Source organism: Nonomuraea purpurea, from assembly GCF_042650645.1.
Classification (GTDB): Bacteria; Actinomycetota; Actinomycetes; order Streptosporangiales; family Streptosporangiaceae; genus Nonomuraea; species Nonomuraea purpurea.
Genome location: NZ_JBHSBI010000040.1, coordinates 1 through 56,693 on the forward strand (window position 1 = coordinate 1; position 56,693 = coordinate 56,693).

Consider the following 56,693-nt stretch of genomic DNA (forward strand, 5'->3'; position numbering starts at 1 on the left):
GCGTCTCGACGTGACGGGGCCGGTCGAGATAGCGCTCGACGAAGCACTCGCCGCGCCCGAAGGCGGCCACGGCCTCGCGCACCGCCGACTCGTACAGTTCGGCGACCTCGCCCAGCTCGCGGGCGACCTTGATGCCGCGCCCGCCGCCGCCGAACGCGGCCTTGATCGCGATCGGCAGCCCGTGCCGTTCGGCGAACCACAGGACCTCCTCCGCCCCCGACACGGGGTCGGGCGTGCCGGGCACCAGCGGGGCGCCGGCCTTCTGGGCGAGGTGGCGGGCCCGCACCTTGTCGCCGAGCGCGGTGATCGCGGCCGGGGACGGGCCGATCCAGGTCAGCCCCGCGTCGATGACGGCCTGGGCGAAGGCGGCGTTCTCGGCCAGGAAGCCGTATCCCGGGTGGACCGCGTCCGCGCCTGAGCGCCGGGCCACGCCGAGGAGCTTGCCGATGTCGAGGTAGGTCTCTCCCGGCGTGGCACCGCCCAGCGCGTAGGCCTCGTCGGCGCTCCGGACGTGCAGGGCGTCGCGGTCGGGGTCGGCGTAGACGGCCACGCAGCCGATCCCGGCGTCCCGGCAGGCCCGGACGACCCGGACGGCGATCTCACCTCGGTTGGCGACCAGCACCTTGCGCAGGCTCACAGCTGTCCTCCAAGATTCCATCCCGGTTCCCGCCGTCGTCAAGCAGCCGTTCGATGCGCTCGCGCGGTGAGCCGGCCCTCGGTGTGCTGCGATGCCATCCATCACCACCGATAAGACCGAGTTCCATAGACACGGTACTCAGTATCATGGGCCGTGAACAGCCCCGCTTCCAGGACAATGACCAAATGTCGACACCACCCATCCGCCACCGCCTCGCCGAAGCCGCCGTGACCCTCTTCGACGACAACGGCTACGACGAGACCACCGTCGACGACATCGCGGCCCGCGCGGGCGTGAGCCGCAGCACGTTCTTCCGCTACTACCGCTCCAAGGAAGACGCGATCTTCCCCGACCACGACACGCTGCTGGCCAGGATCGACGCCAGGCTGCGGGCCTCCACCGCCGACACCGCGATCGTCGCCATCACCGACGCCGTCCGCATCGTGCTCGCCCACTACGTCGACGACGCCGAGGTGTCGCTGCGCCGCTACCGCCTCGTCCGCGAGGTCCCCGCGCTGCGCGACCGCGAGATCGCCAGCGTGGCCCGCTACCAGCGGCTTTTCCGCGAGTTCGTCGGCGCGTGGCTCGGCGACTCCCCCGACGCCGGCCTGCGCGCCGAACTCATGGCCGCCTCCGTCGTCGCCGCCCACAACCAGGTCCTGCGCGGCTGGCTGCGCGCCGGCGGCACCTACGACCCCTCCGGCCCCCTCGACCACGCCCTCGGGTACGTCATCGCCACCTTCCGCCACCTCGAACAACCCCAGGAGAGCGGCGATCAGGTCGTCGTCGCCACCTTCAGCCGCACGGCCTCCCCGCAGGCCGTCATGGCCGCCATCCAGCAGCACCTCGGTCCCCGCGCCTGAGCAGCGGGTCGCCGGGGTTCAGGCGCGCTCGGCCGAGGCGAACGCCGTGGCGTGGTCGCGGGCGAAGTCGGCGATGTCGCGCGGGGGACGGCCGAGAAGGCCCGCGACCGTGTCGGTGGTGAAGTCTCCCCAGCCCGAGACGTACGCCCGGGCGTACTCCTCGAGCATGTCGGCGATCCAGGCAGGAACGCCGTAGCCGAGCAGCGTCTTGCGCTTGACGTCGTCGCTGACCGGCAGGTACGTCACCGGCCTGCCGAGAGCCGGACCCATTCGCTCGGCGACCTCGTCGAAGGTCAGCGAGCGCGGCCCGGTGAGGGTGTACGTCCTGCCGTGGTGGCGATCGGGGTCGTCGAGGAGCACGCGGGCGGCGCACTCGGCGATGTCGCGCACGTCGATCATGCCGATCCGCGCCGAGGCCATGTTCAGCGAGAACGTGCCGGTGGCGGAGATGTCGCCCGCCTCGTTCAGCAGGTTCTGCATGAACCAGTGGGGACGCAGGATCGTCCAGCGCATGCCGCACCGTTCGGTCTCCCCGTCGGACAGCGCGTGCAGCCTGCCGCTGCGGTTCGGCGCGTCGTGCGCCGCGCCGACGACGGACAGGCGCACGACGCGCTCCACGCCGGCCTGGCGGGCGGCCCACATGGCGTTCATGTTGTTCTCCGGGGCGCGCGGGCTGTTCGGGGTGAGCAGCCACACGTCCTGCACGCCCTCGAAGGCGGGCGGCAACGACCGGGGGTCATCGAGGTCGCCGACGAAGACCTCGCACAGGCCGTCCGCCTTGGACTTTTCGCGAACGAGAGCGCGCAGCTCCACATCGGCCCCTTCCAGCGCGTTCATCAGCGCGGTGGACACGGTTCCGTTGGCTCCGGTGATCAGCACGGTGCGTGGCACGCTCATTCTCCTTTGGTGACATCAGGGATAAGGACCGGGTCCTGACGAACCGGGGCCGGCTTGCCCGCCCGGTTGACGGTGATGCGCTCCAGGACCCAGAGCACGACGGTCCCGGCCGCCAGGGCCCCGCCCAGGGCGCACACGCCGGTCCAGCCGGCATGCACCCAGACCACGGAAGCCAGCGCGGACCCGGCCGCGCCGCCGACGAAGAAGGCGGTCATGAAGGCGGAGTTGATGCGGTTGCGGGCCTCGGGCCGCAGCGCGTAGATGACGTTCTGGCTGCTGTTGAGCACCGCCTGGTGCGCCAGGTCCAGCACGACCACGCCGGCGAGCAGCCAGAGCAGCGAACGTTCCCCCGCCGCGATCGCCGCCCACGACGCCACCAGCAGGACGGTCCCCGCACCGGTCACCTTGTGCACGTAGCCGCGGTCGGCCAGCCGCCCCGCCACCGTGGCGGTCAGCGCGCCCACGGCGCCGACCAGCCCGAACAGGCCGATGGCCGACTCCGACCAGCCGTAGGCCCCCTGCACCAGCAGGAAGGTCAGCGCCGTCCACAACACGCTGAACGAGGCGAGGCTCAACGCGCCGATGCCGGCCCGCCACCGGAGCAACGGCTCATGCCGGAACATCGCCACCGTCGAGCGCAACAACCCGGGGTAGGACTGGCGTGCGCCGTCCCCGCCGAGCCGGGGCAGGAAGGTGCGCAGCAGCACGGCCATCAGCACCATCAGCACCGCGTTCACCCAGTAGACCGTCCGCCACCCGCCCAGTTCCGACAACGCGCCGGACGCGGTGCGTGCCAGCAGCAGGCCGAGCATCAGCCCGGTCATCACCGTGCCGACCACCCGGCCGCGCTCGGCCGGAGCCGCCAGCGTCGCCGCGAACGGCACCACGACCTGCGCTCCCACCGAGGTCAGCGCGGTCATGGCGGTACTGGCCAGGAGCACCGTGCCGTTGGGGGCGGTGGCCGACACCAGCAGGAACAGCGCGGTCGCCGCGTAGAGCGACATGGCGAGCCGTCGCCGCTCCACCAGGTCGCCGAGCGGCACCAGCAGGATCAGCCCCAGCGCGTATCCGGCCTGCGCGGCCGTCACCACCAGGGCCGCCTGTGATGGACCGACCCCGAACTCCCTGCCGATCAGGTCGAGCAGCGGCTGCGCGAAGTAGTTGCCCGCGACCGCCAGCCCGGTCGCCACCGACATGAGCAGGAGCAGCCCGCGTGACAGGCCGGCATCCGCGTGAGGTCTCGTCGCCGTCATGCGCCCAGCCTCGACGACAGGCCATCAATGAGTCCAACACATGTTTGTCATCGGATCGATCGTGTATCACGATTGATCCATGGAGCTGCAGCAGATGCGCTATGTCGTCGCCGTCGCGGAGACGAGCAACTTCACCCGCGCCGCCGAGCAGTGCCTGGTCGTCCAGTCCGCGCTGAGCCACCAGATCGCCCGCCTGGAACGTGAGCTGGGCGCCAAACTGTTCGACCGCACCAGCCGCCGCGTCCGGCTGACCCCCGCGGGCGAGGCGTTCCTCCCCGCGGCCCGCCAGGCGCTCGACGCCGCGGAACGGGCCCGAGCCGAGGTGGCGGCCGCCGCAGGCGAGATCCGCGGCCGGCTGGCCATCGGCGCCATCCCCACGGTCGCGGCGGTCGATCTGCCCGCCGCGCTGAAACAGTTCCACCTGCGGCATCGGCAGGTGCGGATCAGCCTTCGCTCGGGCGCGAGCGAGGACCTGATCGAACAGGTGCGGCAGGGCGCCCTGGACGTCGCCTTCCTCGGGCTTCCCCTGGGCATGCGCCCCAAGGGGGTCAGCGGGCGCGAACTGGCGCGCGGCGACCTCGTCGCCGTGGTGGCGCCCGATCACCCGCTGGCCGGCGAGGAACGTGTGGACCTGCGCCAATTGTCGGACGAACCGTTCGTCGACTTCCCCCGGGGCACCGCCGCACGGGCCCAGTCGGACGAGGCGTTCACCGCGTCCGGAGTCCGGCGCGAGGTCGCCTTCGAGGTGACGACCGTGGACTTCATCGCCCGCCTGATCCGGCAGGGCCTGGGCATCGGGATGCTGCCCGCCGCCTTCGTGTCCGAGCTGCCCGATCTGCCCGTCCTCCAGATCCGCGATGCTCCCGCCCGCATGGAGCACCTCATCTGGAGCCGCTTCACTCCGTCGCCCGTCGCCGCTGCGTTCCTGTCCACCCTGGAATAGCCCTTAATGGTTCAGGCGCTCCGCGGCCGCGTTCAGGTCGGCGGCGGCCTCCACGCAGGCGGCGACGTGGGCGTTCACCGATTCGCGCAGCCACTGCGGCGCGACGCCCTCGGCCTCCAGCCGCTCTTGGAGTTCGCGCAGGCGTTCGGCGCAGGCGGTGAGCGCGTGGGCGTCCGAGCGCAGAATCTCGGCGTGTTGGGCTGGCATGGCTCCTCCGTCAGGGGGACGGCACCGGGACGGCGGCGTCGACGAGTGTCCTGCGGGTGGTGGCCGACAGGCAGAACAGCGCGCGGGCCCCGTCGAGCCCCAGGTCGCGAAGCCGACCGGCCAGCGGGTGCGCCGACCGGGGCGCCACGGCCAGCCGCAGCAGCGGCACGGGGTGCAACCGGGCCGGCCCGTGGGTTCGCACGCAGGAGCGCAGCGCGGTGCCGGCCGCTCGCGTGTAGCCGACCAGGTCACGATCGCTCACGGGCAGCCCGGGGCCGAGCCGCCCGCGCAGGGTGAGGACGTCGCCGACGCTGACGTGGGCGTGGCGGCGGGTGAGCCGGAACCCCAGAGGCATCAGGTACGGCTCGTCGCCCCACAGGCGCGGCGCGACGGCGCGGGCGGCCTCGGTGTCGACCGCAGAGCCGACGAGGAAGCTGCCAGAACGCCGTCGGCCCGCATCACGCAGCAGGTCGGGCCAGAGGAGGAGGGACCGTCTCGGCCACGGCCCCGGCACGACGACGCCGAGGTGCAGCTCGTGGTAGCCGCCCGAGCTGGTGCGCCGGTTCGCGGCCGTGTGCACGGCGACCAGGGCACGGCCCGCGACCCGCACGGCGGGGCCGAACCCTGTGCCCTTGAGCAGGGCGTCCGCCGCCCCCGGGTCCGCGGCGAAGTACGCGGTGAGCGCGCCGCCGTCCTGGCACCTGATCGGCAGTTCGACAGGGCCGGCCGGGCCGTCCACCGTGTGGGTGGGCACGGAAAGGAACGGAAAGCCCTCAGGGTCGGGCGGGTCGTCGAACAGCAGGTACGCCTGGGAGCGCAGGACCGGCCCCCGGTAGGGCGCGAGCCGTTCGTCGATGTGGTCGCGGGCTTCGGGCAGGTCGTCGGCGAGGTTGGCGAGGTAACGATCGATGCGGTGGCAGATCGGGAACAGGTGGGTGGGGTCGCTGTAGTCGACCACGTACCAGTCGGGATGCAGGTCGAAGCAGTTGCCCGCGCCCTGTCCGTCGAGGGTGGGGATGATGTCGTGCTGGTTGGTGACGCTGGCCACCCAGGTGCGCGGGTCGGCGGGCCGCTTGAAGTCGACCGGCGCGCCGATGGTGACGGCGTGGGTGACCGTGTAGCGGGCGCAGAACTCGGCGTCCTGGGCCAGGTTCATGATCGCCGCGCCGCCCGCGCTGTGCCCCACGAGCGCCAGTTCTGCGCCCTGGGGCAGCCCGTAGTCGGCGACGGCCTTGGCCAGCGCCCGGCTGTAGGGGCTGCCGGCCAGGACGGCGCTGCTGAACGCGCCGAGCAGGTCCTGGGGCGAGTCGGTGTCGGGCCGTCCTGCCCGCATGCCGGGCGCCTGGAGGACGTGGCGGAGCACGCCGTCGGGGCCCCGGACGCTCTGCAGGAGAATCCGCCCCGTGGTGCCGATCACACCGATGTTGCCCAGGAAGCCGAGCAGCGACCCGCGCCCGCTGAGCCGCGCCGATTCTCCGGGCTGCAGGTCGATCCTGCGCGCGGCGCCCTCCCCGGTGTCGAGGACGGCGATGGCCCTGTTGCTCATTCCGGTGATCGGGTCGGCGGTGGCGAAGCCCCTGCCGGTCGCGATGAGCCAGGCGGCGGCGTCGTTGAGCGGGTTCTCGTCCAGCAACGCCCGCAGGGCCAGGACCTCGCCGAAGACCGGGGCGAGCTGGCTGAGCGCGCGTACCGCGCCTCGGTCCTTGACCAGGGCGCGCAGGGCGCGGACGGCCTCCAGATCGCGGTCGGCGGCGGCCGCGCCGATGAGCCGGGTGATCATGGGGTCGCCGGTCAGTTCGGGGTGGTCGAGCGCGACGGCGGCGATGCGCAGCCGCAACGAGGTGGCCAGCACGTGGACGGCCAGGCTCTCGGCCCCCGCCATGGCGCCGATCTTGGCGATGGCGGTGGCCGGCCCGCCGCCGGTGAACGCGTACCCCAGGCCCCGGCCGTTGGTGGTCGCCCGCAGCAGCGCGCGGTAGGCGCGGTGGGCCGCCCGCGGGGCGCGCGGCAGGGTGCGCAGCAGCGCGCCGTCGGTGAGCGCCGCCGTGGCGTGAGCCGCCGCCTCCTGGATCGTGATCGCGGCGTCGACCAGCTCGCGGGCCGCGCCCCGCAGCGACTCCGCGGCCGGGTCGGCCTTTCCGTTCACGGCCGGGTCCGCCGCGACATGCTGACGAAGCGGGGGGCCGGATCCTCCGGCGTGTTGCGGTGCAGCATGTCCGACAACGTGCGCGTGGAGGCGATGACGCCCAGCCCGTACGGCGAGAAGGTGGCGGCGTTGAACACCCGAGGGGCCAGCAGCGGGTTGGTGAGCGCCTGGGAGAAGGCGTCAATGGCGATGATCTTGGTGAGCAGCGGCGGCAGGATCGCGTCGCGACAGCCCGGTTCCTCGGCGAACAGCCCCACGTACAGGTCGAGGTCGTCCACTCCCCGGTACAGTTCGCGCAGCGCGCCGGCGACCCGCTTGTCACTGGTGACCTGCTCGAACCTGCGCACGGCGGGCAGGCGGCAGTGCTCGCGGTAGCTGTTGTAGGAGGCCAGGCCGAGCGCGCGGGACTCGGCCACGCTGGACACGTCGACCTCCCGGAGCACGGGGTCGGTGTTGAACAGCCCGATGCGGCCGGCCCTCTGCAGGGAGGCGTCCTCGAAGAGCCGCCCGAGGCCGGCGTCGGAGATCAGCGAACTGGCGAACAGGGTGCGTGCCATGGGCAGGTCGTGCCCGCCCACGAACAGGTGGGACGGGATCAGGCTGTGCCAGCGGTAGACGAGGTTGAACTCCACCGTGACCCAGTTCTCCCGATGCCACGGCGCGCGGGCCAGCATGGTCGACAGCTTCGGGTCGAGGGTGAAACGGAAGTGGTAGGGGGTGATGTGGTTGATGTACTCCTCGGCCACCAGTTTGACCAGCAACACGATGAGGATGTTGCGCGTCGTCTGGAACAGCCGCTCGTCGTCCCAGCGCGGGTGGTGCCGGGCCAGCAGCCGGGCCACCCGGTTGTGCTCGCGCAGGAACAGCACCGTCATCATGGTGAAGCCGATCTGGGTGTTGCCCCGGTCGCTGCCGGTGGCGAACAGCGTGCCGCGCTGCGCGTCGGTGAGCTCCTCGAAGCGGATGACGCCCAGCGGCGCGAACTCCAGCTTGATCTTGCCGTTCTCGCACAACAGGGGCGGGAACTCCCCGCCGTTGACGAGCCGGCTCTTGAGCAGCCCGCCCTCGAACGTGCGCAGCGCGGCCGTCGCCGTCGCGTTGAGGCCGTAGAGCTGGTTCAGGTCGATGTGGTGGTTGGAGGTGTTCCTGCGCGGGTCGCGCGGGACGTTGCTGTCGCCGCGCAGGAACCCGTCGGTGAACCACTGGGCGAAGTAGGCGAACAGCACCGTGGAACGCGGGCAGGGGATCATGGTCTCGCCGCGGGTGAACAGGTCCGCGGCGCGCTCGGGAGTGGGCCGGTGCCCCTCGGGGACGTCCACGGGGGGCAGGTGCCTGCCGTTGTAGGTGCGGTCGGTCAGCGACGCCCACGAGGTGTAGCCGGCCATGGTGCTCAGCGGTTCCGGCCGAGGCGGCATCTCGCGGATCGCGTGGTCGATCAGCACGGCGTTGACCCGGCGCCGGACCGGCCTGACCCGCTGGAGAAGATCCCAGACCGGACGGCCGTTGGTCAGGGCCAGGAACCTGAGCCGGTTGACGAGGCCGTCCGTCGCGATGCTCCGCGCGCTCGTTCTGCCGCTGGCCATCTCAGCCCTCCTGCCCTTCCGCGCCGAGCCCGAGCACGAACCGGTCGGGGAAGATCCCGAGGCTTCGCTCGATCCGCCCCTGCGGCGGCGGGAGCAGACGCACTCCCGGGCGCAGCAGCAGGCGGCGTACGGTCTCGGCGACCACGACGCCGGCCACGTGCACGCCGAGGCAGGCGTGATGGCCGTGGCCGAAGAACAGCCGGTGGTGGCCCGGCCTGTCGAGGCGGAACTCGCCCGGCTCCGGCACCACGTCCGCGTCGAACATGGCCGAGGCAGGCGCCGCCAGCACGAGCGTGCCCGCGGGGATCAGCATGCCGCGCGAGGTGCCGGCCGCCAGGACGTGGTCGCGCTCGCACATCCGGGGAAGCAGCTTGAAGAACGGGCTGAACCGCAGCGCCTCCCAGACGTAGCGGTCGAAGCGCTCGGGGTCGCCGGCGGCCTCGACGGCCTCGGCCAGCACGTTCGGGCGCAGCAGAAGCTGCTCGACCACCTCGGCCATGGCCCCGGGCCCGCTCTCCACGAAGCCCAGGGGCAGGCCGGCCAGGTTGATCACGATGCGATCGTCGGACAGGCTCGCCTGGGAGGGCAGGGAGGAGCGGACGAGCCGGGCGAAGACGTCGTCGGGCAGATCCTGCCCCGCCCGCAGCGCGGCCCGGTAGGTGGCCAGCCGGTCGCGCAAGTAGGCGACCATCTCCGCGCCCGCCCGGACCGAGGCCGCCTGGATCCTCGGGTCTGCGGTGAAGTTGGCGAAGCCGTCGGCGACGACGGCCCGCGTCCATCGCGACAGCGTCCGCGAGTCGGGGCCGGGAAAGCCGAAGTAGCGCGCGCACACGCCCAGGGCGACCGGGCGGAACAGATCGTGCACCGCCTCGACGCGCCCGGCGGGCCCGGCGGCGTCGAGCAGCTCGTCGGCGATGCTCCCGGCCAGCTCGCGTACGCCGGCCGCGTCCCGCGGGTCGAGCATGACCTGCATCAGGCCCTTCTCCCGCCAGTTCATGTCGGTGGCGTCCCTGCCCAGCATGAACGGGCCGCCCAGCGCGGCGTCGAGGCGGGGGCCGAAGGCGCGGACCGAGAAGACCTTCTCGTGGGAGAGCACCTCGGTGACGTCGGCGAAGCGGGTGACGATCGTGAAGCCGGGCGTGACGAAGATGGGGCGCCGCTCGCGCAGCTCGGCGAACAGGGACCGCCAGTCGGTCCGCATCCACTCCCTGACCAGGCCGAGCGCGGACATCACGTCACGGGCCAGCGCCTGTTCGTATCGCTCCAGGTAGCCGGCCTCGGTCGCCTGATCGGCAGCACACATTCCGTAGATCCTTCCGCCTGATTCCACAGCGAACAGCGATGATCACGTTGTGCAACCACAATCTAGGGAGGCGGCTCCCCTTTTCTTCATAGCTACCGAGCGCATTGTTTTACTTCCCGTGAGTAATCATGCCGTCACCCTCAGGGCATTGCCGCGGTACGCCGGACGGGCCGTTGAATAGGGAACCGGCTCATCCCGTACCGCTTCATGGGGAGGAAGCGTGAGGTCACCCAGCCCGCGACCGGGCCCGCGCACCGCGGAGACGGTGGCGATCACCACCGGCCGCCGCACCGCCTACCTGGTCGTTCTGGTCGTCCTGCCCGTGCTGTCCCTGATCCTCGCGGTGCCGGCCGCCTGGGGCTGGGGCATCGGTCCCCGCGACCTGGTCATCGCGGTCGCGATGTACTTCGTGAGCATCTTCGGGATCGCCATCGGCTACCACCGGCTCTTCACCCACCGGGCCTTCGCCTGCGACCGGGGGCTGCGGATCGCGCTCATGCTGGCCGGCGGCATGGCCGTCGAAGGGCCGCTCACGCTGTGGGCCGCCGAGCACCGCCGGCACCACAAGTACGCCGACCGCGAGGGCGACCCGCACTCGCCGTGGCGTTACGGCGACAGCGGCCTGGCGTTGCTGCGCGGCATGCTGCACGCCCAGGTCGGCTGGTTCTACACCGCCCGCCGCCGCTCCAGCCCCCCGCACTGGGTGCCCGACCTGCTGGCCGACCCCGACGTGCGCCGCTTCGACGCCGCCTACCCGGCCGTCGTGGCCATGTCGTTCGCGCTTCCCGCCGCCGTCGGCGGGCTGTGGTCGATGTCGTGGCAGGGCGCCTGGAGCGCGCTCTTGTGGGGCGGCCTGATCCGCTACGCCGTGGTCCACCATGTCACCTGGTCGGTGAACTCGATCGCGCACACCTTCGGCGAGCGCCCCTTCCGCACCCGGGACCGCTCGTCCAACGTGCGCTGGGTGGCGACGCTGACGCTCGGCGAGGGCTGGCACAACTGGCACCACGCGGAGCCGACCTGCGCCCGCCACGGCGTGCTCAAGGGGCAGTTCGACCCCAGCGCGCGGCTCATCCGCTGGTTCGAGCGGGCGGGCTGGGCCCACGGCGTACGCTGGCCCGACCCGGCCCGCCTGATATCCCACCGAGCCGACCGGGTCCCGTGACCCGGCGGCCCCGGCTTACCAGGTCTTGCCGGCCTGCTCCCTGACCGTGCGGTTGATCCGGTTGAAGAAGTTGGTCATCGCGATGTTGAGAATGATCGCGGACAGTTGCTTGTCATCGAAGTGGGCCGCGGCGGCGTCCCAGATCTCGTCGGTCACGCCGGGCGCGCCGTCCTGGATCCGGGTGGCGGCCTCGGTCAGCGCGAGCGCCGCCCGCTCCGCCTCGCTGAAGAACGGCGTCTCACGCCACGTGACCACGTTGTGCAGCCGCTCCTCGGTCTCCCCATGCTTCTTCGCCGACGCCACCCCGGCGAACACGCACGGGCTGCAGCCGTTGATCTGGCTGGCGCGCAGGTGCACCAGTTCGAGCACGAGCGGGTCGACGCCGCCGGTGTGAATCGCCTTGTACAGGTGCTGGACGGCCGTCGTCACGTCGGCGTTGGCCTGGCTCTTCATGCGTGCTTCCATCGGTCTTGCTCCTTCATCGGTTACCCGAGCCCGTCCGGGCCCGTCATCACCCATGACGGAGCAGATCCGAGGAAGGTAACAACATGTCCGACACCAGCCCGACGGACCCGGTGGCCAAGGCGTTCGAGGCCCAGCGCGACCGGCTGCGCGCGGTCGCCTACCGCATGCTCGGCTCGCACGCCGACGCCGAGGACGTCGTCCAGGAGGCCTGGCTGCGGCTCTCCCGTCAGGACGCGGCGACCATCCACAATCTCGCCGGCTGGCTGACCACGGTGGTCGGCCGGATCAGCCTCGACGTCCTGCGATCGCGCCAGGCCCACCCCGAGACGTCCTACGACGACCCCCAGCTCGTGGTGACGGTCGACGACGGCCCCGCGCCGGAGGACGACGTGGCGCTCGCCGACTCGGTCGGTCTCGCGCTCCTGGTCGTCATCGAGTCGCTCGGGCCGAGCGAGCGGCTGGCGTTCGTGCTGCACGACCTGTTCGCGGTGCCGTTCGAGGAGATCGGCCAGATCCTCGGTAAGTCCGCCAACGCCGCCAAGATGCTCGCCAGCCGCGCCCGCAGGAAGGTGCAGGCGACCGACCGGCAGACGGCCGCAGGACGGGAGCAGCGCAAGGTGGTCGACGCCTTCCTCGCCGCGGCCCGCCACGGCGACTTCGAGGGGCTGCTGCGCGTGCTCGACCCCGAGGTGAAACTGACCATCGACACCCCCGATGGGCGGGTCGTCATCCTTGGCGCCACCGAGGTCGCCGCCGGTTCACGACTGGGTGCCGGCGGAGCCGGAGGAGTGCGGAAGGTGCTCGTCAACGGCCTTCCCGGGATCATCTCCTGGCGCGAGGACGGCACCCCGCTCGCGATCCTGGCGTTCACCGTCGTCGACGACCGGATCGCCGGCATCATGGCCGTCGCCGACCCGGTCAAGCTCGCGTCAATGGACCTGCCGGCCCCGGAGTGAGCCACCCGGGCCTTCTCCGGATCGCGAGAGCGCCAGCAGGGCCTCGAACTCGGCGGCCAGGGTGTGCTCGTGGCTTGTGGACATATGCGCTGGTCCGCCCGGAAATTGACGGTGAAGTGATGGTTGTTTGACTGGAGCAGTCTATGGCGGGAACGGCAGCATGGTCGGCGGAGAATCCACCTCGGGACTGAAAAGGAGATCCTCGTGAACGGACATCCGCGGGCGATGCCAGGCTCCGTGTGGGGCTCGGCCTCCCACTGAGGAACGCGCTCACGAGTGCGCGAAGCCCCGCGCGGCGGTCGCACGGGGCTGGTCATCGTTCCGGTCAGGGCACGATGACGTGGAAGGGGACGTCGGCGCCTGCACCGTTGTTGCCACCGGCGACGAAGACATGACGCGCGGCGCTGCCGCACGTGGCGGTGTTGGCGTTGACGAACACGGTGGAGTTCCACGGAGCGCCCCAGCGCTTGGTGGCGACGGGGACACTTCTGGCCGCGTCGTAGTCGGCGTCGAGCTCGATGCAGTACTGGCCGGTGGCGATCTTACGGACGGCGGTGACGCCCTTGGAGCGCACCACGCCGCCGTCAGCGTCGACGACCGCGGCGGCGCGGACGCTCGGGGCCTGGGCGCCGCCGAGAGCGGCGTAGGCGACGGCGGTGCCGGCGGCCAACGCACCGGCGGCCAGAGCGCAGGCTATGGCGAGGGTCGTGAGTTTCATGCGCATGTAACTGGGGCTCCTTTGACTCGGGACGGACATGCCGGGCGAGGGGCAGACCGCCCCTTTAACCGGCAGAGGAACATCACTTAAAGTAGCGATCAGTAACTCTGAGTGGCTATAGCGAAAAGGTAAGGTCGGACTAGATCAACTCGCGCCGGGATCGTCAATTATGGTTGACGCGTAGGGACCGTCAATGTAGGTTGACGGCATGGGACCGGCCTTCGCCGAAGTGTGTTCACAGGCGGTCGAGCAGTTCCGCCTTCTTCGACGCGAACTCCTCGTCGGTGAGCAAACCCTCCGTGTGCAGGCGTCCGAGCTCACGGATTTGGTCGTAGACGGTTTGGGAGCGGGTGTCGGCGGTGAGCTGCGCGGGGTTGTCCGGCCGGGCCGCCGTCGCCCACAGGTGCGCGGTCACGGTCGCGGCCATCACCAGCGTCCAGGCGTCCTGCTTGGCGCTGTCCTCGGTGAGCAGGCAGGCGAAATCTTTTCTTGGCTTGACGGACTTGGTGTCCGTATCCTCCTCCAAGGTCACGATCCGCAGGTAACCCTCGTCCGACGACCCCTGGGGGACCCAGTCGACCCGCCGGATGTCCCTCAGCGCGTACGCCATCCGGCGTTTCTTGCCCTTGCGGGAACCGGCTTCGTCGGACCACTCCAGCCGGACCGTCTCGCCGTCGAACATCGCCGTGCCCTCAGAGGTCTGGATGTACAGGGGCACGGGCGGGACGAGCCCCAGCGCGTACTCCTCCGCTGGACGCGGGTCGTCCTCCCGCTGCGCGGCGTCGGCCGCGAGCCGGAGCTGGTCGGCGTGGTACTCGGCGATCAGCTCCGTGTCGGGCCTGCCGGTCAGCAGGAACGGCTGCCCATTCTCGTCGAGCAGCGCCCCGACGGCGGCGTAGGGGTCGGCCCGCTCACGCAACCGCAGCCGCAACTGCCAGCCCTTCTTCCCCGCGGACGCGAAATCCACCGCCGCGATGGCCGCAACGGGCACCTCACAACGGGCGAGCACCTTCAGCAGCACAGGGGTACGCCACCTGGAATCATACTGAATGACTACTTTTTCCTCGTCGAAGGACCATGTCGCCGCTTTTCCCCGCAACTCGTCCATGTCGTCGAGTCTAGAAGTTGTAGAGGGGATTCTTCGGGAGCCGATCCTCGGTGACGAGCAGGCGGACGAGGCCGGGCTTCACCGGCTCGGCGTCCCAGACCCGCCAGTCCCGGCCGACCTCGTTCTCGGAGAGCGGCTCGAAGGACAGGGACGTTCCCGTCGACTTCACGCCGTCCGAGGTGACCCCCTCGACGACGCCGACGTTCGTGAGGACGCGGCTGTAGGTGACGGCCAGGTTCCGCTTGCGGATCTCGGGAAGCAGCTCGGCCACCGTGCGACCGTCCCGGACGGGGACGCCTTCGAGCGCTTCGCCCCGCGCGGCGGCCGAGGTGGCGTTCTCGTAGGACTCGCCGGGTTTCGCCGCACGACCGATCCGCACCTCGGCGTGACCGGTGAAGTCGGCCGAGACGCGAAGGGTCATCCAGCAGTCCACGCAGTCGTCGACCGCCAGGCCACCCGACAGGCTGCCCGATTCCGGCGATCCCGCGCTGCCGCCGTTGGACGCGGAGGCCCCGATGCGGCCCAGCTTGCCGACGCCGCTCGGCGAGGAGGGCACCAGGCGAAGCGCGACGTCCAGGCCCACGGCGGCGAAGGCCTCGGTGTACTGGCGATGGTCGGCGTAGGGGTCCTTGATCCTGGCCACCCATTCGCCGCCTTCCCGCTGTACTTCGATGGCGGAGTTGGCGTACACGGTGGCGTCCGGGCCTGCGAACAGGCCGGGCCCGAGGACCACGGCGGCCGCAGCGGCGCCGGTCACGAGCGCCGCGGCCACGGCCAGACGCGCCTTCCCCCGGCGGACGGAACGCGGCGCGGCCTCGTGCGCGGGGGTGACGTCGCCGGCGACGATCGAGGTGAACAGGTCTCGGGCGGCGTCGGTGGACACCTGGCCGTCCAGGGTCTCGTTGTCGACCTTGGCCAGCCGGTTCATGATGGAGCCCGTGTCGGTCATGGCGTCGTCCTTTCTGCCGGGATCCTCGTCGCCGGAGCGGTGTGGTGCGTGGAGACGCCGGAGCGCCGCAGGGCGCGGGCCAGGCGTTTGCGCGCGCGGTGGAGCCTGATGCGCACGGCGTTGGGCGAACGGCCCAGGACGCTCGCGATCTGGGCGGTGTCCAGGCCCTCCCACGCCAGCAGGGACAGCAGTTCACGGTCCTCTTCCTGCAATGACCGGAAGACGCTGGTGATGGTGAGGAGATCGAGGCTCTCCTCCGGGCCGGGGAAGAAGGGGGCTATCGTGCCGGCCAGCGCCTGCCGGTGGTGCCGGCGGCGCCGCTCGCCTCTGTAGTGGTTGGCCAGGGCCCTGCGGGCCACGCCGTACAACCACAGCGTGGCCTCCTCCCCCGGCGGCACGTCGTCGATGCGGCGCCAGGCGACGGCGAAGGTCTCCGCCACCACGTCAGAGGCGTCCTCGGGCGACTCGCAACGGCGGATGACGTAGCCGAGAATCTGCTCGTAGGCGCGGTGGTAGACCTCTTCGAAACGTTTGACGCGTTCATCCTCCACGGGCGAATCCCATGGTCGGCCTCCTCGGGTGGGTGCGGATCTTCACTCACCCGGTTCATGTCCGACGGTGCCGGAGCTATTTCAAATACGTTCGCGGCCGGCCGGTCAGGGGTTGAGCGTGGCCGTCAGGGTGGTCAAGGCCGCGGTGATCTGTGGCGGGGTGAGGCCGAGTGCCGATCGCTGGTAGCCGTACACCTCTGGGGCCAGGGGTGCGAGCAGGACGTCCACCAACGCGTCGGGCGTGGGCACGGCGGCGGCGATCAGGAGTGAGCGTACGTGCGCGCGCCAGAATCCGTACGCGCCGGTCTCGAAGCGGGAGCGGCCGACTTCCGTGCCCAGGACCAGGTGCGAGTGGTCCTCCAGCAGGCGCACCATGGCGGCGTAGAAGGCGGCCAGCCGTTCGGCGGGCGGCGCTCCGGGGCCGAGCGGCGGTTCGCCGCGCAGCAACTGCTCCTGCAGCGCGCGCTCGTGCTCGTCGAGCAGCGCCACGGCGATCGACGCCCGGTCGGGGTAGCGGCGGTAGAGCGTGCCCCGTCCGACGCCGGCCTTCTTGGCGATGTCGTCCATCGTCACGTCCTGCGGCGATCGGTCCGAGAAGAGCGCGGCCGCCGCTTGGAGGATCCTGGCCCGGTTGCGCGCCGCGTCTGCCCTCTCCATTGCCCCATTGTATGTGGACATATCGTCCGGTTAGACTCAGGCGGACAGCGTGTCCACATAAGGCCGAGGAGAGATCATGTTGCTGCATCTGGACGCCAGCGCGCGCCGCGCGTCGTCGTTCTCACGTGAGTTGTCGGCTCTGTACGCCGAGAGCTGGCGAGCGTCCCACCCGGACAAGGGGTACCTCTATAGGGCCACTTCCGCGTCGAGGACGTGAGGTTCATCCACGCGGAACTGGTCAACGCGCGTCTCGACCCGGCGCTGGCGAACCTGCGAGAGCAGCACGAGGAGTCACTGGCGGCGGCGCGCAAACAGGCAGCCCGGCGAGCCGGCCGCCGGGGGGGACAGGCGGCCGGCCCCCGCTCAGCGGGCGTTGGCGTCGAAGTTCGCGAGGTAGGCGTTGATGAAGTGGTCGCGAATCCCGTCCGTACCGGGTGCCAGCAGGTCGGCGGTGCGGCCCTTGAGCCGGTCGGTCAGGCCCGCCACCACCGGCATCTTGTCCCGCAGCTTGCCCTTGGCGTCGAAGTAGCGCTCCTCGGCCACGTGCTGGAACAACGGCGCGGGCGGGAGCTGGGCGACGACGTCGTTGTTGTTGACGAAGCGGAACATGCGGCCCCTGAACGCCTTGTCGTAGGCGGCGGCCAGCAGCGGGCAGCAGGTGCGGGGCTGGCCGAAGGTGTAGACGCCGTCGGCGAGCAGGCTCGGGTCCTCGAAGTAGGTGCGCGCCGCCGCCAGCATGGCCAGGGCGCCGCCCAGGCTGTGCCCGGTGAACCAGAGAGACTGCCCGTTGGTGCGCCAGTCCTCCAGCGTGTCCAGCATCGCGGGATGCACGACGTCCAGGGCGCGGTAGAAGCCGGCGTGGATCATGCCGGTGCCCGCGGCGTACGGGGTCAGCAGCGTGTTGGCGTCCGACAACCAGTCACGCAGTTCCTCGGGCTGGGTGCCGCGGAACGCCACCACGATCATGCGATCGTTGGCGGCGATGTACGCCTGCGTGTCCACCAGCGGGAACGGCGGGGTGTGCGGCACGCGGAAGAACGTGACACGGTCGAAACCCCAGTTCTTCGCCGTGGCCTTGACCTTGTTCTCGTCCTTGTAGGCCAGCTCGGCGGCGTAGGCCAGGCAGCGCGCGTGCGCCAGGCTGTAACCGGTGGTCGCGTGGTCGAAGCTGATCGTGGTCATGTGTCCCCCTCACCGCGCGGGAAGACTTCCCGCGCCTAGCCGCTGGTGGGGGGAAATGCCGATCCGTCAGGTCAGATCACATCTATCACGCGACATCGGAGTCCTGTAGCCGCTCCGCTGCGTGTTCCTATCGAAACTCTCCGAACATACAAACCGATGGACACGAAGGGTGATGAGGACGATACTCATCGTGTCAGCCTCTTTGCCCCCTGCGAACACGGCGCCCCCGTCAGCACCGCAGTTGCCGGCCTGCCCGGTGCTGTACGAAGCCGTGCCCGTCAGGGGTACTCGACACAAGGAGAACAATGCAGTCGAAGAGATTCCTGGCGCTTCCCCTCGTCGTCCTCGCGGCCGCGGCCTTCCTGCCGACGACCGCGGCGGCCAGTCAGACGTCCGTTCCGCCCGCCCCGGTCGCGCTCAAGTCGGCGCTGCCTCCCGGGTATCAGCTCGTCACGCTGCCCAACGCCAACGTCCCCAACTTCCAGCGCCGTACGCTCTACTGCCCCGGCACCAAGAGAGTCCTCGGCGGCGGTGCGGAGGCCCGCGGCAACAGAGCGATCCTGGTCGGGTCGTTCCCCACCGATGACGGGCGCGGCTGGATCGGCATCGGCCGCCAGGACGGCTACAACGACGTCGGCATCAGCGTCTTCGCCATCTGCGCCGACTGACGTCCATCTCCATCCGGCCCCGGCGCTCACCTGCCGGGGCCGGCTGCGCGCAGGCGCGGCCTTAGGGTGAGGACGTGGAGAAGATCTTGGCGGCGGCCTCGGCCGCCCTGGGCAAGAGTGTCAGCCGGCCGGTCGATCTGGGCGGGAGCTCGCGCAGCAGCGTCCTGCGCTGCGCGACCGGCGACGGCGGCACGGTGGTGGTGAAGGCGTACAGTGACGCATCGGGCTTCGCCGCCGAAGTGGCAGGGCTGCCGCTCAGCGGCGGGTTCGGCCCAGAGTTGCTGGCCGTCGACCCGTCGTTCCCGCTCATCGTGATGTCGGACCTCGGCAGCGCGCCGAGCCTGGCCGATGTGCTGCTGGGGAGGTCGGCGGAGGCGGCCCGGGACGGGTTGCTCACATGGGCGCGGACGTACGGGCGCATCGCCGTGGCGGGCGCGGGGCGGCAGCACGAGTGGGAATATTCTCGCGGAAACGCTTCCTTCCTCGACGTGGGCGAGCTGGGCAAGGTGTTACCCGTCGTGCCCGAGGGGCTTGACGGCGAACTGGCGGCCTTGAGGGCGCACGCCAGGCAGTATCCGGTGTTCTCTCCCGGCGACATCTGCCCCGACAACAACCTGCTGACCTCCGACGGGATGCGGGTGCTCGACTTCGAGGGCGCCGGGTACCACTCCGCCTTTCTCGAAGCGGCCTACGTGCGCATGCCGTTCGCGACGTGCTGGTGCGTGTTCCGGCTGCCGCCCGGCGTGGAGGCCGAGATCGAGGAGGTGTATCGCGAGCAGGTGGTTCTCGTCCATCCCGAGCTGGCCGACGACGCGCTCTGGGAGGCGGGGATGCGGCAGGCCGTGGCCACCTGGACGATGCACATGACGTGGGTGCTGTTGCCGCGCGTTCGTGAGCAGGACCAGCCCATGCACCCCACCCGGACACCGGCGCCGAGCATGCGCCAGCTCCTGCGCTATCGATGGAGCCGTCTGCTGGACGTCCTCGACCAGGACGGATTCCCCGCGCTGCGCGAAGCCGTACGAACGTGCCTGGGGAAGACCGCGGAGTGGGACGTCCCCGAGTTGCCCCACTACCCGGCGTTCACCTCGCCCGAACCGGGCTGACGCCCGCCGTTCTAGGGTGTGCAGACATGATCACGCATCCTCCTGAGCCGCCGTACGTCACCGCGTTGCGCCCGAAGCTGGCGACCACCTCGCAGGCGAGGGCGTGGAAGGCCGTACGCGAGCTGACCCTGCACCCGGCTCCCGCCGGTACGGCTCGTGCGGCGATGACGCTGGCCGCCCAGTTCGCGGCCAAGGTTTCCACGCCGCTCGCCGACAAGCTGCTCAGGCTCTGGCCGCAGGCCACCGACCCCGACGCCTTCGCCGAGCTCCTTCTCGCGCCCGCGTTCGTCCGCGAGGGCCGTACCGACCTGCTGCTCACCAAGATCACCGCCCTGCCCGCCGGCCTGCGCCACCTGACCGCCCTGCGCAGCCTGCGTTTCGAACGCTGCGCGACGCTCACGGACCTCTCGGAGCTCACCGGCCTCACCGCCCTGACCTACCTCGACCTGTCCGGCAGCAAGTCGATCAACGATCTCAAGCCACTCGCCCGGCTGACCGCTCTGACCAGCCTCAACCTGCAAGGCTGCTCACTCGTATCCGACATATCCCCGCTCATGGGGCTGAACGCGCTGCGTTCCCTGGACCTCATGGGCACCTCAGTGGCAAGCCTCGACGGCATCGCCGCGGGCCTGCCCGCGATCGAGGAGCTCAACCTGCAGCAATGCGGCTCCCTCACGGACATCAGCCCTCTGTCGCACCTGCGCCGCCTGACCGAACTGTGGCTGACCGGCAGCCGGAAGCTGACCGGCCTCGACGGCCTCGGCCACCACCCTCACCTGACCTCACTCGGTCAGCCCACCTGCCCGCTTCCCGACCTACGCCCGCTGTCCCGCCTGCCCGCCCTGACCTCGGTAATCCTCTTCAAGGAGAACAGACTCACCTCACTGGACGGCCTCGAAGGGCATCCATCGATCCGGGAGGTCTCCCTGTACAACACCGAACGCATCAAGGACTTCTCTGCCCTGGCCGGCATGCCCGCCCTGCGCGAACTGACCGTGTTCGGGCTCGACCGGCTCTCCGACCTGTCGGCCTTCTCCGGTCTGGCGAACCTGGAGCGGCTCGTCGTCGTCACCTGTAAGAGGCTGAGCAGTCTGGGCCGGATCGACCTTCCCGCTCTGCGCTCCTTGAGCCTGTCCCACTGCCCGTCCCTCACCGACCTCGGAACCGTCCCCGACCTGCCGTCCCTGGACCAGGTCCTGATCCATAACTGCCCGAACCTCCCCGCCGGCACCGCCGACTCGCTCGGCGCCAGGGGCATCCAGGTGCGCTGACGCGTTCAGAAGAACGGCTCCCGAGATGAGGCGGGAGCCGTCTTCAGAAGGGGCGTCAGCGCACCTTGCGGATGGGGATCACCGTCAGGGCGCCGAGCACGGCGAACACCAGGGCGGCGGTGAAGGCGGCAGGGTAGTTCTGGTCGCCGCCGCCGATGGTCAGGAAGAGCGGCGCGATCAGCGGGGCCAGCGACTGCGGCAGCGAGTTGGCGATCTGGAAGACGGCCAGGTCCTTGGCCGCGTTGTCGGGGTTGGGCAGGACCCGGACGACCAGCGCCATGTCGACGGCCATGTACACGCCGGTCCCCATGCCCAGGATCAGCGAGCCGAGCAGGTACTGGGGGTAGGTGGTGGTGAAGCCGAGGGTCAGCAGGCCGACGCCCATGACCAGGGACGCCACCAGCACGAAGATCTTTCTGCGTTCCAGCCGGTCGGACAGCCAGCCGCCGATCGTAGCCGTGAGCAGTGAGCCGCCGGTGAAGACGAGCGTGGCGGTGAAGACCAGGGACACGGCCTCGACGGGGCTGTAGCCGAGCCGGTCGGTGATGACGTAGAAGCCGAAGGTGAGCTTGAACGCGTTGCCGGTGAAGATCAGGAAACGTCCGGCGAAGGCCCAGCCGAAGTCGCGGTGGGCGAACGGGTTGACCCAAAGGCTGCGCAGCAGGTCGAGCGGCCGGAACGGGCCGAGCGTGCTCCGGTCGGCGGGACGGTCGGGCAGGAACGCGATGAGCAGCCCGAGCGCGATGAAGGCGAGGACTCCCGGCAGCAGGAACATCAGGAACGTGCTGCTGGAGACGGACGTGGTGATGAACGTGCCGGCCAGGATGCCGACGTTGCTCATCAGGCCGAGGATGCCGGAGACCCGTCCGCGCTGCCGCTCCGGTATGTGGTCGGGGTTGATGGCGTTGAGCGCTGCCTGGGCGGCGTTGTAACCGACCTGGGTGACGCACCAGCCGATCAGGATGGTGGGGACGTCCTGCGCGAGCGCCATGATGAGCAGCCCCGCCGCACCGGACACGGCGCCGCCCGCCAGCCACGGACGGCGACGGCCGAAACGGCTGGTGGTGCGGTCGGAGAGGTTGCCCCAGATGGGGGTGATGGCCATGGACAGGAACGCGCCCACGGACAGGACGAGTCCGAGGCTGGTGGCCTTGGTGTCGGGGGCGATGGCGCCGACCTTGACGGACAGGGTCACGGAGATCGGGGTCAGCAGGGCGGCCCAGAGCCCTAGCTGGCCGAACGCGTACAGGGCGATGAAGCGGGTGGACGCGGGGGCGGTCGGCTCGTCGTGCGGGCCGGTCGCGGCCGGGGTCGGCAGAGTGGTCACGGGGACCTCCGAAAGTGGAGCTGGGGGGTATAGGGGTCCGTCGGGCTGGGGCAGCCGTCCCGGCGGCGGGACGGCTGCCCGGTCAGGGGGCGAGCAGGGCGAGGTCGTCGGCGAGGTCGTGCAGCGAGTACGGCGGGACGGCGCCGCCGGTGACGGCGGCGTGCAGATGACGCCAGGCGGCGCGGTAGGCGCTCTCGTACACGGTGGGGAACAGGTGCTCGCCCTCCGCGTCGGTGCGGACGACGGTGGCCGGGGCGGCCGTCGCGGGGTCGGCGAACGTGAGGCGCCACTGGACGGCGGGCCCCAGCACGTCCAGCCGCGCCCGCCGGGTGCCCAGCCCTGAGACGGCCGCGGACAGGTGGACGGGCACATCGCCGACCTGCGCGCGGGCGAGGTGCCCGTGCCCGTCGGCCTGGGTCACCTCGACGGCCCGGGCGGGGGCGATCGCGGTACGCAGGAGCGCGAGCTGGTCGAGAAGGACGTCCGCCGAGGTGCGCCCGGGCGGGACCGTCGCGGTCACCTCGATCAGCGAGGCGCCCTCGACGTCCAGTGTTCCTGCCACGGCCGTCACCGCCGGGTCGAGCGCCCATGGCCCGGCCACGACGACGGGGATGCCGGCCGCGTGCGCACGTTCGGCGAGCTCGCGCACGGTGCCTGCGCTGTCCGCCGTGGCGGCGGTGAGCAGGATGCCGCTCGGCCGGGCGTCGAGTGCGGTGCGCAGGGCGGCCAGGGTGGTGACGGCGGTGACCGCCCCGGCGCCCGGGCCCGCGTGACGGTAGTGCTTGGGCAGCGAGGCGAGGGTGGCGTGGACGGCGGGGTGGTCGGCGCCGTCGGCGAAGGTGACGGCGAGCGGGGTACTGGTCATGCCGCCCTTCCTTGGAGCAGGAGATCGGCGGCGCGTTCTGCGAGGTCCAGCGCGTAGGCGAGGTCGTCGACGAGGTCGGCGGCGGGGTAGCGGAGCGCTTCCGCGCCGGTGGCCAGGGCGGCGAGGTGCCGCCATTCCGCGGTGTAGCCGTTGTCGGGGTTGGGGCCGAAGGTCCGCAGGCCGGCGACGGTACGCAGGTCGGCGACGGCCGATCCGGCCCGCACGTACGACGGGGTGAAGTCGAGCCGCAGTTCGCCGCCGTCGCCCCACACCTCGAAGCTCCACTCCTCCCGCCAGCCGCCGTGCAGGTACCCGATGAGTTCGGCGGTGCGAGCGCCGCCACGGAAGGTCAGGACGTACCCGAACGGGGTGAGCGGGCGGGCGAGGTCCACGTGCTCGACTCGCGGCAGGAAACGCCGCACCAGCGGGAGGTTGTGGATGGCCAGGCCGAGGATCGCACCCCGTAGGGACGCCGCCCGCACCGCCGGATCCGAGGGGTCGCCGCCGCGGGCGGGGAACACCGGTTCTGCGTGCAACTGGGTAGCCAGGGTCTCGAAGCGGGCGTTGGGCGGGAGCACGATGCGTGAGCGCACCCGCCGGGCGGTGGCGGGCAGGTCGCCCCAGTGCCGTTCGGCGGCCAGCCACGCGGGGTCGTAGGTGTGCATGGCGCCGACGACGATCGGGACGCCGGTGTCCTTCGACGCCTTGGCGATCCTGCGGGCGTCGTCCAGGGTCGTGGCCAGCGGCTTCTCCACCAGAACGGCCTTCTTGCCCGCCAGGCAGGCGGCCTCGGCCTGTTCGGCGTGGAAGGCGTGCGGGCTGCACACGGCGACGATCTCGACGGCCGGGTCGGCGAGCAGTTCTTCGACGGAGGTGCCGTGGGCGGCGCCTGCGCGGGCGGCGACGGCCGCCGCGGTGGCTTCGTCCACGTCCATGACGCGGGCGACGTGCAGCCGGTCCGACAGTCCGGCGACGACGGGCAGGTGGATGGCCTGGGTGACCGGGCCGGCTCCGATGAATCCGACACCGGTGGTCATCGGCGCGCCCCCGCTTCGAGGTGCGTGGCGACCCACTGGCGCGACAGGACCGCGCTGTCCTTGGGCGTGCCGTGGTCGGGTACGTCGACCTCGACCACCAGCCAGCCGCCGAAGCCCGGGGTCAGCGCGCCGAGCGCCCCTTCGAGGTCCACGTCGCCGTGGCCGGGCTCGGTCCACAGGTGGCGGGTGACGGTGGCCTCCCAGTAGTCCGCTTCCGTCTCGCGGGCCTGCCGGGCGACGGCGGTGTGGACGTCCTTGACGTGCGCGGCGCCGACGCGGTCGCGGTAGTGGGTGATCAGCTCCACGGGGTCGGCGCCGGCCCAGTGCAGGTGGCCGGTGTCGGGGCCGAAGGAGAGTTGCCGGGGGCCGATGGCGTCCAGGACGGCGCGGGTCTCCCGTTCGGTCTCGATCCAGGTGCCGACGTGCGGGTGCAGGCAGGGGCGCAGCCCTTCGGCGGTGATGGCGGCGCAGGTTCTGGCGAGGTTCTCGATGACGGTGTCGAGTCTGTCCTGGTCGTAGGCGGCACCGACCGCGGGCGAGGCGAGGCGTTCCTGGGTGAGTGCGGAGGCGATGAACACCTCGGTCATGCCGAGCGCGGCCTGCGTTCCCGCGTGCCGCGTGGCGTGTTCGAGGATTGCGGGCATCGCCTCGGCGCTCTCGTACGCGCCCTGGAAGTAGCCGGGCGCGGGGGTGAGGCCGTACTCCTCCAGGAGGGCGAGGTAGGCGGCAGGGGACATGCCCTCGGGCACGTCGGCCTGGACGGCGGTGAAGCCCGCTTCGGCGATCTCGGCGAAGGCGGTGCGCAGGGTGGGCACGTCCAGTGTGAAGCCGGACGGCCCGAGCAACCACGGCAGGGGGTTGATGCCGATCATCTGGGTCCTTCCAAGGGCGGCGGGAGCGCTGCTCCCAGGGCGTAACGGTGCCCCTCGGGGAAATGTGATCGAGTGTTAACCTTTGGGACTCAAAAAGTAAACGCGTGGTAGCTTTTGACGCAAGAGGGTGATCCGAAGATTTTTCGTGGGAAGGTCGGAGGGTGGCGAACGTCGGCGGGGCCCCGCGCGGCCCGTACCGGAGCGGCATCAGGCGCCGCGAGCAGATCGTCAACGCCGCCGCCAAGGCCTTCGGCGAGCGCGGCTACAACGGCGCGTCCATGCGGCAGATCGCCGCGGACGTGGGCGTCTCACCCGCGGCCCTGCTCCGCCACTTCCAGGACAAGGAGGAATTGCTCGCCTCGGTGCTCGAATGGTGGGCGCGGGAAACCGCCGCACTCCATACCGAAGGGCGCGGCGGGCTGGCGGCCTTCGACGACCTGCGCGACCTCATGGAGTACCACACCCGCCACCGGGGCCTGCTGGAGCTGTTCATCCACCTCACGGGCGAGGCGTCCAACGAGAAGCACCCGGCGCGGACCTTCATCCAGAACCGTTACACCGGCATCGTGAACATGCTGGTCAAGCGCCTGCTCGCGACCGCGGAGACGGGAGAGATCCCGCCGTTGACCGACGCGCAGGCCGAGGCGGAGGTACGCGCGCTCTGCGCCACCATGGACGGCCTGGAGATCCAGTGGCTGCTCGACCCCACCGTGAACCTCACCGGGCTGTTCGACTTCCACCTCGACCACACGCTGGAACGCTGGAAGAGCGGCAGATACGCGCCTGCCGCCACGGCCCCCTAGGTTGGGTAGCAACCCTAGGATGCCGGGCATGTCCGCATCCAGCGCCATCATCGTCAGCTCGCCGCCCACCGGCAGGATTCGCGATTTCGACCTCGTCGTCCGCGACGGCCGGCTGCTCGTCGTCGGCACCCCCGACCGCTCCCACCTCGCCTGCACCTGGGACCCGGCGACCGACCTGTGGACGGAACACCGCCTCGGCAACCCCTGGCTGGAGGAGACGGACGGCGACTACACGGAGCTCTACACGCTCGGCGCCGCGGTCGTCGACGGCCGGATCGTGATCGGCGGCGGCGGCGATCACCAGGGCTTCGCCATGTGGGACCTGGAGAGCGGGAAGGTGCGGCTGAGCGCGCAGGACGGCGGCGTGGGCTCGGTGGTCAGGGCCGACTTCGGCGCGCGCTCGCTGCTCGTCGTGGGGTTCAACGGCACGTGGGCTTTCGAGTTGTGGGACCCGTCGGCGGCCGAGCGGGACGACGATGACGACTCGGATCGGCCTTCGCCGTACGACCTGCTGGTCGAGGTCGAGGAGTTGTGCAGCAAATCGTATGCCAGCAGTGCCGTCGCGGCGGGAATGCTGGGCGAGCGGCCGGTCGTGGTGGCCGACAGTTGGGAGGGCGGGGTGCTGGTGTGGGACATCGACGAGCAGCGTTCCCTCGCCGAGTTCGACGAGCTCGATGAGGAACCGCACGACTTCGCCATGGCCGCCGTGGACGGCCGCACACACGTGGTGGCGGCGGGCAGGCGATACCTCGTGCTGGGCGATCCGGAAACCGGCGAGTGGGCCGAGCCGCTCATCGTTCCCGGCGACGAGATCTCCTGCCTGGACGCCGGCACGGTGAACGGCCGCGCGATCGCCGTCACCGGCGCCGGGGATGGCGCCATCCACGTCTGGGACCTGGCCGGGCGCCAACCGCTCGGTGAACCGTTCCTCGGGCACGGCGGCGAGGTGTACGGCGTGCGCATGACCGAGCTCGACGACCGCCCCGTGGTGATCAGCGCGGCGCACGACGGCTCGGTCAGAGTCTGGGAACTGCCCTCCTGACCTGGGCCGTTCAATTGTCCAGCGTTCGTCCGAGCTTTGCTGTCCGCCGGTGCCGCCGGTCAGCGTGGTGAACGAGCCCCAGCGCCTACCCGGCGGCGGTGGACTCGCGGGCCACGACGGTGAAGTGGCTGACGAACTCGCGGGCGACCTCCCGTTTCCCGCCCTTCTCCTTGATCCGCCTGGCCAGGAAGCGCACGGCCGTGTCGGCCATCAGCGAGTGATCGGGGTCGATCGACGACAGGGACGGCACGGTGTAGGCGCCTTCCGCGATGTTGTCGAAGCCGATGACCTTCACCTCGCCGGGCACCCGCACCCCCCGGTCGGCCAGCCCGCGCAGCACCCCGATCGCCACCGTGTCGGTCACGCAGAAGACGCCGTCGACGTCGGCCTCGCCGTCCACCAGGCGCCGGGCCGCGGCGGCCCCGCCCTCCATCGTGAACCGCGCGGTCGGGGCCACGAGCCGCGGGTCGAAGGTGATGCCGGCCTCGTCGAGCGCCTGACGGTAGCCGGTGTAGCGCAGGCTGGAGACGTTCACCTCCTCGCCCTGGGCGCCGCCGTCGACCAGCGCGATGTGGCGGCAGCCCCGCTCGATCAGGTGGGCGGTGGCGGCGCGGGCGCCTTCGACGTTGGGCATGGCCACGTGGTCGACGGGCCCGTCGAAGATGCGCTCGCCCAGGATGACGATGGGGTAGTCGACCTTGAGCAGGTCGGTGTCGGTCGGCCCGAGCCCGACGGTGCTGAGGATGAGCCCGTCGTAGAGGCGGTTGCGCGACAGGGCGAGCGCGTCAAGCTCGCCCTCGCGCGAGGCGCCGGTCTGCTCGATCGCGACCTTGAGGTTGTGCCGGGCCGCCGCCGCGATGATCTCGGCCGCGAGTTGGCCGAAGTACGGCCGGTCCACCTCGGGCACGGCCAGCCCGATCGTCCCGGTACGCCCGGTGCGGAGGTTGCGGGCCGCCACGTTGACCCGGTAGTCGAGGTCGGCGATGGCCTGCAGCACGCGCGCCCGCGTCTCGCTCCTGACATGGGGGTGGTCGTTGAGCACGTGGGACACGGTCATGGCGGACACTCCCGCGGCCTTCGCCACGTCCTGAATCGTCACCACCCCGACATCCTTTCACGGCCTCAGCCCTTGACACTGCCCTGGAGCAGCCCGTTGACGATGTGACGCTGCATCGCCACGAAGAAGATCACGACGGGGACGAGCACGATCACGCTGAGGGTCATGAACGCCGGCCAGTCCACCCCGAACTGCCCGACCGCCTTGTACACCTGCAGGACCAGGGTCTGCTTGTCGGGCGAGCTGATGAACACGTTCGGCGTGATGAAGTCGTTCCAGATCCACATCGTCTGGAACACGCCGACCGTGATGAGGATGGGCCGGATGAGCGGCAGCACGATCCGCCAGTAGATCTGCCACGGTCCCGCCCCGTCGATGCGCGCCGCCTCGAAGATCGAGATCGGCAGTGACCGTAGGTACCCCTGGATGAGGAAATAGCAGAAGACCGAGCCGGCCGCGTACAGGAAGACGAGCCCTTCGAGGCTGTCGACCAGCCGCAACTCCACGAGGATCCGGTAGACCGGGATCAGCGTGGCCTGCCCTGGCACCAGGAACGCGATCACGAGCAGCGCGGCGGCCACCCGGTTGACCAGGGTTTTGCGCATCAGCATCGCATACGCCGCCATCGACCCGATGACCAGCATGACCACGACGGAGACGACGGTGACGTACACCGTGTTGAGGAAGGACTGCAGAATCGGCGTGGTCTCGAACACCCGCGCGTAGTTGCCGAGATACAGGCCCGACGGCGGCGCCAGCGGCGAGGCCGACGTCTCCGCCTGCGTCTTGAAGGTGTTGACGACGATGTAGTAGAAGGGCACGCCGACCACGGCGGCGGCCAGGATCATCGCGAAGCTGAGCAGCGGCCTCCTCATGACAGGCGCCCTTCGAGCCGGCTCGACACGACGAGCTGGACGGCCACGATCGCGCCGACGACCAGCATGAACACCACCGCCAGCGCCGACGCCTGGCCGAATTTGGCCTGCGCGATGCCGCTCTGGATGATCGACTGGGTGATGGTGAACGTGGCGTACCCCGGGCCGCCCTTGGTGAGGGTGTAGGGCAGGTCGTAGACCTTCAGGCCGCCGGTCATCAGCAGCAGCGAGCTGATGGTGACGGCCGGCGCGAGCAGCGGCAGCGTGATGGAGAAGAACGACTGGCGCGGCGAGGCGCCGTCCACCCGCGCGGCCTCGTAGTAGTCGCCGGGGATCGACTGCAGGTAGGCCAGGTAGAGGATCGCGTGCCAGCCGGTGGACGACCAGACGGCCACCATGATGACGGAGAACTGGGCCAGGGTGCCGTTCGACAACCACGGCACGGGGGCGAGCCCGGCCACGGCGTCGAGGGTCCAGTTGATCGCGCCGGAGCCGAGCGGCGACAGGATGAACCCCCACACCAGGCCGAGAATCGCGATGCTGGGGATGGCGGGGAAGAAGAAGACGGCCCGCACCACGTTCCTGCCGAAGAAGCGCCGGTTGAGCAGCACGGCCAGCGGGATCGCCAGCACCGTGACGATCACCGTGGTGCCGATCGCGAACAGCAGCGTGAACCCGAGCCCGGCCAGCATCGACGGGTCCGAGAAGATCTTCCGGTAATTGTCGAGGCCGACGAAGTTCACCTCCGTCGAGTAGCCGTTGAAGTCGGTCACGCTGAAGTAGAGCGACTGCGCCAGCGGGATCGCGAACAGCACCGCGAACACGACCCCGATCGGCAGCAGGAACGCCTGCAGGCGCAGCCCCTCCAGCCGCTTCGGCTCGACCAGCCAGGACAGGGCGGCGGGCGCCCTCGTGCCGAGCGCGGCCACCTCAGCCCTGGTCCTTGAGCCGGCTGTCGAGCGCGGCGGCCACGTCCGCCGGCTGCTTCTGGCCTTGCGCCATGAGCTGGAGCTGCGCCACCGCCTCGGTGTTGAGCGCGTCCTGCACCCTCGGCCAGGCGATCTGCGGCAGGTAGAAGACGCCTTCCTTGAGCGCCCGCAGGTTGGGTTCCAGCACCTTGTCGATCTGGGGCGTGACGTCGGACGTGGTGGTCATGGCCTGCGTCTGCTTGTTGAACAGCGCCACGCCCTCCTTGCCGCCGAGGTAGGCCAGGAACGCCTCGGCCTCCTTCTCGTGCTCGGTCTTGGCGTTGATGGCGTAGCCGGGCGAGGCCGCGCCCGACCAGAACGGCTTGCCGTCGGGGGTCGGCACGCCGGCGAAGGCCATGTCCATGTCCGGCGCCTTCTCCCGCAGCGTGGACACGTTCCACGGGCCCGCGGAGATCATCGCGACGCGGCCGTTGGCGAACTCGTCCACGAGCTGATCGCCGGTCAGGCCCACGACGTCCTTGCTCATCACCCCGCTGGTGAACAACTGCTGGAAGTTCGTCAGCGGCCCGAGCCACAGGTCGCCGAACTTCTTCCTGCCCGCGAAGATCTGCGCGTCCACGTCGCCGCCCTGGCGGGCGTTCTCGTGGCCGACCAGGGCCGCGAGGGTGAGCGGCATGCCCGTCACCGAGTCGTAGAACGGCGTGACGCCGGCCGCCTTGAGCTTGCGGCACAGCGCGACGAAGTCGTCCCACGTGGTGGGGAACGTGGTGACGCCGGCCTTGGCCAGGACGTCCTTGTTGTAGAGGATGCCGGCGGACCACGACGAGATCGACATGCCGTACGCCTTGCCGTCCTGGGAGTAGGTCGCGGTGTTGAACTTCGACATGTTCGCCATGTACGGCTTGCCCGTCAGGTCTTTGACGAAGCCGCCCTGGATGAGGTTCGTCTTGTTCTCAGCCGCGATCACGAACACGTCGGCGGCGGTGCCCGAGACGAGCCGGGTCTGCAGGGTCGAGATGTACTCCGCGACGGGCGGGGCCGTGGAGAACTCGACGTCGATGGTGGGATTCTGCTTCTCGAAGGCGTCGATGAGCGCTTTCATCGACTCCTCTCCGTCCCAGGAGAAGAAGCTCAGCGTGGTCTTCCCTCCGCTTCCGCTCCCCGAACCGCATCCGGTCAGGACCAGGGCGGCAGCCGCCAGAATCGCGGCCGATCTTCTGAGCAGGGACATCGCGCACCTCTTTGGCACTCTTACCGTGGGGGGATGGGCGCGCGGATCGGTGTCCGCGCGGGGGTGACCGGTTCGAGATCGCCGTCTGCGCGGTGAACGAGCCAGTCGAACATGATCTCCCGGTGGAATCCGTCTCCATCCGGGATGGCGAAGCGGTGATAGGCGATGATCCAGTCGTCGGCGCCGGGGACGCGCAGGATCGTGTGGTGCCCGGTGCCGAGGATCCCCCGCTCGGGGCGCTTCTCCAGCAGGACGCCACGGTCCTCCCAGGGGCCGAGCGGGCCGGTTCCGACGGCGTACCTGACGCGGTAGTCGGCCTCGCGCGTGTCGTTCTCCGACCACGACAGGTAGTAGCGGCCGTGCCGCCGGTGCACGGTCACCGCCTCCCTGAAGCCGGTGGGGACCCAGGAGACGACCTTCCCTGGGTCGAACGACATGAGGTCGTCGCCGAGGGGGACGCCGTGGGCGATCCCGTTGCCCCAGTACAGGTACCTCACGCCGTCCTCGTCGGTGAACACCGACGGGTCGATGGCGGCGCCCGGGTAGTCGCCCTTGGCGATCAGCGGCCGGCCGAGGTCCTTGAACGGCCCCGTCGGCGCGTCCGCGCGGGCCACGCCGATGTTCTGCTCGGCCGTGAAGTAGCAGTAGAAGGCGCCGTCCCGCTCGATCACGGCCGGGGCCCACGCCTCGCGCGCCGCCCACCGGACGTCCTCGCCGAGCCGGAGAACTTCGCCTTCGTCGCGCCATTCGACCAGGTCGGGCGAGGAGAACGCGGAGAAGCTCGTCGAACCCCAGCCGGGATGGCCGTCCGTCGTCGGATAGAGGTAGTAGCGCTCACCCACCGCGATCAGGGCGGGGTCGGCCAGCCAGTGGCCCAGGCTCGACGGCTGCTCGGCGGCATCGACCATGGACGTCCAGCCCTTCGTGCACTGGGGGGTTGTATCGATAAAAGATGTATCGACACAAATCGCGGTATGTCAAGACCTTGTTACCGAGCGCGCACCACGATGAGTTCTCCCTCCGCCGATGGTCCAACCCTGCAGAAGGCATGCCCGCCGTACGGAAGGACCCCGCCATGACGAGCACCGAACTGCCCCAGGACCACGTCCCCGGCGACCTCCCGGACGAACGGCCCGCCGCGCTGGACCGCCTGAACGTGCTGGTCGGCCAGTGGGAGGGAGCGGCCACCTTCGAGGCCGGGTTCCTCGGCCCCGGCAGCCCCGAGGTCATCGGCCGCAGCCGCACCACCTTCGAATGGCTCGAAGGCCGGTTCTTCCTCTCCCAGCACTTCGTCAACGAACATCCCGCCGCGCCCAGCGGCCTGGCGATCATCGGCATGAGCGAAGGGGCGGGCACGTTCGCCCAGCACTACTACGACTCGCGGGGCGTCGTCCGCGTCTACCAGATGGCTCTTGAAGGCCGGGAGTGGCGGCTCTGGCGTGAGGCGCCCGGGTTCTGGCAGCGCTACATCGGGACGATCTCCGAGGACGGCACGACGATCACCGGCGCCTGGGAAGCCTCCGCCGACGGGCGGAAGTGGAGGCACGACTTCAACCTGGCCTACGTCAAGACCAGGTGATCTCATGGCACGGGCCGCTTCAGCGCCAGGCGGGCGGGGCTCCGGTGTCGACCAGTCGCCACCGGCCCGGAGGATGCAGCCGGTCGTCGTAGTAGTAGACGGTGCGCGGCAGGGGAACGTCGGCGCCGCCGACGGCGGTGAACGCCTCGCGGGCCGCCCGCCGTAGCTCCGGCGGTTGGACGCCGAGGGTCCGCTCGGCCACGCGCGCGAGCCGTTCCAGGACGTGGTGGGCGAGGAAGCTGTCGTAGGTGAGGCTGAAGACCTGGTCGCGCGGCACCATGATGTCGCGCGAGATCACGTTGACCGGGGGCAGCGGGCCGTCCAGGCCCAGGTCGACGCGGATCTGCGGGTCGACGTAGATGGCGCAGTCGCGGTAGGCCACGGCGGTGCGGCCGTCGTCCGGGTCGAAGGCGAACAGGGCGTTCTGCCCGTGCGGCTCCAGGGCGAGGCCGGTGCGGAGCACGGTCCTTACCCACAGGCTGACCATGGGGGCCACGACGTGCTCAGCCAGCCAGGCGGCGGCCTCACCGGGACGGGGCACGAGTTGCTCCATCAGGGTCGGGTCGCCGGGGCGGCGCACGTCGCCGCCGTACAGCGCGAACAGCGGCACCGTGTACGGCAGCCCGTCCGCGGCGGGCGTGCGCGTCTCACGGATCAGGAAACCCCATGAATGGTACGGGTCGTCGCCCACCACGCCGCCGGCGACTTCGGGCAGGACCGGGACGCGGCCGGCGATGAGCTGCTCGGCCGCCCACAGCTGGAGCTCGATGACCGGCCGGCGCAGCCGCCTGGTGAAGCGTGACAGGCGGCGCGGGTAGTGCAGTTTGACGAAGTGCGGCTCGACCCGTTCGTCGCCGACGCGTTCGACGAACATGGTGCGGGCGTTCGCCGAGGGCACCGCCAGCAGGTCGGGGCCGCGTTCGCAGGCGAGGAGACGCTCACGCTGGAAGAGGTCCGCGCAGCACAGCGCGTCCGGATGCACCGGGAGCAGGAAGTGGTCGTCGCCGCGATACAGGCGGTCCAGGGTCGTCTCGGTGCCGTTGCGCAGGAACTCGCCCCGGTGGGCCGGGATCACGAACGTCGGCACGGCCGAGGCGGGCTCGCCACGCTGGGGATGGTAGGCCTCGGAGATGTCCAGGTGCTCGGAGAAGGGGCTGTAGCTGCGTGTGCTCGCCCCCAGGTAGCGCTCGGCGTACTGCCAGGCCCGCAGCCGATCCCAGGAATGATCGAGGATCACGGAGATCAGCGGCCTTCCGCGTCGCGCAGGATGGCCCGGGTCCATGCCGTCGGGCCAACCACCGTGTGATCCATCGCCACCCCATGGAAGCCGGTTCCTCCCCCTCTGCTTACCCAGCGTGATGACGAAGCCACCCGGCCTCGTAAAGCGGGGCTGGGGTTCAGTCATTTGACACAAGCGCCGGCCGATGACGATGCGAGCTTCGCTGCTACCGCGGTATCAGCGTTCCGTCAGCCCCAGCAGCGATTCCGCCGCCTGCATCGCAGCCACGTTAGGCCCGACATCATGCACGCGGACTATGCGTGCACCCTGATAAACACACAACGTATTGGCTGCGATCGTTCCGATTCTCAGCTCTTCGCTATCCCGCCCGACCCCGAGGCTTTCCCTGATGAAGTGCTTGTTACTGCACGCCACCAAGGTCGGGTATCCAAGGTCGGTGATCTCGGCCAGCCTGCGACTTATGACATTGGAGTCGTCGGTGTTCTTGTTCAGGTCGTGCCCAGGATCAATGAAGATCTTCTCTGGCTGGATTCCCGATCCAAGCGCGAAGTCAACCCGTTGCCGCAGAAACTCCCGGACCTCGCTCACTACATCGCCGTACGTAGGCCGCTCTACTTTCTGCCCCGGCCCTCCCAGGCTGTGCGTAATCACCACACTGAGCCCGGCCTCGGCGATGAGCCCGGCCATCCCAGGCGTGCGCAGTCCGTTCGTATCGTTGATCACGTCCGCGCCTGCTTTGTAGCTCGCCTCCGCCACCTCCGGCAGGTGCGTGTCCACGCTGATCACCGCGTCACTACCCAGTTCACGAATACCACGGATCACCGGGACCACACGGTCTATCTCTTCAGCCGCAGGCAAAGGCGGCTGATCACTCCGAAAAGCTCGCCCTCCGACGTCTATCCATTCCGCCCCCTCACGAAGAGCCTGCTCCGCCCTGCCGACCGCCTCGCGAACCTCCATGGATCTATTCGGATCCAAACCCGAATTCGGGGTGCGGTTCACTATTCCCATCACGACTATGTGTCGCGCAAAGTCGAACTCGCGCGAGCCGACCCTTCGCACCGGCGCTACAACTTCAGGGTAGTACGCTTGCATTACTTTCCACTCTTTCTCGTACCCGAGTCCCCGCTACCCGCTTCCGCCGCTCCGTCATCCACGGTCGCGACTCCAAGCACATATCAGGTTCCGGCCCGTGCACCTCCGATCAATGTAACCATTCACGTGTACCCCTAGCGAACTTTTCCTGCGCCCTTTACTTCACCCGAACGCCCTTATTATCACCTCTTGCGAACTTTGTCGCAATTGACGGCTTCTATCGCCTCGGTCAGTTCGCACGCGCCCAGAAATCGTACGGGTCCTGCCCGGGGCGGAATCCGTGCGCCTCCGCCATGTCCGCCGCCTCCCGGAACCTGTGAGCGACGAGGGACGGGTCGTGAGCGTCGCTGCCGAAGCTGACCGCCGACCCACCCTCCTCGTGCCACCACCGCAGGATCACCGATGACAGCGGCAACCTCGTGTTGATCTCCAGGGTCCGCCCCGACGAGGCGGTCGCCCGCAGCGCATGCCGGAACTCCTCCTCGAAGGCCAGTGGATCGAAAGGCACAGCCTCCGCAGGCCAGGACCGCACCGGGTAGTCGATGTGAGCCAGCACGGAGAACACATCGCTCCCCGCCACCAGTTCGGCAACCTCGGCCAGGTACTCCCGGACGACCTCGGCCGCGACCCGGTGATCGTAGAGCCCCCACGGTTCCGCGAACCCGTCGCCGTCGGGCAGGCAGTGCAGAGAGCCCAGAATTCGGTCGAACCGTCCGGTCGCGAGTACCTTCGCCACGGTCTCGGCGTGCCAGTGCGGCTCCCCGACCTCCAGCCCGCTCAGGATCCGTAGCCCGGGGAAGCGCTCGCGGCTCCGCTCGATCGAGTCCAGATACCCGTCCACGTCGAACGCCGGCGGGCTCAACACTCCCTCCGGCGAGCTCAGCGACAGCAGATGGGCATCATCCGCGGAACCGATGTTCAACGACGTGTGGTCGAGGTGTTCGGTGAAGGCGATCGCCGGGAGCCCGAGCTCCACCGCCCGCGCGCAGGCGCGCTCCATCGAGGCATTCGGGGCATCCCACGACCACTCGCTGTGCACGTGGCTGTCTGCAGGCAACATGACGAATCCACCGCTCCCAAGCACATCTGGTTTGCTCGTGACAAGCAGCAGCGTTTGCTCGTCAGTTTCGACAGCGCTCGGGGGCTGAGTCAACCCGGCATGTCGGCGAGAAGTAGCGGCACCCAGAGACCAGAAGGACCAGGCGATTATTGAGAAGGTGCCTCTTGGCCTCAAGATCATGTCTGTTGAACGTGCAGCCTCACTCACCGCCCCGGTTCTCTTTCAGAGAGCGGTGCGGAAGCCGCCGTTGCTGAAGAGGTGTTGGCCGTTGATCCACTGGCCCTGCGGGGAGCAGAGGAAGGCGACAAGGTTGGCCGGCTCTTCTGGGCCGGCGAGGTGTCCCGCGGGGGTCTGCTTGCTCCCGGCGATACGGATTTCGTCTGTCATCCACCCGGTGTCGATGGGGCCGGGATTGATGATGTTGGCGCGGACGCCGAGATGGGCGAACTCGTGGGCGGCGGCGAGGGTGATGCGGTCCAGGGCGCCTTTGCTGGCGCCGTAGGGGAGGTTGCCGACGACGTGGTCGCTGGTGAAGGCGATGATGCGCCCGGGGTCGGCATCGTTGGTCGTCCCTTGAAAGCGCCGCCCGAACTCGCGGATGAGCAGCCACGGGGCCCGGGCGTTGACGGCGAAGTGTCGGTCGAAGCTATCCACGGTCGTGGTCAGGAGGTTCAGGTCGCGCTGTTCGCAGTGGCACATCACCAGAGCCCTGACGGGTCCAAGGTCCCTCTCAACGGAGTCGAAGATGGCCGCTGGGGCGCTCGGGTCTGCGAGGTCTGCTTCCACAGCGGTGTGCCGGGCGCCCAGGCCGCCCAAGTCGTGACCGAGCGAGGTGGGCGCATCGGGCTCGGGATCCCAGGGCTTCTCCTCGTCGTAGGGGCGCCAGTACGTGAACGCGATGTCCCAGCCGGTCTTGGCGAGGCTTCGGGCTACGGCGGCGCCGATGTTGACGGTGCGTCCGCCCGCACCGGTGACGAGAGCGACGGGTCGGGAACTGGAGGGCGTCGTGTCCGGCATGATGGGATCATGGTTCACCCCGGCTGTCGCCTCAACTGCTTTTCAGCCCGGGGATTGGATATTTGCCTGCGGTAATACCGCCACTTCGCGGCTAACTGCAGAGGCCCGCGCGGGCTCAGTGCCCGACGCTCTGGTAGTGGTCGAGTTGACGCCGCCAGATCAGGTAGGCCAGGGCGATCAGGACGCCGCCCAGGAGCGGGGCGGCCAGAGCCCAGGGGGCGTGGAGTTTGCCCAGGACGACGCTCGCGGGCACGTAGGCCACGAAGGCGACCGGTAGGACGAAGGTCAGCAGCCACTCGGTCACCCCGCCGAAGATCTTCATCGGGTAGGAGCCGAACCTGCTGAAGACGTCGTCGACGAAGACGCGCAGGGCGAAGGTGTCAAGCATGCGCAGCGACAGTGAGCAGAGCGCGAGGAAGAAGGCAGCCTCGATGAGGGCCCCGCCGACGACGGCCAGGAAGCAGAAGGCGATCAGCCAGGCGTTCCACCGGACCTGCGCGTTCTGGCTTGCGACGGCGAGCAGCGTCACGCCCACGAGCAGGTCGCCGAACTGGCCGATGCCCATTCTGTTGCCCATGAGCTGGACGAGCGGGTTCATGGGGCGGAGCAGGAAGCGGTCGAACTCCCCGTTGCGGATCACCCAGTGGATGTCGTTCACGCTGATCATGGGGATCATCGCCAGGGCGTGGGCGGTCAGGCGCAGGCCGTACAGGAAGGCGATCTCCGCCAGTCCCCATCCAGCCAGAGATGGGAAGGTGTGCATCACCACCCAGATGAAGGCGAACCCGGCGCCCTGCCAGACGGCGCCGCTGAGGACGCCGATCACGGTGTTCAGGCGGTACTGCATGGCGCCGCGGGCGGAGGCGCGCTGGAGGAGGAGGTACAGGCGCAGGGTACGCAGGATCTCAGCCACCCTGGATCACCACCCGTCGATGGGCCCGGGACCAGGTCAGCGCGAGCAGGGCCGAGAGTCCGGCAATCCACACAATCTCAATCAGAACAGGTCCTGAAATATCGGAAATGTGGCCGACGTAGATCGCCGCGGGGACGTACCCCATGTACTTGAAGGGCAGGATCTCGGCCAGCGTTCCCAGGAAGCCGGGAAAGAAGGCCAGCGGCACCATCGTCCCGGCGAAGAACTGGCTGACCAGCCGGTAGAGCAGTGAGATCGCCGCCGTCTCCATCGTCCAGAAGCCGATCAGGCTGATCAGCAGCACCAGTTGCACGGCGATCACGTACCCGAGCGCCAGGGTGACCACGTACCCGGGGCCGTTGACCGGCGCGGTGATCGAGCCGACCAGCAGGACCACCGGGACGACCGGGGCGAGCAGCAGCAGCCCGCCGCCGGTGTTGCCGACCTGGAAGGCGGCCATCTGCCTCAGGTAGCCGACCGGGCGGGCCAGGTCGAAGAAGACCATGCCGGTGCGGATGCGGTGGTGGATGATGCCGGCGACGATGGTCTGGGTGGCGAAGGCCTGCAGGTTGGCCAGGGTCAGGCAGGCCAGCAACGCGTCCAGCGTGAGCCCGGCGGCCGCGGCGCGCGAGCCGTACACCGAGGTCCAGATCATGCGCAGGAGGAACACCTGGGCGATCAGCGTGACGCACGTGATGACGATGTTGCCTCGGTAGGCCAGGGCCAGGCGGAAGCCGATGCGCGTCATCGCGTGTAGATGCCCTTGATCACGCTTTCCAGGTCCGGCTCCTCGATCGACATGTCGCGGATGGTGTGCTCGGCGGCGATTGAGGCGATCATGCCGGGCAGATCGTCGTGGATCTCGAACACGTAGCGGCCTTCGTCGTCCCGCGGCACCCCGCGCACCTCCTCCGGCGCGGACTCCAGCAGGACCACCAGCCGCCGTGGCTGGTCGACCAGCACGTCGATCGCACCGTCGAAGATGACCCTGCCGCGGTCGATGAGGACGATGCGCTTGCACAGCGCCTCGACGTCGGCCAGGTCGTGCGTCGTCAGGATCACGGTGGTACGCCCGGCGCGGTTGGTCTCCACGATGAACTCGCGCACCGCCGCTTTCGCCAGCACGTCCAGCCCGACGGTGGGCTCGTCGAGGTAGAGCAGCGGCGGTTCGTACAACACGGCCGCGGCCAGGTCGCCGCGCATGCGCTGGCCCAGGCTGAGCTGGCGTACCGGCGTGTCGAGGAACTCGTCGAGTCCGAGCAGGTCGCGCACCTTCTTCATCGCCGACTCGAAGCGCGGAGCCGGGACGTCGTAGAGCGAGCCCACCAGTCTCAAGGACTCGATCAGCGGCAGGTCCCACCAGAGCTGGCTGCGTTGGCCGAAGACCACGCCGACGTTGCGCGCGTTGGCCGCGCGATCGCGCCAGGGCACCAGGCCGTTGACCTCGACGGTGCCGCTCGTCGGGGTGAGGATGCCGGTGAGGATTTTGATGGTGGTGGACTTGCCGGCGCCGTTCGGGCCGAGGTAGCCGATGACCTCACCCTCGTCGATCTGGAGGCTGACGTCGTCGACGGCGGTCTTCTCCTCGTACTGGCGGGTGACCAGGGTACGTAAAGCCCCGAAGGGGCCGGAGAAGGTACGCGGCCGGCGAAAGACCTTGGTTAGCCCCTCGACCCGGATCATGCAGAAATCTTTTCCGCCGGGTGCGCAGCCTGCAAGTCATTTTCACGCCCTCTGGAGGCGTGCGGCGCGGGCGAGCCGCCCCTGGCTGATCAGGATGCCGAGGACGACCAGCACGCCGCCGGCGGGCTCGTTCCAGTGGATGGTCTCGCCGAGGACGAGGATGCCGAGGACGACGCCGACGACCGGCGTGACGTAGGTGACGGTGGAGGCGGCGGTGGCGCCCCACGCGGCGATCACCCGCGTGTTCCAGATGTAGGCGAGACCGGTTCCGATCACGCCCAGGGCCAGCATGCCGCCCACGACGGCGGGGGTCGCCTCGATGGGTTCGAACCCGCCGACGAAGGGTGCGAGCGCCAGGCCGATGCCGGCGGCGAGCACGATCTGACCGGCGGCGATGGTCGTGGAGTCGTACTGGTTCGCGCGCAGCAGCCGGCGGCTGAGGACGAAGGCGATCCCGTAGCACAGGCAGGCGCCCAGGCAGGCGAGCTGCGCCAGGAGGAGGGGGCCGTCGCCTGCGGCGCTGACGGCGTCCCAGGGGGCGGCGACGACGATGACACCGCCGGCCGCGATCAGCAGTCCCGCGGTGCGGGCACGCGTCAGCCGTTCGTCCGGCAGCACGATCAGCGACACCAGCAGCGTCGCGATCGGGGTGGTGGCGTTGTAGATGCTGGACAGCCCCGACGGAATGTACTGGCCGGCCCAGGCGTACAACAGAAACGGCACGACGCACAGGAACACCGAGATCGCTGTCAGCGCGCCCCACGTGCGCGCGTCACGGGGCCATCGGCGCCGGGTGACGAGCATGACCGCCGCCAGAAAGGTCCCGCCGAGAGCCAGCCGGCCGACCATGACCTGAGCCGGCGACAATCCGCTCAGCGAGACCTTGATGAACAGGAAGCTCGCCCCCCACACGATGGCGAGAGCCACGAACTGCGCGCCGATCGAACCGGCGCGCGCCGTCGAGTCCGCCAACGTCCCTACTCCTGTCTCCTGGTGGTGTTAGCGCCGATCGGGCTCGCGGTTCCCCCGACCGCCGCCCACGGCCTGCTTCCCGGCCTCATGCTGCTCTGGCGCGAGCATCTCCCGCACGTCCAGGTCAGGCTCTTCGAGGGCTCCGACGAGGAGATCGGGCAGTGGCTCGACGGCGGCATCGTCGACGCGGCCGTCCTCATCGACCCCGACCCGGTTCCGCAGGGCGCCGTCCGGGTGGCGACCGACACGTTCCAGGCGGTCGTCCGCCGCGACCACCCGCTGGCGGGCCAGGGCTCCATCGATCTCTCCGACCTGCTCGACGACCCGTTGTTGTCCTCGACGGCCGGCTGCGAGCCGCAGGTCAAGCGGCTCCACTCCCTGGCGGGTCTGCGATACCGGCCCGCGCAACGCATCCGCGAGCTGATGACGCTGCTGTCGATGGTCGAGGCCGGTCTGGGCGTCGCGGTCGTCCCCTCCCTGGCCGCGGACATGTTGCCCGACGACCTCACGCTGGTTCCGCTGCTGCCCCGGCTGGAACGCCATCTCGTCCTCACCGGCCCGGCCGCCCGCCCGTGGCACCCCCATGTCACTGCCATTCGGGACGTGTGCCGGCGCCCGGCGTCCGCGGATTGCGTGTCGCCCAAGGGCGTGGCTCGCTGACAGGCCGGGGATACAGTATCCGGAATGGCCGAATATGTCGGTGCGTGACGGTAGTGTGACAAACACCGTAGCTTCGGCCCCCGGCGCGGGACGTACCAACTTCCCCTGTTTCCCTGCGGCTCACAGCGAGAAGGACTACCGCATGTCCCAGACCAAACCCCCCAGTCCGACCGAGGAAACCGGCGGCGGCGAACCGAGCCTGAAGCAGGTGATGGGCCCCGGCCTGTTGCTGCTGTTCATCATCGGCGACATCCTCGGCACCGGGATCTACGCGCTGACCGGCGAGGTCGCCGGCGAAGTGGGCGGCGCCGCCTGGCTGCCGTTCGCCATCGCCTTCGTGGTCGCGTTGATCACGGCGTGCTCGTACCTGGAGTTGGTGACCAAATACCCGGAGGCCGCGGGAGCCGCCCTTTACGTGCATAAGGCCTTTGGCAAGCACCTTCTGACCTTCTTGGTGTGCTTCGCGGTGATGTGCTCGGGCATCACCTCGGCCTCGGCGGCGTCGCGGGCCTTCGCCGCCAACCTCTCCACCGGCTTCGGCCTGGACGCCGGCAACGGCGTCATCCTGCTGATCGCGCTGGCGTTCATGCTCCTGGTCCTGGCCGTCAACCTGCGCGGCGTCGGCGAGAGCGTCAAGATCAACGTCCTGCTCACCGCGGTCGAGCTCTCAGGTCTGCTGATCGTCATCTTGATCAGCATGTTCTTCATCTTCGGCGGGAACGCCGACTTCTCCCGCGTGGTCACCTTCGAGACCGCCTCGGACAAGAGCGTGTTCCTGGCGGTCAGCACGGCCACGTCGCTGGCCTTCTTCGCCATGGTCGGCTTCGAGGACTCGGTCAACATGGCCGAGGAGACCAAGAACCCGGCCAAGATCTTCCCCCGCATGATGTTCACCGGGATCGGGATCACGGGGCTGATCTACGTGCTCGTGTCCATCTGCGCCGTCGCCGTGGTCCCCGTCGGCCCGCTCTCCGAGAGCGAGACCCCGCTGGCCACGGTGGTGCAGACCGCCGCCCCCGACTTCCCGATCTCCGACCTGCTGCCGTTCATCTCGATGTTCGCCGTGGCGAACTCCGCGTTGATCAACATGCTGATGGCCAGCCGGCTGCTGTACGGGATGGGCAAGCAGGGCGTGCTGCCTCCCTTCCTGGCGAAGGTGCATCCGGGGCGGCGCACGCCGCAGGCGGCGATCGTGTTCACCACCGTGATCGCCCTCGGGCTGATCACGTTCGTCTCGCTGAGCCCCGACAGCCCGGTCGTGTCGTTGCTGGGCGGCACGACGTCGCTGCTCCTGCTGGCGGTCTTCGCGCTGGTCAACGTGTCCGTTCTGGTCCTGCGCAGAGACCAGGCGGAGACGGAGCACTTCAAGGCGGGACGCGTCCTGCCCGTGGTGGGCACGATCACGTGCGTGTACCTGGTGCTGCCGTGGTCTTCCGGGCGTCCTGCGGGCCAGTACGAGATCGCGGGCGGGCTGCTCGTGCTCGGCCTGATCCTCTGGGTGGTCACCTGGTACACCCGCAAGAAGGAGAACGCGAAGATCGGCTGAACGCGTCGGATCAGGCCGTCAGGCGTCGCGCCAAGAGCGCCGCCTGACGGCCTGATCGGTGTGCTGGTGCTCGGGGAGCCGTTCTCCCCCGTCGTGCTTCTCGGCGCCGCCGTGATTGTCGTGGCCGTGGCGTACGCTCACGCGGACATGAAGCCCTTACACGACGATATCCCCCTGCGGCGGGCCTGGCAGGAGGGCCGCCGCGTCTACGTCCGCTGCAGCCGCGACACCCGCTTCTTCCGGCGACTGCATCGGCTCGGCGCGAAATGGGACGAAGGCCGGAGCGCCCTGTGGGTCGGCTCCGCCAAGAGGGACCAGGTGGTCGAACTCGTCCTGGCCATGCTGGAGGCCCGGGCCGTCATGAACGAGGGCCGCTGGGCGGACATCCCCTACGACGCCACCGAGATCCACGATCACGCCCTGTTCGGCCTGCGGGCCGTCCACGACGAAAAGACGGGGCGCTACGCGATGCGCACCGACGAGCATCTCGCCGAGATCACCCGGCTCGTACGGGTGTGGCACGACGGCGGGAAGTCTCCCAAGTGATCAATTGGCCTGGAGTAGCCGGATCACGCAATTGGTTGCGAGCAGCATCAATCAGACAATCAGCGCTTCATTGATCAACTACACTCCCACGCCTGTCCACGGCCCTCCCGACGAAACCCCCGGAGCCTCCCCATCAACCGAATCCCCCGGGACGAGAGCAAGCGGCTGTCCCCCCTGTTAGAAGTCTCCGAACTGAGCGATTGGCGCCACCCCCTCGCCTCGGCCGCCGACGTACTCCTCCCCGCCCTGGCCGACGGCCCGTTACCCGACGCGCTCATCGACACCGTGATCGCCGCCCGCGACCCCGGCCAGCTCGGCCGGCTCGCCACGAACGAGTCGCTCATCGCCGCCAAGCCTGGGCTGCTCGAGCGGCTCACCGCCACCGGGCACACCGTGGTGGCGCGGGCGGCCCTGGGGCTGATCCCCGACAGACCGGGCACGTGGTCACTGCGCGCCCGCCGAGACGTCCTGGCGGCCGCCTGCGGCACCCACTGGACCGGCCCCAGGGGCGTACTCACCAAGCTGTCGCAGGCGCACGAGCCCCACGTTCTACGGCCCGCCGTGGTCTGCCCGCTGCCGGGCGCCGCGCGCACCGCCCTGAGCAAGGCGGGCAGCGCCCTCACCCGCGCCGAGCAGCTACGCGGCCTGCTCACCATCCACGACCACGACGGCGGGCCCGCGGCTCTGGGACTACTCGCCGACTTCTACGGACTGCGCCCCGAGGTCAAGGAGACCTTACGAGAGGCGCTGGCCGACGCCGGAGCGCTGCGGAAGGCGGTCGAGCTCGCCGAGGGCACTGACGGGCTGATCGAGGAGCTCTACGACGATCGCCTGCTGGGACGCGATGAGCACCTGGCGCTGCGCGACCAACTGGACTGGAACACGATCGCCGCCGCAGCCGCGGACCGGCCCTTCGATGAGAAGGCCACCGCGCTGCTGGTCGCGCGCCCCGACTTCCCCGACGAACTCCGTGCGGCCTGGTACCAGGTCCAGGCCATGGTGGTGGTGACCCACTCGGCGCGGGTGACCCCGGAACTGCTCGCCCTGGCCCCTGGCGGGCCGCGTGCCGCCAAGGCGGTCGCCGCCCTGGTACGCCGTGGACTGGAGGCCGGCTGCACCGCCGCGCAGGTGCTGGAGTCGGCGCGGCCCGCCGCCGCGGTGCTGGAGGCCGTCCGGCAGCCGCCCGAGGACGACATGCGAAGCAGCGCGTGGAACGACCTGGCGTCCCTGCTCGCCGACCTGGTTGGCGAGCATCTGGGAGAGGACGTCGAGGCGTGGCGGTCGGCGCGGGCGCTGCTGCCCCGGTTCAAAGGGACGATCCCCGAACTGCTCGGCACGTCCGCCACCCCTGTGAAGAAACCCAAGGGCGGCTGGCCCGGCGCGGCCGACATGCCCGCCGCGGAGCGTTCCTCCTCGGTCACCGGCGCGCGGGCGGCCTTCCTCACATTGGTGGACGCCGCACCCGCCTCCGCGCACGCCGCGTTGCTGCCCCATCTGGACGATCGCACCGTCTGCGACCTGTTCGGCCACGGGCGGTGGCGGATGGAGTGGATCGACCTCGCGGTGGCCGCACAGGAGCACCGCTACCTGCGGGTGCTGGCGAATCGCGGCTCGCTCACCGCCGACGCCGTCGAGATGCTGATGCGGCTGGACGACCCCGCCGTCAACGCCCGGCTGTTCCGCCGAAGCGGCGTCACGGCTCCGCAACGCGAGCGCCTGCTGTCCGGCCGTCCCATGCGAAAGGGCGCGACCGAGCCGCTTCCCCTCGATCCCGACCTGGTGAAAGACCTCATGGCACGCACCACCTGGTGGCGTGGGCGCGACCCGGTGGACTGCGCCGACCTCGAACTGCAACGGCACATCCTGCGCCACGTCCGGGTCCGCGGGATCGTCCCGCAGCTCAGGATGATGCTGAACCTGTGGGAGCGCCACGGCGCGGACGAAGTGGCCGCGCTGCTGAAGAACGAGCCGGAGGCGCTCTCCCACTCCCGCAAGGTCATCCGCAGGGAGGTCCGCAGGACCGTCACGAAGCTGCTGTCCAGACAGGACCGCGACACTGCCCTCGCCGAACTCCGGGAAACGGTCACCGAAGGCGAGACGGCCCAATGGCAGATCGCGGCGCTGCGCAAGCAACATTTCTCCGGAGCCGAGCTGTTCAGGGAGGCCCACCTCTGGCACTGGGCGGAGCTGCTGACCGAGCACGCCCGTCACCCGCTGCCCGCCCTGGCACTGAAGGGGTTGAGCCACGTCCCCGAGTGCCCCCAGGAGTTCCACGCGGAGAGCGGAGGGGTCGGCGACGACTACACGCCGGCGGAGGTCCGGCAGCAGCAGGCCGAGGGCAGAACGCCATTGGAGATCCTGCGCACCCGGGAAGTCTCGGCCAACCTCTGGAGCTGGCTGCTCCAGGCGGTCAGGTCGGGGGCGCTGACCTGGGACGACGTTCTTGAGCACGCGCACCCGGCCCGTGCCGTCCTGGCCGTGTGGGGCGAGCGCATGCGGACCGCGCCGGCCCCGCTGGTGCGTGGCCACCTCGACCCCAGCCCGGCGGCCTGGGTGCTGGCCCTGCGTATGTTGCCCGAATTCAGTGGATCGGTGGCCGAGCTGGTACGCACCGCGGCCGCCGCCACCGGCGTCGAAACGGAGTGAAGATGCCCTTTTACGGGAACGATGTCCCGGCTTTGGTGGAAGCCGCCACGGTCGAGGACTGGACCCGGCCGCTGGCCAGCGCCGCGGACGTCATAGAGAGCGTGCTCCGTGTGCGCCCGCGGCTCCCCGACGGCCTGCTGCGGGACGCGCTGGCCCTGCGCGAGCCCCGGTTCCTGTACGCCATGCTGGGCAACGTCCACCTCGTCTCCGATCCAGCCGCGCTGAACCGGATCGTCGAGCGGGTGCTGGTCGGCGACGTCGAGCCGTTCGTCGAAGCGCTGGCGTCCAGCGGAGCTACCGAGGAGCGCGCCGACGTGCGCGAACGGCTGGCAGAAACCGGGCATCCCGCGGCTATCAAGCGAGCTCACCGGTGGAACGCGGCCTGGTCATGGCGGCTGCGCCGCAAGGTCATCGCCGCCGCCGAGCAGCCGGATCTGTCGCCGGCGTTCAACTACGCGCAGCGCATCCTCGAAACCGGCAAGCCCGAGCTGATGCGGGTCGCCGAACAGCTCAACGCGCTGCTCGCCTTCCACGACCACACCAAGGGCGGCCTGGAACGGCTCGAACGCGTCGATGCCGAGCCGCTGCGGCCGGAGGTCGCCGACGTGCTCCGGACCGTCCTCGACACGGGCGACGCCGGTGTGCTGCGCGCGGCGGCCGAACGGGCCGAAGGCACAGAAGGTCTGCTCGCCGAGTTGTACGACGCCAAGACGCCCGGCGACCACCGCCGTTCCCTGCAGTGGCGCGAGCCGCTGGACTGGGCGGCCCTCACCGCCGCCGCGCGCAAGAAGCCGTTCGTCAAGGACGCCGCCGCGGCCGTGACCGCCCATCCCGACTGCCCGAGCGAGCTGCGTGCTCTGCTCTTTACCCGGCATCCCACGGCGGTCGCCGAGAACACCGCGCACCCGGACATGGAGCTGCTGAAAACCGACTGTCCCAAACGCAGCCGGCCCAAGGCGGTGCGGACCCTGATCCAGCGCTGCCCCGGCGAGGGGATCAACGGCGCCGCCCTGGTCACCGAGGGCGCCCCGGCCGTCGCGGTCCTGGAGGCGACGCGTACCCGCCTCGAAGAGCTCCAGGAGTTCACCGAGCGGCTGTCGGGCCTGGTCGAGGAGCACCTGGGGGACGACGTCGGCGCCTGGCGGTCCGTACGCGCCCTGCTGGGCGACTTCCCCGGCACCATCCCGGAACTGCTGGCCGAGGCCGCGGCGAACCCCGTCGACGGAGAGTGGCCCGAGACTGCCCCGTACCCCGAGACCTCAGCCCCCTCCTCGCTCTCCGGAGCGCGGGCCGCTTTCGTGACGCTGCTGGACACCGCCCCAGACGCCGCGCACGGCGCCCTGGCACCTCATCTCGACGCGCGGACCGCGCATGATCTCTACCGTTTCTGCGCCTGGCGTCCGGTCTGGCCCGACCAGGCGCTGGCGACCGCCCCCAAGGATGGGGTGTCCCCAGCGTGGATCCTGTCCGGCCGGCCCGGCCTGGAGGCGGAGACGATCGAGCGGCTGATGAGCGCTGCGGATACCGAGATGCTCATGAGGCTGTTCTGGCACAACAGCATCACCGATGACCAACGCGTCCGGATCATGTCCGTCGCGGCGGAGCAGCTGAGCCAGACGAGTTGGCCCGAATACGCAGAAGGCTGGCGTCTGACCGATCTCTACGCCTGTCCCGACCACGAGCTCTTCCAGCGGATCCTGCGCTCTGTGTATGTCCTCGGGCGCATCCCGCAGTCGCGGATGTTCCTGCACGTCTGGCGGACATGGGGTGCCGAGAACGTCGCAGGGATGCTCGTTCGCGAGCCTGTCAAGTACTCCACGTACGACGGAACCCGCGAGGTGTTCAAGGACCTGCTGGCCCGTCCGGATCGCGAGACGGCTCTGGCGGAGCTTGAAGCGCAGGTCGCGGCGGGCACCACCGCCGAGGCCCAGATCGCGATGTGGCGCACCCGCAGGGACCGGGCCGCGATGATCAAGGAGACCCACCAGTGGCACTGGGCGGAGTTGCTGGCCGAGCATCGCCGCGAGCCCTTCCACAGCGACATCATCGGCCTGCTGCTTCGTGTGCCCGACTGCCCGCAGGAGTTCCGCCGCGAGGCCAAGACCGTGCTGCTGACCTTCGAAGCCAAGGAGTACCGCCGGCTGATGACGGGCATGCCGCCCGAGAAGGTCCTCGCCGAGTTCGAGGCCGACGGCCGCTGGTTGATCTCCGCCATTGAGGCGGGCCGTATCACCTGGGCGCAGGCCCTGGAGCATGGCTTCCCCGCCGGGTCGGTGCTCAACAAGCTCAGCGGGCGCGGCGACGACGCCGCGCACGAGGCGCTGAAGGCCCTCATGCGCGACACCATCAAGGACAGCCCGGACGCCTGGCTCCTGGCGGTGGGAATGGTGTCGGGCTTCACCGGATCGGCCGCCGAACTGCTGCGCACCGCGGCCGCCGCCGCCGGCGTCGAAACGGAGTGAAGATGTCTGGTTACAACTGGGGCAAGGTCCCGGCGCTGGTCGAAGCCGCCACGGTCGAGGACTGGACCCGGCCGCTGGCCGGAGCCGCGGACGTCATCGAGGAAGTGCTGCGAGTCAGCCGGCGGATCCCCGACGGCCTGCTGCGGGACGCGCTGGCCCTGCGCGAGCCCCGATTCCTGGCCGCCGTGCTGGATAACGCCCAACTCGCCACGCTGGACCGGATCGAGCAGGTGCTGGCCGGCGACATCGAGCCGTTCGTCGAAACGCTGATGTTCGGCAAGGCCACCGGAGACCGTGCCGACGTGCGCGAGCGGCTGGCCGAGACCGGACATCCCGAGGTCATCAAGCGCGCCCACCGGTGGGAGGCGGCCTGGTCGTGGCGGCTGCGCCGCAAGGTCATCGCCGCCGCCGAGCAGCCGGATCTGTCGCCGGCGTTCAACTACGCGCAGCGCGTCCTCGAAACCGGCGAGCCCAAGCTGGGGCTGGTCGCCGACCAGCTCAACGCGCTGCTCATGTTCCACGACCACACCAAGGGCGGCCTGGAGCGGCTCGAACGCGTCGACGCCGGGCAGCTGCGGCCCGAGGTCGCGGGCGTGCTGCGGACCGTCCTCGACACGGGCGACGTCGATGCCCTGCGCGCGGCGGCCGAACAGGCCGAAGGCACAGAAGGTCTGCTCACCGAGTTGTACGACGGGAAGACGCCCGGCGACCACGGCAGATCCCTGGAGTGGCGCGAGCCGCTGGACTGGGCGGCGCTCACCGCCGCCGCGCGCAAGAAGCCGTTCGTCAAGGAGGCCGCCGTGGCCGTGACGGTCCGTCCCGACTGCCCGAGCGAGCTGCGCGTTCTGCTCTACGCCCGGCATCCCACAGCGGTCGCCGAGAACGCCGCGCACCTGGACGTGGAGCTGGTGCGGACCGAGTGCACCAAGCGCAGCCGCCCCAAGGCGATGCGGACCCTGACCCAGCGTGGGCTGGGCGAGGGGATCAGCGGGGCCGAGCTGGCCGCCGACGGCGCCCCTGCCGTCGCGGTCCTCGAGGCCGTACGGAACGTCCCGAGAAAGCACGCTGCGGCGGTCGAGGAGTTCACCGAGCGGCTGGCGGACCTGGTCGACAAGCACCTGGGGGAGGACGTCGGCGCCTGGCGGTCCGCACGCGCCCTGCTGAAGGACTTCCCCGGCACCATTCCGGAACTGCTCGCCGAGGCCGCCGCGAACCCCGTCGAGGGGGAATGGCCCGATGCCGAGAACAACCCCTATTCCTGGGTCCCTTACGAGGTCACCGGCGTGCGGTTCGCTTTTGCGACGCTGCTGGACGCCGCCTCCGACGCCGCGCACGGCGCCCTGGCACCCCATCTCGACGTGCACACCATGTTCGATCTCTACCGTTTGTGCGCCTGGCGTCCGGCCTGGCCCGGCCAGGCGCTGGCGACTGTCTCCAAGCGTCGGACGTCCCCGGCGCGAGTCCTGGCCGGCCGGCCAGGACTGGAGGCGGGGACGATCGAACAGCTGATGAGCACCGCGGACCCCATGGTGCTCCTCCTGCTGTTCTGGCACGCCGCCTGCACCGACGACCAGCGCGCCAGGATCATCGCCGTCGCGGAGGAGCGGCCGAACCCGGAGGCGGCATTCCCGGCCCGGCCCGAACACGCCCAGAACTGGCGGGTCGCCGATCTCCACGCCTGCTCCCATCGCGGCTTCTTCGACACGATGCTCCGCACCGTGTACGTCCTCGGGACCGTCCCGCAGTTGCGGATGTTCCTGCACGTCTGGCGGACGTGGGGGGCTGAGGAAGTCGCCGGGATGATGTCAAAGACGCCGGTCGATTTCTCCACGTACGACAAGTCCCGCGAGGTGATCGAGGAGCTGCTGAAGCGGCCGGACCGCCAGTCGGCGCTGGCGGATCTCGAGGCGCGGGTCGCGGAGAGCACATCCGCCGAGGCCCAGATCGCGATGTGGCGCACCCGCAGGGACCGAGCCGCGATGATCAAGGAGAGCCACCAGTGGCACTGGGCGGAGCTGCTGGCCGAGCACCGCCGCGAGCCCTTCCACAGCGACGTCATCGGCCTGCTGCTTCGCGTGCCCGACTGCCCGGAGGAGTTCCGCCGGGAGGCCGACACCGTGCTGCTGACCTTCGAAGGAAAGGAGTACAGCCGGCTGATGTCGGGCATGCCGCCCGAGAAGGTCCTGGCCAAGTTCGAAGCCGACTGGTGGCTGGCCCCTGCCATCGAGCGGGGTCGCGTCACCTGGGCGCAGGCCGTGGAGCACGGCTTCCCGGCCGAGTTCGTGCTCAGGCAGCTCTGCGAGCACGGCCGGGACGACGGCGGGTACGAGGCGCTGTCGGCCCTCATGCGCGACACCCTCAAGGACAGCCCGGACGCCTGGCTCCTGGCCGTGGGCATGCTGCCGGGGTTCACCGGATCGACCGGCGAACTGCTGCGCACCGCCGCGATCGCGGCGGGCTGAGCGCACCCGCCGGATTGTCGGTGGCGATCAGTACGGTGCAAGTGCCAACGACACGCACGAGGGGGAATGGTGAGCACTGCGCTCGGGCAACGGCACGCCGACCAGAAACGCGTCATCGACCTCACCGACCGGCGCGCCCTGGCCGACCACGAGCCCGCCGACCCCGCCGTCATCGAGCAGGCCCACCAGCTCAAGGAGGCCGCGCTGCTCGACTTCGGCATCAGGGACAGCGCGGTGGCGTCGTGGCTCTACGCCAAGTGCCACTACCAGATCCCGACGACCGCCGTCCCCACGGCGGCGGTCGTCGCCTCGGGCGACGGCACCTGCCTGCTGCTCTACAACCCCGATTTTTTCGTCGCCCTGGGCATCCACGGCGTCAAGTTCGTGCTCTACCACGAGGCCCGTCACCTCATCCAGCGCCACCTCTACGTCGATGAGGGGCTGCGCACCGATCCGCTGTTCACCGTGGCCACCGAGGTCACCATCAACCATGTGGTGCTCACCCGGCTGCGCAGGTCCGAGCTGCCCCGCTCGGAGGAGGACGACAAGATCGGCATCGACCCGAGAGACGTCCACCGGCGCTACGCCGCGGATCTGCGCGCCCAGGGCCTGAGCCCGCTGTCCTACGACGAGTTCGTCGCCACCGACCTGTCGGTCTACGGAGAGCTCAAGCGCATGACCGACCCGCCGGTGCCGCCGCCGCTCTGCATTCACATGGACGGCGGCGACGGCGACGGCGTCCCGATGGATCCCGAGACCGTGGAGCGGGTCGCCGGGGAGGTGCTGGGCGAGGTCATGCGTCAGGCCCTGGCCGGCAACGAGCAGGCCCGCTCCGAGCTGCTCAACCTGGCCGAGCGCACCGAGGGCGGCGGCGACCGGCTCACCCGCATGTGGGGCACCCTGGGCCTGGCGGCGCTGCGCGGCGAGACCCCGCGCACCCGCAGGGTCGAGTGGTGGAAGCGCTGGCTCGTCGACACGCTGGCCTCCAAGCTGCGCGAGGGCGAGCGCCTGGTCTACCCCAAGAAGCTGGGCGCGGTGATGCTGGCGCTGGGGCACGACCCGATGTTGTCGCGGCGCGGCCCCGAGCGCACCAAGGTGGTGCTGGTGGCCATCGACACCTCAGGGTCCATGTCCGACGAAGTAGTCGAGTGGCTGACCACGCTCGTCGGCCAGACGGAAGGCGTGGAGACACACTGGCTGAGCTTCGACGGCAGGGTCATGCCGTTCGTCGCGGGCGAGCGGGTGCTGGGCGGCGGCGGCACGAACTTCCAGAACGTCGTCGACTACGCCGAGGGCCGCCTGGAGGTCAACGGCCGCGCGTTCGAAGCCACCCCCGACGCCGTGATCATGGTGACCGACGGCTACGCCGCGCACGTCACCCCGGCCGATCCCGACCGGTGGATCTGGCTGATCACCGATCACGGCGACACCTGGCCCGAGACCCACCGGCCGCCGATGGCCTGCCACCGAGTCGTCACCGGCGACCGCTGATCCTCCTGCCCCACGAGACAGAGAGACCCCACACGTGACCATCACCGAGCCCGCCCCCACGATCCCCGCCGGCTGGAAGCCCAACGCCACCTACCCCAAGCCGCCGAAAGAGACGGCTCGCCCCCGGCTGGAGCGCTTCATCGACGCGATGCTGTCCATGGGGCAGACCGGGCAGGTCTTCGGCGAGCACGGCATCGGCAAGACCTCGACGTTCATGTCGTACATCCCCAAGGCCTATCCCGGCACCGAGGTCGTGCTGATCCCCGCCGCCAACCTGACCCCCGACGACCTGCTGGTCAACGCGCCGGTGCGCGACGACCGCAGCGGCGAGCTCGCGCTGCGTCAGCTCCTGATGCGCCAACTCCGGCCCGGACGGCCCTTCGTGCTGCTGATCGACGACTCTCTGCAGGCCGGTGACACGATCCAGGCGCAGCTCATGCAGGTCGCCTGCAACTGGACGCTCGGCGAGCACGACCTGCGCGCCATGGGATGCGTGGGGGTGTTCCTCACCGACAACGAGTCGGCGGCGGAGACGAGCGCGCGCCGCAGCGACCTGGCCGTCCTCGACCGCATGGTGACCATCCGCATCACCGCCAACGACACCAGCTGGCGGCACCACCTGGCGGCCCGGCACGCCGGCTGGGATCTCACCGAGGTGTTCCGGCTCTGGGCCGGGCTCAGCCCGTACCTGCGCCATCTGCTTTCCCCGCGCACGCTGGAGCACATCCTCGACTGCGCCCGCGAAGGGTTCCCGCTGCGGTGGGGGCTGCCGCTGCTGAACGGCAGCCGCATCGAGCTGTCCGAGCCGCAACAGAACGGGTCGCCGGGCAGAGACCGCACCAGCGAGATCCTCGACCGCATCGCGACGGCGGTGGGCGCGGCCAACCCGCGCCGCGTCGCCGACCCGGTGCGGCGCATCCTGCGGGCGGCCGTGCGCAACCGGTGGGCGGTGCTGCTGCAGGGGCCTCCCGGCTGCGGCAAGACCGAGATCACCAAGCAGGTCGTCGCCGAGGAGATCGGGCGTCCTCCGGTCTACTTCTCGCTGCCGGTCACCAACGTCGAAGACCTGTGCGTGCCGATCCCGACCTCTGACGGCACGCTCGACGTGCTGCTGACCCGGTCGCTGCTCGGGCCCGACCCCAAGGTGCTGGTCTGGGACGAGTACAACCGGCCCAAGGACAAGTCGACCTTCGCCAAGCTGATGGAGGTCACCCAGGAGTGGTCGCTGGCCGGGCGCCCGATCCGCAACCTGCGCGCCCAGGTCGCGCTGCAGAACCCGCCCTACCACCTGGGCCGCAAGCTGCTGGTCAGCTCCAACAACGTGGCCCAGGCGAGCCGGTTCACGGTCAGCTACGAGGTGCGCCCCGAGGACATCCCGGCCAACCAGTGGCTGATCGACACCTACGGCGAGGTCGCCGAGGTGGTGCTCGACTGGTGGAAGAACGACATCGACGACGAGGGCCGCGAATGGGTGACCAAGCGCACCCTGGAACGGCTGATCAAGCTCCACCAGGTCGGCGAACCCCTGGAAACCGGCCTGATCTACCTGGGAGAGGGCGAGTACGCCCCGATCCCGCTCGCCGGGCTGCGAGAGCGGCTGTCGGGGCGTCGGTCGATCGGCATCCGCGAACTCGCCGCCGAGACCGACGCGTGGGAGGCACGGCTCGCAGCGGCGGCGTCGGCTTCCAGCGAGGGCACCGCCGACTCCGACACGGTCCACCAGATCTTCGCCAACGCGGAGGTGTCACAACTCCGCGAGCACATCGAGGTCGTGGCCCGGCTGCTGCGCCACCTGCCCCCGAAGCTGCGCGCGACCTACCTGGTGGGCCAGACCGAGGACAAACAGCGGTTCTGGGTGGACGCCTTCGCCAAAATGGCAAGGGGATAGCCGCGGCGCGATGGGCTTGCCACCGCACGATGGCGAAGGGGTGGCCGCCTTCGCTGGGATAAGGAGTGGACCTCAGCGGTTGTAGAGCCTGCGCGCCCACAGGTATCCGGCCAGGGCGATGACCGCGCTCCAGACGGCCGCCTCCACGAAGCTGGAGCCGGCGGGGCGGCCGGTCAGCAGCGCGCGCAGAGTCTCGATGACGGAGGTGAACGGCTGATGCTCGGCGAACCAGCGCAGTCCGGCCGGCATCGACTCGGTCGGGACGAAGCCGCTGCCGAGGAACGGCAGGATCATCAGCGGCATCGGCAGGTTGCTGGCCGTGGTGACGTTCTTGGAGACCAGGGCGAGCGCGACCGACAACCAGGTGATGGCGAAGGTGAACATGGCCAGCACGCCGACCACGCCGAGCCAGTCCAGCGCCGAGGCGGACGGGCGGAAGCCGATCAGCATGGCCGCCACGGTCACCATCGCGATCGCGATGAACGTCTGCACCATCGCCCCGAGCACGTGCCCGGTGAGCACCGAGACGCGGGCGATGGCCATGGTCTTGAACCTGGCGATGATGCCCTCGGCCATGTCGGTGGCCACCGAGATCGCGGTCCCCTGCGCCGCGCCGGCGATCGTCGTGATCATGATGCCGGGGGTGAGGTAGCCGGCGTAGGCGGCGCGGTCGCCGCCGATGCCCACGCCCATGGTGCCGCCGAAGACGTAGACGAACAGCAGCAGGAACACCACGGGGACGCCGGCGAACGTGAGAATCAGCGAGGGGTAGCGCCAGATGTGTTTGACCTGGCGGCGCAGCATCGTCGCCGAGTCGGTGACAGCTCTCATCGGGAGGGTTCCTTGGTCAGGGTGAGGAAGACGTCGTCCAGGTCGGGGGTGTGCACCGACAGTTCGGCGACGTCGACGGCCTGGGCGTCCAGCCGCTCCAGAAGCTTCCTCAGCGTCTTGACGCCGCCGGAGTCGGGGATCTGGACGGTGAGCGCCGCGTCATCGCGGGAGGTGGCGCCGAGGTGGGGCGCCGCCCTGTGGAAGCCGTCGGCGTCGGCGAAGCGCACGACGATGTGGCCGCCGGGGACCAGCCGCTTGAGCTCGTCCGCGGTGCCCTCGGCCACCAGCTCTCCCTGACTGAGCAGGGCGATGCGGTCGGCGAGCTCGTCGGCCTCCTCAAGGTACTGCGTGGTCAGGAAGATGGTCACGCCATCCTGTTTGACCAGATTTCTGATGATCTGCCACATGGTGCGGCGGCTGCGTGGGTCCAGGCCGGTGGTCGGCTCGTCGAGGAAGATGAGTTTGGGCGTGCCGACCATGGTCATGGCGAGGTCGAGCCGGCGGCGCATGCCGCCCGAGTAGGTGACCGCCGGCTTGTGTGCGGCATCGGTGAGGTCTAAGCGCTCCAGCAGTTCGCGGCTGCGCTCACGGCCCCTGGAGCGGCCGAGGTGGAGCAGGTCGGCCATGAGCCGCAGGTTCTCCTCGCCGGTGAGGAACCCATCCACGGCGGAGAACTGCCCGGTGACGCCGATCGCGGCGCGCACCTTGTCGGGTTCTCTGGCCAGGTCGTGCCCGGCGACCCTGATCTCGCCCGCGTCGGCCTGGATCAGGGTGGACAGGATCTGCACCGTGGTGGTCTTGCCCGCGCCGTTGGGGCCGAGCAGGGAGAAGACCGTGCCCTGCGGGATGGTGAGGTCGATGCCGTCCAGGACGCGGTGCGAGCCGTACGACTTGCGCAGTCCCGTCACCGAGATGGCGGGGGTTTCGGTGGTCCGCACCGGACTCAACCTCGGTCCCAGGTGACGGGCAGACTGCGCACGCCGTACACCTGCGCGGGGTCGGTGCGCAGCGGCACCTCTTCTGCCGGGACGGCGAGCCGCAACGCCGGGAATCGGGCGAGCAGCGCGGGGAAGGCGACGCGCATCTCGACGCGGGCGAGCTGCTGGCCGAGGCACTGGTGGATGCCGTGGCCGAAGGCGAGGTGCCCGGCGGCCGAGCGGCGCAGGTCGAGCACGTCGGGGTCGGGGAACTTGGCCGGGTCCCTGTTGGCGGCGTTGACCGCGATGATGACCGTGTCGCCGGCCTTGAGCTTCCTGCCGCCGAGCTCGACGTCCTCCAGCACCCCGCGCATGCCCGTGGCGGCGATGGACAGGTAGCGCAGCAGCTCCTCCACGGCGTTGTCGGCCAGGCCGGGGTCGTCGCGCAGGGCGGCGAGCTGCGCCGGGTCGCTCAGCAGGGCGAAGGTGCCGAGCGCGAGCATGTTGGCGGTGGTGTCGAGGCCGGCGCCGAACAGGAAGGCGGCCACGCCGCCGAGCTCCTCGTCGGTCAGATCGCCGCCCGTGGCCAGGTCGCTGAGCAGGTCATCGGCCGGCTTCTGGCGCTTGGCGAGGACGAGGCGCCGCAGGTACTCGCCGAGTTCGGCGAAGGCGGCGAACTGCGCCTCGGGGGCCCCTGCGTCCGAGACGGCCCCCGCCTGGGCCTGGAACCGCTCGCGGTCCTCGAACGGCACGCCGAGCAGCTCGGCGATCATCAGGGCGGGGACGGGCTGGGCGAAGACCTCGACGAGGTCGGCCGGCGGGCCCTGCCGCTCCATCACGTCGAGCCGTTCACGGGTGATCTCGGTGACTCGCTCGGTGAGCAGGTTCATCCTGCGGACGGTGAACTTGCCCGCCAGCACCTTGCGGAAGCGGGTGTGCTCGGGCGCGTCCATGCCGGTCAGGTCGCCGACGGGGGCGGGCGGCAGGTGCCCGCCCGCCAAGGGGTGGTACTGGGTTTC

Annotated in this window: 53 protein-coding genes (1 of these 53 running past the window's edge); 18 read left to right on the top strand and 35 right to left on the bottom strand. The window is 70.0% G+C overall.

Going from position 1 to position 56,693, the window contains the following annotated elements:
• A partial coding sequence (locus ACFOY2_RS48130) for a biotin carboxylase N-terminal domain-containing protein (protein ID WP_379534964.1) occupies positions 1-631 on the bottom strand: 631 nt, incomplete at its 3' end.
• 191 nt (positions 632-822) lie between these two features.
• Here ACFOY2_RS48130 and ACFOY2_RS48135 point away from each other — a divergent pair.
• Complete coding sequence (locus ACFOY2_RS48135) at positions 823-1,500, top strand: TetR family transcriptional regulator (RefSeq protein ID WP_379534876.1); 678 nt, start codon at positions 823-825, stop codon at positions 1,498-1,500.
• A gap of 18 nt (positions 1,501-1,518) precedes the next feature.
• Here ACFOY2_RS48135 and ACFOY2_RS48140 read toward each other — a convergent pair whose 3' ends face one another.
• Together ACFOY2_RS48140 and ACFOY2_RS48145 are read right to left on the bottom strand one after the other, a co-directional pair.
• The gene (locus tag ACFOY2_RS48140) at positions 1,519-2,391 is read right to left on the bottom strand and encodes an NmrA family NAD(P)-binding protein (RefSeq protein ID WP_379534877.1); all 873 of its coding nucleotides are present in this window, start codon (positions 2,389-2,391) and stop codon (positions 1,519-1,521) included.
• A gap of 2 nt (positions 2,392-2,393) precedes the next feature.
• On the bottom strand, positions 2,394-3,650 hold the full coding sequence (locus ACFOY2_RS48145) for an MFS transporter (protein WP_379534878.1): 1,257 nt from the start codon (positions 3,648-3,650) through the stop codon (positions 2,394-2,396).
• Between the two features lie 79 nt (positions 3,651-3,729).
• Here ACFOY2_RS48145 and ACFOY2_RS48150 point away from each other — a divergent pair, with 79 nt between their 5' ends.
• The gene (locus tag ACFOY2_RS48150) at positions 3,730-4,593 is read left to right on the top strand and encodes a LysR family transcriptional regulator (RefSeq protein WP_379534879.1); all 864 of its coding nucleotides are present in this window, start codon (positions 3,730-3,732) and stop codon (positions 4,591-4,593) included.
• A 3-nt stretch (positions 4,594-4,596) separates the two neighbouring features.
• Here ACFOY2_RS48150 and ACFOY2_RS48155 read toward each other — a convergent pair whose 3' ends face one another.
• From ACFOY2_RS48155 to ACFOY2_RS48170, 4 genes are read right to left on the bottom strand one after another with little or no spacing between them, the layout of a single operon-like run.
• Positions 4,597-4,800, bottom strand: a complete 204-nt coding sequence (locus tag ACFOY2_RS48155; protein WP_379534880.1) for a hypothetical protein — start codon at positions 4,798-4,800, stop codon at positions 4,597-4,599.
• A 10-nt stretch (positions 4,801-4,810) separates the two neighbouring features.
• Positions 4,811-6,946: a hypothetical protein gene (locus ACFOY2_RS48160; protein WP_379534881.1), complete on the bottom strand. Its 2,136-nt coding sequence runs from the start codon at positions 6,944-6,946 to the stop codon at positions 4,811-4,813.
• On the bottom strand, positions 6,943-8,529 hold the full coding sequence (locus tag ACFOY2_RS48165) for a peroxidase family protein (RefSeq protein WP_379534882.1): 1,587 nt from the start codon (positions 8,527-8,529) through the stop codon (positions 6,943-6,945). The genes ACFOY2_RS48160 and ACFOY2_RS48165 overlap by 4 nt, the downstream gene beginning before the upstream one ends.
• Position 8,530: 1 nt before the next feature.
• Positions 8,531-9,832 carry a cytochrome P450 gene (locus ACFOY2_RS48170; protein WP_379534883.1) on the bottom strand — a complete coding sequence of 434 codons (1,302 nt, stop codon included), beginning with the start codon at positions 9,830-9,832 and terminating at the stop codon, positions 8,531-8,533.
• Positions 9,833-10,052: 220 nt separating this feature from the next.
• Between ACFOY2_RS48170 and ACFOY2_RS48175 the strand changes: the two genes are divergently transcribed.
• Positions 10,053-10,997 carry an acyl-CoA desaturase gene (locus ACFOY2_RS48175; protein ID WP_379534884.1) on the top strand — a complete coding sequence of 315 codons (945 nt, stop codon included), beginning with the start codon at positions 10,053-10,055 and terminating at the stop codon, positions 10,995-10,997.
• Between the two features lie 15 nt (positions 10,998-11,012).
• Here ACFOY2_RS48175 and ACFOY2_RS48180 read toward each other — a convergent pair whose 3' ends face one another.
• A complete protein-coding gene (locus ACFOY2_RS48180) occupies positions 11,013-11,462 on the bottom strand; it encodes a carboxymuconolactone decarboxylase family protein (protein ID WP_379534885.1) in 450 nt (149 codons plus the stop codon).
• 83 nt (positions 11,463-11,545) lie between these two features.
• On the opposite strand from ACFOY2_RS48180, the gene ACFOY2_RS48185 reads away from it, so the two are divergent.
• The gene (locus ACFOY2_RS48185; protein ID WP_379534886.1) at positions 11,546-12,418 is read left to right on the top strand and encodes a sigma-70 family RNA polymerase sigma factor; all 873 of its coding nucleotides are present in this window, start codon (positions 11,546-11,548) and stop codon (positions 12,416-12,418) included.
• Between the two features lie 325 nt (positions 12,419-12,743).
• Here ACFOY2_RS48185 and ACFOY2_RS48190 read toward each other — a convergent pair whose 3' ends face one another.
• The 6 genes from ACFOY2_RS48190 to ACFOY2_RS48215 form a co-directional block, all read right to left on the bottom strand.
• On the bottom strand, positions 12,744-13,142 hold the full coding sequence (locus ACFOY2_RS48190; RefSeq protein ID WP_379534887.1) for a hypothetical protein: 399 nt from the start codon (positions 13,140-13,142) through the stop codon (positions 12,744-12,746).
• A gap of 229 nt (positions 13,143-13,371) precedes the next feature.
• The gene (locus ACFOY2_RS48195) at positions 13,372-14,244 is read right to left on the bottom strand and encodes a DUF4429 domain-containing protein (protein ID WP_379534888.1); all 873 of its coding nucleotides are present in this window, start codon (positions 14,242-14,244) and stop codon (positions 13,372-13,374) included.
• Between the two features lie 10 nt (positions 14,245-14,254).
• On the bottom strand, positions 14,255-15,193 hold the full coding sequence (locus ACFOY2_RS48200) for a hypothetical protein (protein ID WP_379534889.1): 939 nt from the start codon (positions 15,191-15,193) through the stop codon (positions 14,255-14,257).
• Complete coding sequence (locus tag ACFOY2_RS48205) at positions 15,190-15,744, bottom strand: RNA polymerase sigma factor (RefSeq protein ID WP_357829842.1); 555 nt, start codon at positions 15,742-15,744, stop codon at positions 15,190-15,192. Before ACFOY2_RS48205 ends, ACFOY2_RS48200 begins: the two co-directional genes overlap by 4 nt.
• Before the next feature lie 105 nt (positions 15,745-15,849).
• Positions 15,850-16,401 (bottom strand): TetR/AcrR family transcriptional regulator, encoded by a 552-nt coding sequence (locus ACFOY2_RS48210; protein ID WP_379534890.1) that lies wholly within the window; start codon positions 16,399-16,401, stop codon positions 15,850-15,852.
• A gap of 363 nt (positions 16,402-16,764) precedes the next feature.
• On the bottom strand, positions 16,765-17,583 hold the full coding sequence (locus tag ACFOY2_RS48215; RefSeq protein WP_379534891.1) for a lipase family protein: 819 nt from the start codon (positions 17,581-17,583) through the stop codon (positions 16,765-16,767).
• A gap of 305 nt (positions 17,584-17,888) precedes the next feature.
• Here ACFOY2_RS48215 and ACFOY2_RS48220 point away from each other — a divergent pair, with 305 nt between their 5' ends.
• From ACFOY2_RS48220 to ACFOY2_RS48230, 3 genes are all read left to right on the top strand, one after another.
• A complete protein-coding gene (locus ACFOY2_RS48220) occupies positions 17,889-18,251 on the top strand; it encodes a hypothetical protein (protein WP_379534892.1) in 363 nt (120 codons plus the stop codon).
• Positions 18,252-18,325: 74 nt separating this feature from the next.
• Positions 18,326-19,357 (top strand): hypothetical protein, encoded by a 1,032-nt coding sequence (locus tag ACFOY2_RS48225; protein ID WP_379534893.1) that lies wholly within the window; start codon positions 18,326-18,328, stop codon positions 19,355-19,357.
• A 26-nt stretch (positions 19,358-19,383) separates the two neighbouring features.
• Positions 19,384-20,628: a leucine-rich repeat domain-containing protein gene (locus tag ACFOY2_RS48230; protein WP_379534894.1), complete on the top strand. Its 1,245-nt coding sequence runs from the start codon at positions 19,384-19,386 to the stop codon at positions 20,626-20,628.
• A 55-nt stretch (positions 20,629-20,683) separates the two neighbouring features.
• Here the strand turns inward: ACFOY2_RS48230 and ACFOY2_RS48235 are convergent, their stop codons facing one another.
• The 4 genes from ACFOY2_RS48235 to ACFOY2_RS48250 form a co-directional block, all read right to left on the bottom strand.
• Complete coding sequence (locus ACFOY2_RS48235; protein ID WP_379534895.1) at positions 20,684-21,955, bottom strand: MFS transporter; 1,272 nt, start codon at positions 21,953-21,955, stop codon at positions 20,684-20,686.
• A gap of 82 nt (positions 21,956-22,037) precedes the next feature.
• Complete coding sequence (locus ACFOY2_RS48240) at positions 22,038-22,820, bottom strand: hypothetical protein (RefSeq protein ID WP_379534896.1); 783 nt, start codon at positions 22,818-22,820, stop codon at positions 22,038-22,040.
• Positions 22,817-23,857 (bottom strand): Gfo/Idh/MocA family protein, encoded by a 1,041-nt coding sequence (locus ACFOY2_RS48245; RefSeq protein ID WP_379534897.1) that lies wholly within the window; start codon positions 23,855-23,857, stop codon positions 22,817-22,819. Before ACFOY2_RS48245 ends, ACFOY2_RS48240 begins: the two co-directional genes overlap by 4 nt.
• The gene (locus tag ACFOY2_RS48250; protein ID WP_379534898.1) at positions 23,854-24,729 is read right to left on the bottom strand and encodes a sugar phosphate isomerase/epimerase family protein; all 876 of its coding nucleotides are present in this window, start codon (positions 24,727-24,729) and stop codon (positions 23,854-23,856) included. The genes ACFOY2_RS48245 and ACFOY2_RS48250 overlap by 4 nt, the downstream gene beginning before the upstream one ends.
• A gap of 161 nt (positions 24,730-24,890) precedes the next feature.
• On the opposite strand from ACFOY2_RS48250, the gene ACFOY2_RS48255 reads away from it, so the two are divergent.
• Together ACFOY2_RS48255 and ACFOY2_RS48260 are read left to right on the top strand one after the other, a co-directional pair.
• Positions 24,891-25,532 carry a TetR/AcrR family transcriptional regulator gene (locus tag ACFOY2_RS48255; protein ID WP_379534899.1) on the top strand — a complete coding sequence of 214 codons (642 nt, stop codon included), beginning with the start codon at positions 24,891-24,893 and terminating at the stop codon, positions 25,530-25,532.
• Between the two features lie 28 nt (positions 25,533-25,560).
• Entirely contained in the window at positions 25,561-26,574 is a 1,014-nt protein-coding gene (locus tag ACFOY2_RS48260; protein ID WP_379534900.1) for a WD40 repeat domain-containing protein, read from the top strand.
• An 85-nt stretch (positions 26,575-26,659) separates the two neighbouring features.
• On the opposite strand, the gene ACFOY2_RS48265 is transcribed toward ACFOY2_RS48260, so the two are convergent.
• Genes ACFOY2_RS48265 through ACFOY2_RS48285 form a run of 5 tightly spaced genes read right to left on the bottom strand, consistent with a single transcriptional unit; the run spans position 26,660 to position 31,574 of the window.
• Entirely contained in the window at positions 26,660-27,676 is a 1,017-nt protein-coding gene (locus tag ACFOY2_RS48265; RefSeq protein ID WP_379534901.1) for a LacI family DNA-binding transcriptional regulator, read from the bottom strand.
• Positions 27,677-27,696: 20 nt separating this feature from the next.
• Entirely contained in the window at positions 27,697-28,506 is an 810-nt protein-coding gene (locus ACFOY2_RS48270) for a carbohydrate ABC transporter permease (protein WP_379534902.1), read from the bottom strand.
• The gene (locus ACFOY2_RS48275; protein ID WP_379534903.1) at positions 28,503-29,435 is read right to left on the bottom strand and encodes a carbohydrate ABC transporter permease; all 933 of its coding nucleotides are present in this window, start codon (positions 29,433-29,435) and stop codon (positions 28,503-28,505) included. Before ACFOY2_RS48275 ends, ACFOY2_RS48270 begins: the two co-directional genes overlap by 4 nt.
• 1 nt (position 29,436) lies before the next feature.
• A complete protein-coding gene (locus tag ACFOY2_RS48280; RefSeq protein WP_379534904.1) occupies positions 29,437-30,666 on the bottom strand; it encodes an ABC transporter substrate-binding protein in 1,230 nt (409 codons plus the stop codon).
• 20 nt (positions 30,667-30,686) lie between these two features.
• The gene (locus tag ACFOY2_RS48285) at positions 30,687-31,574 is read right to left on the bottom strand and encodes a family 43 glycosylhydrolase (protein WP_379534905.1); all 888 of its coding nucleotides are present in this window, start codon (positions 31,572-31,574) and stop codon (positions 30,687-30,689) included.
• Positions 31,575-31,741: 167 nt separating this feature from the next.
• On the opposite strand from ACFOY2_RS48285, the gene ACFOY2_RS48290 reads away from it, so the two are divergent.
• Positions 31,742-32,245, top strand: a complete 504-nt coding sequence (locus ACFOY2_RS48290) for a hypothetical protein (protein ID WP_379534906.1) — start codon at positions 31,742-31,744, stop codon at positions 32,243-32,245.
• Between the two features lie 19 nt (positions 32,246-32,264).
• On the opposite strand, the gene ACFOY2_RS48295 is transcribed toward ACFOY2_RS48290, so the two are convergent.
• From ACFOY2_RS48295 to ACFOY2_RS48330, 8 genes are all read right to left on the bottom strand, one after another.
• On the bottom strand, positions 32,265-33,482 hold the full coding sequence (locus ACFOY2_RS48295; RefSeq protein ID WP_379534907.1) for an IucA/IucC family C-terminal-domain containing protein: 1,218 nt from the start codon (positions 33,480-33,482) through the stop codon (positions 32,265-32,267).
• Positions 33,483-33,701: 219 nt separating this feature from the next.
• A complete protein-coding gene (folP, locus tag ACFOY2_RS48300; RefSeq protein ID WP_379534908.1) occupies positions 33,702-34,580 on the bottom strand; it encodes a dihydropteroate synthase in 879 nt (292 codons plus the stop codon).
• Between the two features lie 229 nt (positions 34,581-34,809).
• A complete protein-coding gene (locus tag ACFOY2_RS48305; RefSeq protein WP_379534909.1) occupies positions 34,810-35,640 on the bottom strand; it encodes a PHP domain-containing protein in 831 nt (276 codons plus the stop codon).
• Positions 35,641-35,862: 222 nt separating this feature from the next.
• Positions 35,863-36,657, bottom strand: coding sequence for an SDR family oxidoreductase (locus ACFOY2_RS48310; protein ID WP_379534910.1), 795 nt, complete (start codon positions 36,655-36,657; stop codon positions 35,863-35,865).
• Positions 36,658-36,772: 115 nt separating this feature from the next.
• Complete coding sequence (locus ACFOY2_RS48315; protein ID WP_379534911.1) at positions 36,773-37,570, bottom strand: ABC transporter permease; 798 nt, start codon at positions 37,568-37,570, stop codon at positions 36,773-36,775.
• On the bottom strand, positions 37,563-38,318 hold the full coding sequence (locus ACFOY2_RS48320; protein ID WP_379534912.1) for an ABC transporter permease: 756 nt from the start codon (positions 38,316-38,318) through the stop codon (positions 37,563-37,565). The genes ACFOY2_RS48315 and ACFOY2_RS48320 overlap by 8 nt, the downstream gene beginning before the upstream one ends.
• Positions 38,315-39,253 (bottom strand): ABC transporter ATP-binding protein, encoded by a 939-nt coding sequence (locus tag ACFOY2_RS48325; protein WP_379534913.1) that lies wholly within the window; start codon positions 39,251-39,253, stop codon positions 38,315-38,317. The genes ACFOY2_RS48320 and ACFOY2_RS48325 overlap by 4 nt, the downstream gene beginning before the upstream one ends.
• A gap of 42 nt (positions 39,254-39,295) precedes the next feature.
• Positions 39,296-40,225: a DMT family transporter gene (locus ACFOY2_RS48330; protein ID WP_379534914.1), complete on the bottom strand. Its 930-nt coding sequence runs from the start codon at positions 40,223-40,225 to the stop codon at positions 39,296-39,298.
• Between the two features lie 21 nt (positions 40,226-40,246).
• On the opposite strand from ACFOY2_RS48330, the gene ACFOY2_RS48335 reads away from it, so the two are divergent.
• Together ACFOY2_RS48335 and ACFOY2_RS48340 are read left to right on the top strand one after the other, a co-directional pair.
• Entirely contained in the window at positions 40,247-40,885 is a 639-nt protein-coding gene (locus ACFOY2_RS48335) for a LysR family transcriptional regulator substrate-binding protein (protein ID WP_379534915.1), read from the top strand.
• A gap of 142 nt (positions 40,886-41,027) precedes the next feature.
• Positions 41,028-42,431 (top strand): APC family permease, encoded by a 1,404-nt coding sequence (locus tag ACFOY2_RS48340; RefSeq protein WP_379534916.1) that lies wholly within the window; start codon positions 41,028-41,030, stop codon positions 42,429-42,431.
• Positions 42,432-42,449: 18 nt separating this feature from the next.
• Here ACFOY2_RS48340 and ACFOY2_RS48345 read toward each other — a convergent pair whose 3' ends face one another.
• Entirely contained in the window at positions 42,450-42,572 is a 123-nt protein-coding gene (locus tag ACFOY2_RS48345; RefSeq protein WP_379534917.1) for a hypothetical protein, read from the bottom strand.
• Positions 42,573-42,578: 6 nt separating this feature from the next.
• Between ACFOY2_RS48345 and ACFOY2_RS48350 the strand changes: the two genes are divergently transcribed.
• The 6 genes from ACFOY2_RS48350 to ACFOY2_RS48375 all read left to right on the top strand — a co-directional run bounded on the left by ACFOY2_RS48350 (position 42,579) and on the right by ACFOY2_RS48375 (position 53,926).
• Positions 42,579-42,977 carry a hypothetical protein gene (locus tag ACFOY2_RS48350; protein ID WP_379534918.1) on the top strand — a complete coding sequence of 133 codons (399 nt, stop codon included), beginning with the start codon at positions 42,579-42,581 and terminating at the stop codon, positions 42,975-42,977.
• A gap of 285 nt (positions 42,978-43,262) precedes the next feature.
• On the top strand, positions 43,263-45,623 hold the full coding sequence (locus ACFOY2_RS48355; RefSeq protein ID WP_379534919.1) for a hypothetical protein: 2,361 nt from the start codon (positions 43,263-43,265) through the stop codon (positions 45,621-45,623).
• Positions 45,624-45,625: 2 nt separating this feature from the next.
• Complete coding sequence (locus tag ACFOY2_RS48360; protein WP_379534920.1) at positions 45,626-48,085, top strand: hypothetical protein; 2,460 nt, start codon at positions 45,626-45,628, stop codon at positions 48,083-48,085.
• Positions 48,086-48,087: 2 nt separating this feature from the next.
• Complete coding sequence (locus tag ACFOY2_RS48365; RefSeq protein ID WP_379534921.1) at positions 48,088-50,547, top strand: hypothetical protein; 2,460 nt, start codon at positions 48,088-48,090, stop codon at positions 50,545-50,547.
• Between the two features lie 66 nt (positions 50,548-50,613).
• The gene (locus ACFOY2_RS48370; RefSeq protein WP_379534922.1) at positions 50,614-52,038 is read left to right on the top strand and encodes a DUF2201 family putative metallopeptidase; all 1,425 of its coding nucleotides are present in this window, start codon (positions 50,614-50,616) and stop codon (positions 52,036-52,038) included.
• A 34-nt stretch (positions 52,039-52,072) separates the two neighbouring features.
• Positions 52,073-53,926, top strand: coding sequence for an AAA family ATPase (locus tag ACFOY2_RS48375; RefSeq protein ID WP_379534923.1), 1,854 nt, complete (start codon positions 52,073-52,075; stop codon positions 53,924-53,926).
• A gap of 72 nt (positions 53,927-53,998) precedes the next feature.
• Here ACFOY2_RS48375 and ACFOY2_RS48380 read toward each other — a convergent pair whose 3' ends face one another.
• The 3 genes in view from ACFOY2_RS48380 to ACFOY2_RS48390 are tightly spaced (at most 5 nt apart) and all read right to left on the bottom strand, a layout consistent with a single transcriptional unit that may run on beyond the window.
• Entirely contained in the window at positions 53,999-54,757 is a 759-nt protein-coding gene (locus ACFOY2_RS48380; RefSeq protein WP_379534924.1) for an ABC transporter permease, read from the bottom strand.
• Positions 54,754-55,695, bottom strand: coding sequence for an ATP-binding cassette domain-containing protein (locus ACFOY2_RS48385; RefSeq protein ID WP_379534925.1), 942 nt, complete (start codon positions 55,693-55,695; stop codon positions 54,754-54,756). The genes ACFOY2_RS48380 and ACFOY2_RS48385 overlap by 4 nt, the downstream gene beginning before the upstream one ends.
• A 5-nt stretch (positions 55,696-55,700) precedes the next feature.
• Positions 55,701-56,693, bottom strand: partial view of a cytochrome P450 gene (locus ACFOY2_RS48390; protein ID WP_379534926.1) — the 3' portion only. 216 nt of this gene lie beyond the right edge of the window; 993 of the gene's 1,209 nt are visible here — the last part of the coding sequence; its start codon lies beyond the right edge, outside the window; its stop codon occupies positions 55,701-55,703.

Coding starts and splice junctions, on each gene's coding strand:
- ACFOY2_RS48135 (WP_379534876.1), top strand. CDS start 823: ATGTCGACACCACCCATCCGCCACCGCCTCGCCGAAGCCGCCGTGACC.
- ACFOY2_RS48180 (WP_379534885.1), bottom strand. CDS start 11,462: ATGGAAGCACGCATGAAGAGCCAGGCCAACGCCGACGTGACGACGGCC.
- ACFOY2_RS48195 (WP_379534888.1), bottom strand. CDS start 14,244: ATGGACGAGTTGCGGGGAAAAGCGGCGACATGGTCCTTCGACGAGGAA.
- ACFOY2_RS48200 (WP_379534889.1), bottom strand. CDS start 15,193: ATGACCGACACGGGCTCCATCATGAACCGGCTGGCCAAGGTCGACAAC.
- ACFOY2_RS48310 (WP_379534910.1), bottom strand. CDS start 36,657: ATGCCGGACACGACGCCCTCCAGTTCCCGACCCGTCGCTCTCGTCACC.
- ACFOY2_RS48280 (WP_379534904.1), bottom strand. CDS start 30,666: ATGTCCCTGCTCAGAAGATCGGCCGCGATTCTGGCGGCTGCCGCCCTG.
- ACFOY2_RS48360 (WP_379534920.1), top strand. CDS start 45,626: ATGCCCTTTTACGGGAACGATGTCCCGGCTTTGGTGGAAGCCGCCACG.
- ACFOY2_RS48340 (WP_379534916.1), top strand. CDS start 41,028: ATGTCCCAGACCAAACCCCCCAGTCCGACCGAGGAAACCGGCGGCGGC.
- ACFOY2_RS48370 (WP_379534922.1), top strand. CDS start 50,614: ATGGTGAGCACTGCGCTCGGGCAACGGCACGCCGACCAGAAACGCGTC.
- ACFOY2_RS48245 (WP_379534897.1), bottom strand. CDS start 23,857: ATGACCACCGGTGTCGGATTCATCGGAGCCGGCCCGGTCACCCAGGCC.
- ACFOY2_RS48170 (WP_379534883.1), bottom strand. CDS start 9,832: ATGTGTGCTGCCGATCAGGCGACCGAGGCCGGCTACCTGGAGCGATAC.
- folP (WP_379534908.1), bottom strand. CDS start 34,580: ATGCAAGCGTACTACCCTGAAGTTGTAGCGCCGGTGCGAAGGGTCGGC.
- ACFOY2_RS48260 (WP_379534900.1), top strand. CDS start 25,561: ATGTCCGCATCCAGCGCCATCATCGTCAGCTCGCCGCCCACCGGCAGG.
- ACFOY2_RS48350 (WP_379534918.1), top strand. CDS start 42,579: ATGAAGCCCTTACACGACGATATCCCCCTGCGGCGGGCCTGGCAGGAG.
- ACFOY2_RS48285 (WP_379534905.1), bottom strand. CDS start 31,574: ATGGTCGATGCCGCCGAGCAGCCGTCGAGCCTGGGCCACTGGCTGGCC.
- ACFOY2_RS48250 (WP_379534898.1), bottom strand. CDS start 24,729: ATGATCGGCATCAACCCCCTGCCGTGGTTGCTCGGGCCGTCCGGCTTC.
- ACFOY2_RS48270 (WP_379534902.1), bottom strand. CDS start 28,506: ATGAGGAGGCCGCTGCTCAGCTTCGCGATGATCCTGGCCGCCGCCGTG.
- ACFOY2_RS48290 (WP_379534906.1), top strand. CDS start 31,742: ATGACGAGCACCGAACTGCCCCAGGACCACGTCCCCGGCGACCTCCCG.
- ACFOY2_RS48325 (WP_379534913.1), bottom strand. CDS start 39,253: ATGATCCGGGTCGAGGGGCTAACCAAGGTCTTTCGCCGGCCGCGTACC.
- ACFOY2_RS48145 (WP_379534878.1), bottom strand. CDS start 3,650: ATGACGGCGACGAGACCTCACGCGGATGCCGGCCTGTCACGCGGGCTG.
- ACFOY2_RS48155 (WP_379534880.1), bottom strand. CDS start 4,800: ATGCCAGCCCAACACGCCGAGATTCTGCGCTCGGACGCCCACGCGCTC.
- ACFOY2_RS48305 (WP_379534909.1), bottom strand. CDS start 35,640: ATGTTGCCTGCAGACAGCCACGTGCACAGCGAGTGGTCGTGGGATGCC.
- ACFOY2_RS48230 (WP_379534894.1), top strand. CDS start 19,384: ATGATCACGCATCCTCCTGAGCCGCCGTACGTCACCGCGTTGCGCCCG.
- ACFOY2_RS48320 (WP_379534912.1), bottom strand. CDS start 38,318: ATGACGCGCATCGGCTTCCGCCTGGCCCTGGCCTACCGAGGCAACATC.
- ACFOY2_RS48220 (WP_379534892.1), top strand. CDS start 17,889: ATGCAGTCGAAGAGATTCCTGGCGCTTCCCCTCGTCGTCCTCGCGGCC.
- ACFOY2_RS48240 (WP_379534896.1), bottom strand. CDS start 22,820: ATGACCAGTACCCCGCTCGCCGTCACCTTCGCCGACGGCGCCGACCAC.
- ACFOY2_RS48380 (WP_379534924.1), bottom strand. CDS start 54,757: ATGAGAGCTGTCACCGACTCGGCGACGATGCTGCGCCGCCAGGTCAAA.
- ACFOY2_RS48210 (WP_379534890.1), bottom strand. CDS start 16,401: ATGGAGAGGGCAGACGCGGCGCGCAACCGGGCCAGGATCCTCCAAGCG.
- ACFOY2_RS48215 (WP_379534891.1), bottom strand. CDS start 17,583: ATGACCACGATCAGCTTCGACCACGCGACCACCGGTTACAGCCTGGCG.
- ACFOY2_RS48190 (WP_379534887.1), bottom strand. CDS start 13,142: ATGCGCATGAAACTCACGACCCTCGCCATAGCCTGCGCTCTGGCCGCC.
- ACFOY2_RS48150 (WP_379534879.1), top strand. CDS start 3,730: ATGGAGCTGCAGCAGATGCGCTATGTCGTCGCCGTCGCGGAGACGAGC.
- ACFOY2_RS48165 (WP_379534882.1), bottom strand. CDS start 8,529: ATGGCCAGCGGCAGAACGAGCGCGCGGAGCATCGCGACGGACGGCCTC.
- ACFOY2_RS48365 (WP_379534921.1), top strand. CDS start 48,088: ATGTCTGGTTACAACTGGGGCAAGGTCCCGGCGCTGGTCGAAGCCGCC.
- ACFOY2_RS48185 (WP_379534886.1), top strand. CDS start 11,546: ATGTCCGACACCAGCCCGACGGACCCGGTGGCCAAGGCGTTCGAGGCC.